53 protein-coding genes and 1 pseudogene (1 of these 54 cut by a window edge) are annotated in these 55,670 nt (G+C 73.4%); 33 read left to right on the forward strand and 21 right to left on the reverse strand.

What is annotated here, in order from left to right:
- From ACK586_RS08380 to ACK586_RS08425, 10 genes are all read left to right on the forward strand, one after another.
- Window positions 1-504, forward strand: the 3' end of a protein-coding gene (locus tag ACK586_RS08380; RefSeq protein WP_409330008.1) for an acyl-CoA dehydrogenase family protein. Its footprint begins 591 nt before the window's first position; 504 of the gene's 1,095 nt are visible here — the last part of the coding sequence; its start codon lies beyond the left edge, outside the window; it ends in the stop codon at window positions 502-504.
- 169 nt (window positions 505-673) lie between these two features.
- On the forward strand, window positions 674-1,594 hold the full coding sequence (locus ACK586_RS08385; protein WP_409330009.1) for an SDR family NAD(P)-dependent oxidoreductase: 921 nt from the start codon (window positions 674-676) through the stop codon (window positions 1,592-1,594).
- Window positions 1,595-1,619: 25 nt separating this feature from the next.
- Window positions 1,620-2,897, forward strand: a complete 1,278-nt coding sequence (locus tag ACK586_RS08390) for an OB-fold domain-containing protein (RefSeq protein ID WP_409330010.1) — start codon at window positions 1,620-1,622, stop codon at window positions 2,895-2,897.
- A complete protein-coding gene (locus ACK586_RS08395) occupies window positions 2,894-4,054 on the forward strand; it encodes a thiolase C-terminal domain-containing protein (protein ID WP_409330011.1) in 1,161 nt (386 codons plus the stop codon). The genes ACK586_RS08390 and ACK586_RS08395 overlap by 4 nt, the downstream gene beginning before the upstream one ends.
- A 10-nt stretch (window positions 4,055-4,064) precedes the next feature.
- The gene (locus ACK586_RS08400) at window positions 4,065-4,517 is read left to right on the forward strand and encodes a Zn-ribbon domain-containing OB-fold protein (RefSeq protein ID WP_409330012.1); all 453 of its coding nucleotides are present in this window, start codon (window positions 4,065-4,067) and stop codon (window positions 4,515-4,517) included.
- The gene (locus ACK586_RS08405) at window positions 4,514-5,704 is read left to right on the forward strand and encodes a thiolase family protein (protein WP_409330013.1); all 1,191 of its coding nucleotides are present in this window, start codon (window positions 4,514-4,516) and stop codon (window positions 5,702-5,704) included. Before ACK586_RS08400 ends, ACK586_RS08405 begins: the two co-directional genes overlap by 4 nt.
- Window positions 5,701-6,198 carry a MaoC family dehydratase gene (locus tag ACK586_RS08410; RefSeq protein ID WP_409330014.1) on the forward strand — a complete coding sequence of 166 codons (498 nt, stop codon included), beginning with the start codon at window positions 5,701-5,703 and terminating at the stop codon, window positions 6,196-6,198. The genes ACK586_RS08405 and ACK586_RS08410 overlap by 4 nt, the downstream gene beginning before the upstream one ends.
- Entirely contained in the window at window positions 6,195-7,787 is a 1,593-nt protein-coding gene (locus ACK586_RS08415; RefSeq protein WP_409330015.1) for a class I adenylate-forming enzyme family protein, read from the forward strand. Before ACK586_RS08410 ends, ACK586_RS08415 begins: the two co-directional genes overlap by 4 nt.
- A 32-nt stretch (window positions 7,788-7,819) precedes the next feature.
- Complete coding sequence (locus ACK586_RS08420; protein ID WP_409330016.1) at window positions 7,820-8,590, forward strand: SDR family NAD(P)-dependent oxidoreductase; 771 nt, start codon at window positions 7,820-7,822, stop codon at window positions 8,588-8,590.
- Window positions 8,591-8,758: 168 nt separating this feature from the next.
- The gene (locus tag ACK586_RS08425) at window positions 8,759-9,976 is read left to right on the forward strand and encodes an amidohydrolase family protein (RefSeq protein WP_409330017.1); all 1,218 of its coding nucleotides are present in this window, start codon (window positions 8,759-8,761) and stop codon (window positions 9,974-9,976) included.
- Window positions 9,977-10,073: 97 nt separating this feature from the next.
- Here the strand turns inward: ACK586_RS08425 and ACK586_RS08430 are convergent, their stop codons facing one another.
- Window positions 10,074-10,505, reverse strand: a complete 432-nt coding sequence (locus ACK586_RS08430; RefSeq protein ID WP_409330018.1) for a hypothetical protein — start codon at window positions 10,503-10,505, stop codon at window positions 10,074-10,076.
- A 12-nt stretch (window positions 10,506-10,517) separates the two neighbouring features.
- A pseudogene (locus ACK586_RS08435) lies at window positions 10,518-10,760 on the reverse strand (TetR/AcrR family transcriptional regulator); the annotation flags it as partial.
- A 168-nt stretch (window positions 10,761-10,928) separates the two neighbouring features.
- Here ACK586_RS08435 and ACK586_RS08440 point away from each other — a divergent pair.
- The 5 genes from ACK586_RS08440 (at window position 10,929) to ACK586_RS08460 (ending at window position 14,680) form a co-directional block, all read left to right on the forward strand.
- A complete protein-coding gene (locus tag ACK586_RS08440) occupies window positions 10,929-11,075 on the forward strand; it encodes a hypothetical protein (RefSeq protein ID WP_409330019.1) in 147 nt (48 codons plus the stop codon).
- Window positions 11,072-12,046, forward strand: coding sequence for a TIGR03619 family F420-dependent LLM class oxidoreductase (locus ACK586_RS08445; protein ID WP_409330020.1), 975 nt, complete (start codon window positions 11,072-11,074; stop codon window positions 12,044-12,046). The genes ACK586_RS08440 and ACK586_RS08445 overlap by 4 nt, the downstream gene beginning before the upstream one ends.
- Complete coding sequence (locus tag ACK586_RS08450) at window positions 12,046-12,957, forward strand: TIGR03619 family F420-dependent LLM class oxidoreductase (protein ID WP_409330021.1); 912 nt, start codon at window positions 12,046-12,048, stop codon at window positions 12,955-12,957. Before ACK586_RS08445 ends, ACK586_RS08450 begins: the two co-directional genes overlap by 1 nt.
- Complete coding sequence (locus ACK586_RS08455) at window positions 12,954-13,790, forward strand: acyl-CoA thioesterase (RefSeq protein WP_409330022.1); 837 nt, start codon at window positions 12,954-12,956, stop codon at window positions 13,788-13,790. Before ACK586_RS08450 ends, ACK586_RS08455 begins: the two co-directional genes overlap by 4 nt.
- A 104-nt stretch (window positions 13,791-13,894) precedes the next feature.
- Window positions 13,895-14,680: a FadR/GntR family transcriptional regulator gene (locus ACK586_RS08460; protein WP_409330023.1), complete on the forward strand. Its 786-nt coding sequence runs from the start codon at window positions 13,895-13,897 to the stop codon at window positions 14,678-14,680.
- Window positions 14,681-14,767: 87 nt separating this feature from the next.
- On the opposite strand, the gene ACK586_RS08465 is transcribed toward ACK586_RS08460, so the two are convergent.
- The gene (locus ACK586_RS08465) at window positions 14,768-15,940 is read right to left on the reverse strand and encodes an amidohydrolase family protein (protein WP_409330024.1); all 1,173 of its coding nucleotides are present in this window, start codon (window positions 15,938-15,940) and stop codon (window positions 14,768-14,770) included.
- An 85-nt stretch (window positions 15,941-16,025) separates the two neighbouring features.
- On the opposite strand from ACK586_RS08465, the gene ACK586_RS08470 reads away from it, so the two are divergent.
- Together ACK586_RS08470 and ACK586_RS08475 are read left to right on the forward strand one after the other, a co-directional pair.
- Window positions 16,026-16,313 (forward strand): hypothetical protein, encoded by a 288-nt coding sequence (locus ACK586_RS08470; protein WP_409330025.1) that lies wholly within the window; start codon window positions 16,026-16,028, stop codon window positions 16,311-16,313.
- Window positions 16,310-17,083, forward strand: coding sequence for an SDR family NAD(P)-dependent oxidoreductase (locus ACK586_RS08475; RefSeq protein ID WP_409330026.1), 774 nt, complete (start codon window positions 16,310-16,312; stop codon window positions 17,081-17,083). The genes ACK586_RS08470 and ACK586_RS08475 overlap by 4 nt, the downstream gene beginning before the upstream one ends.
- A gap of 28 nt (window positions 17,084-17,111) precedes the next feature.
- On the opposite strand, the gene ACK586_RS08480 is transcribed toward ACK586_RS08475, so the two are convergent.
- Both ACK586_RS08480 and ACK586_RS08485 read right to left on the reverse strand, forming a co-directional pair.
- Complete coding sequence (locus ACK586_RS08480) at window positions 17,112-18,014, reverse strand: enoyl-CoA hydratase-related protein (protein ID WP_409330027.1); 903 nt, start codon at window positions 18,012-18,014, stop codon at window positions 17,112-17,114.
- A complete protein-coding gene (locus ACK586_RS08485; RefSeq protein WP_409330028.1) occupies window positions 18,011-18,814 on the reverse strand; it encodes an enoyl-CoA hydratase-related protein in 804 nt (267 codons plus the stop codon). The genes ACK586_RS08480 and ACK586_RS08485 overlap by 4 nt, the downstream gene beginning before the upstream one ends.
- A gap of 123 nt (window positions 18,815-18,937) precedes the next feature.
- Here ACK586_RS08485 and ACK586_RS08490 point away from each other — a divergent pair, with 123 nt between their 5' ends.
- From ACK586_RS08490 to ACK586_RS08500, 3 genes are all read left to right on the forward strand, one after another.
- On the forward strand, window positions 18,938-20,437 hold the full coding sequence (locus tag ACK586_RS08490) for a class I adenylate-forming enzyme family protein (protein WP_409330029.1): 1,500 nt from the start codon (window positions 18,938-18,940) through the stop codon (window positions 20,435-20,437).
- Between the two features lie 78 nt (window positions 20,438-20,515).
- Entirely contained in the window at window positions 20,516-21,304 is a 789-nt protein-coding gene (locus ACK586_RS08495; protein ID WP_409330030.1) for an enoyl-CoA hydratase/isomerase family protein, read from the forward strand.
- 239 nt (window positions 21,305-21,543) lie between these two features.
- On the forward strand, window positions 21,544-21,762 hold the full coding sequence (locus ACK586_RS08500) for an SDR family NAD(P)-dependent oxidoreductase (protein WP_409330031.1): 219 nt from the start codon (window positions 21,544-21,546) through the stop codon (window positions 21,760-21,762).
- Window positions 21,763-21,778: 16 nt separating this feature from the next.
- Here ACK586_RS08500 and ACK586_RS08505 read toward each other — a convergent pair whose 3' ends face one another.
- Window positions 21,779-22,624 (reverse strand): mycofactocin-coupled SDR family oxidoreductase, encoded by an 846-nt coding sequence (locus tag ACK586_RS08505; protein WP_409330032.1) that lies wholly within the window; start codon window positions 22,622-22,624, stop codon window positions 21,779-21,781.
- 61 nt (window positions 22,625-22,685) lie between these two features.
- On the reverse strand, window positions 22,686-23,810 hold the full coding sequence (locus tag ACK586_RS08510; RefSeq protein ID WP_409330033.1) for an acyl-CoA dehydrogenase family protein: 1,125 nt from the start codon (window positions 23,808-23,810) through the stop codon (window positions 22,686-22,688).
- Between the two features lie 89 nt (window positions 23,811-23,899).
- Between ACK586_RS08510 and ACK586_RS08515 the strand changes: the two genes are divergently transcribed.
- The 4 genes from ACK586_RS08515 to ACK586_RS08530 all read left to right on the forward strand — a co-directional run bounded on the left by ACK586_RS08515 (window position 23,900) and on the right by ACK586_RS08530 (window position 30,294).
- Complete coding sequence (locus ACK586_RS08515; protein ID WP_409330034.1) at window positions 23,900-25,114, forward strand: acyl-CoA dehydrogenase family protein; 1,215 nt, start codon at window positions 23,900-23,902, stop codon at window positions 25,112-25,114.
- Between the two features lie 321 nt (window positions 25,115-25,435).
- Window positions 25,436-28,180 carry an ABC transporter permease subunit gene (locus ACK586_RS08520; RefSeq protein ID WP_409330035.1) on the forward strand — a complete coding sequence of 915 codons (2,745 nt, stop codon included), beginning with the start codon at window positions 25,436-25,438 and terminating at the stop codon, window positions 28,178-28,180.
- Window positions 28,181-28,215: 35 nt separating this feature from the next.
- Window positions 28,216-28,956 (forward strand): ABC transporter ATP-binding protein, encoded by a 741-nt coding sequence (locus tag ACK586_RS08525; protein WP_409330036.1) that lies wholly within the window; start codon window positions 28,216-28,218, stop codon window positions 28,954-28,956.
- Between the two features lie 57 nt (window positions 28,957-29,013).
- Window positions 29,014-30,294, forward strand: a complete 1,281-nt coding sequence (locus tag ACK586_RS08530; RefSeq protein ID WP_409330037.1) for an ABC transporter substrate-binding protein — start codon at window positions 29,014-29,016, stop codon at window positions 30,292-30,294.
- Between the two features lie 93 nt (window positions 30,295-30,387).
- Here ACK586_RS08530 and ACK586_RS08535 read toward each other — a convergent pair whose 3' ends face one another.
- The 3 genes from ACK586_RS08535 to ACK586_RS08545 form a co-directional block, all read right to left on the reverse strand.
- Window positions 30,388-31,158, reverse strand: coding sequence for a FadR/GntR family transcriptional regulator (locus ACK586_RS08535; protein WP_409330038.1), 771 nt, complete (start codon window positions 31,156-31,158; stop codon window positions 30,388-30,390).
- 93 nt (window positions 31,159-31,251) lie between these two features.
- Window positions 31,252-32,247, reverse strand: coding sequence for a zinc-binding dehydrogenase (locus tag ACK586_RS08540; RefSeq protein ID WP_409330039.1), 996 nt, complete (start codon window positions 32,245-32,247; stop codon window positions 31,252-31,254).
- Window positions 32,248-32,305: 58 nt separating this feature from the next.
- A complete protein-coding gene (locus ACK586_RS08545) occupies window positions 32,306-32,995 on the reverse strand; it encodes a TetR/AcrR family transcriptional regulator (RefSeq protein WP_409330040.1) in 690 nt (229 codons plus the stop codon).
- Between the two features lie 150 nt (window positions 32,996-33,145).
- Here ACK586_RS08545 and ACK586_RS08550 point away from each other — a divergent pair, with 150 nt between their 5' ends.
- The 3 genes from ACK586_RS08550 to ACK586_RS08560 are packed head-to-tail and all read left to right on the forward strand — an operon-like array spanning window position 33,146 to window position 36,358.
- On the forward strand, window positions 33,146-33,907 hold the full coding sequence (locus ACK586_RS08550) for an SDR family NAD(P)-dependent oxidoreductase (RefSeq protein WP_409330041.1): 762 nt from the start codon (window positions 33,146-33,148) through the stop codon (window positions 33,905-33,907).
- A gap of 31 nt (window positions 33,908-33,938) precedes the next feature.
- On the forward strand, window positions 33,939-35,273 hold the full coding sequence (locus ACK586_RS08555; RefSeq protein WP_409330042.1) for an acyl-CoA dehydrogenase family protein: 1,335 nt from the start codon (window positions 33,939-33,941) through the stop codon (window positions 35,271-35,273).
- 20 nt (window positions 35,274-35,293) lie between these two features.
- The gene (locus ACK586_RS08560; RefSeq protein ID WP_409330043.1) at window positions 35,294-36,358 is read left to right on the forward strand and encodes a phosphotransferase family protein; all 1,065 of its coding nucleotides are present in this window, start codon (window positions 35,294-35,296) and stop codon (window positions 36,356-36,358) included.
- Between the two features lie 91 nt (window positions 36,359-36,449).
- Here ACK586_RS08560 and ACK586_RS08565 read toward each other — a convergent pair whose 3' ends face one another.
- Together ACK586_RS08565 and ACK586_RS08570 are read right to left on the reverse strand one after the other, a co-directional pair.
- Window positions 36,450-37,238: an SDR family NAD(P)-dependent oxidoreductase gene (locus tag ACK586_RS08565; RefSeq protein ID WP_409330044.1), complete on the reverse strand. Its 789-nt coding sequence runs from the start codon at window positions 37,236-37,238 to the stop codon at window positions 36,450-36,452.
- On the reverse strand, window positions 37,235-39,502 hold the full coding sequence (locus ACK586_RS08570) for an acyl-CoA dehydrogenase family protein (protein WP_409330045.1): 2,268 nt from the start codon (window positions 39,500-39,502) through the stop codon (window positions 37,235-37,237). Before ACK586_RS08570 ends, ACK586_RS08565 begins: the two co-directional genes overlap by 4 nt.
- Window positions 39,503-39,680: 178 nt before the next feature.
- On the opposite strand from ACK586_RS08570, the gene ACK586_RS08575 reads away from it, so the two are divergent.
- Window positions 39,681-40,445, forward strand: coding sequence for a crotonase/enoyl-CoA hydratase family protein (locus ACK586_RS08575; protein WP_409330046.1), 765 nt, complete (start codon window positions 39,681-39,683; stop codon window positions 40,443-40,445).
- Window positions 40,446-40,509: 64 nt separating this feature from the next.
- On the opposite strand, the gene ACK586_RS08580 is transcribed toward ACK586_RS08575, so the two are convergent.
- The 4 genes from ACK586_RS08580 to ACK586_RS08595 form a co-directional block, all read right to left on the reverse strand.
- Entirely contained in the window at window positions 40,510-41,637 is a 1,128-nt protein-coding gene (locus ACK586_RS08580) for a thiolase family protein (RefSeq protein WP_409330047.1), read from the reverse strand.
- Window positions 41,634-42,062, reverse strand: a complete 429-nt coding sequence (locus tag ACK586_RS08585; protein ID WP_409330048.1) for a Zn-ribbon domain-containing OB-fold protein — start codon at window positions 42,060-42,062, stop codon at window positions 41,634-41,636. Before ACK586_RS08585 ends, ACK586_RS08580 begins: the two co-directional genes overlap by 4 nt.
- Before the next feature lie 197 nt (window positions 42,063-42,259).
- Window positions 42,260-42,457, reverse strand: a complete 198-nt coding sequence (locus ACK586_RS08590; protein WP_409330049.1) for a hypothetical protein — start codon at window positions 42,455-42,457, stop codon at window positions 42,260-42,262.
- Between the two features lie 132 nt (window positions 42,458-42,589).
- Window positions 42,590-43,804: a CaiB/BaiF CoA transferase family protein gene (locus ACK586_RS08595; protein WP_409330050.1), complete on the reverse strand. Its 1,215-nt coding sequence runs from the start codon at window positions 43,802-43,804 to the stop codon at window positions 42,590-42,592.
- Window positions 43,805-43,914: 110 nt separating this feature from the next.
- On the opposite strand from ACK586_RS08595, the gene ACK586_RS08600 reads away from it, so the two are divergent.
- Both ACK586_RS08600 and ACK586_RS08605 read left to right on the forward strand, forming a co-directional pair.
- Window positions 43,915-44,814: an acyl-CoA thioesterase gene (locus ACK586_RS08600; protein WP_409330051.1), complete on the forward strand. Its 900-nt coding sequence runs from the start codon at window positions 43,915-43,917 to the stop codon at window positions 44,812-44,814.
- A 1-nt stretch (window position 44,815) separates the two neighbouring features.
- On the forward strand, window positions 44,816-46,255 hold the full coding sequence (locus tag ACK586_RS08605; RefSeq protein WP_409330052.1) for a class I adenylate-forming enzyme family protein: 1,440 nt from the start codon (window positions 44,816-44,818) through the stop codon (window positions 46,253-46,255).
- Between the two features lie 3 nt (window positions 46,256-46,258).
- On the opposite strand, the gene ACK586_RS08610 is transcribed toward ACK586_RS08605, so the two are convergent.
- The 5 genes from ACK586_RS08610 to ACK586_RS08630 form a co-directional block, all read right to left on the reverse strand.
- Window positions 46,259-47,839, reverse strand: coding sequence for a class I adenylate-forming enzyme family protein (locus tag ACK586_RS08610; protein WP_409330053.1), 1,581 nt, complete (start codon window positions 47,837-47,839; stop codon window positions 46,259-46,261).
- Between the two features lie 5 nt (window positions 47,840-47,844).
- Entirely contained in the window at window positions 47,845-49,035 is a 1,191-nt protein-coding gene (locus ACK586_RS08615) for an acyl-CoA dehydrogenase family protein (protein ID WP_409330054.1), read from the reverse strand.
- Entirely contained in the window at window positions 49,032-49,832 is an 801-nt protein-coding gene (locus ACK586_RS08620) for an enoyl-CoA hydratase/isomerase family protein (protein WP_409330055.1), read from the reverse strand. Before ACK586_RS08620 ends, ACK586_RS08615 begins: the two co-directional genes overlap by 4 nt.
- A gap of 134 nt (window positions 49,833-49,966) precedes the next feature.
- Window positions 49,967-50,902, reverse strand: coding sequence for an alpha/beta hydrolase (locus tag ACK586_RS08625; RefSeq protein WP_409330056.1), 936 nt, complete (start codon window positions 50,900-50,902; stop codon window positions 49,967-49,969).
- Window positions 50,903-51,244: 342 nt separating this feature from the next.
- Window positions 51,245-51,922, reverse strand: a complete 678-nt coding sequence (locus ACK586_RS08630) for a TetR/AcrR family transcriptional regulator (protein WP_409330057.1) — start codon at window positions 51,920-51,922, stop codon at window positions 51,245-51,247.
- Window positions 51,923-52,047: 125 nt separating this feature from the next.
- On the opposite strand from ACK586_RS08630, the gene ACK586_RS08635 reads away from it, so the two are divergent.
- Genes ACK586_RS08635 through ACK586_RS08645 form a run of 3 tightly spaced genes read left to right on the forward strand, consistent with a single transcriptional unit; the run spans window position 52,048 to window position 54,802 of the window.
- Entirely contained in the window at window positions 52,048-53,100 is a 1,053-nt protein-coding gene (locus ACK586_RS08635) for a hypothetical protein (protein WP_409330058.1), read from the forward strand.
- Window positions 53,097-53,999, forward strand: a complete 903-nt coding sequence (locus ACK586_RS08640; protein WP_409330059.1) for a pantoate--beta-alanine ligase — start codon at window positions 53,097-53,099, stop codon at window positions 53,997-53,999. The genes ACK586_RS08635 and ACK586_RS08640 overlap by 4 nt, the downstream gene beginning before the upstream one ends.
- Window positions 53,996-54,802: an SDR family NAD(P)-dependent oxidoreductase gene (locus ACK586_RS08645; protein ID WP_409330060.1), complete on the forward strand. Its 807-nt coding sequence runs from the start codon at window positions 53,996-53,998 to the stop codon at window positions 54,800-54,802. The genes ACK586_RS08640 and ACK586_RS08645 overlap by 4 nt, the downstream gene beginning before the upstream one ends.
- The last annotated feature ends 868 nt before the right edge of the window (window positions 54,803-55,670 follow it).

Here is a 55,670-nt window from a genome sequence, read left to right on the forward strand (position 1 = left end):
GCGCCGCCCGGGGCGGCCGCGCAGTTCCGTCTGCGCGGTGCCCTCGCCCGGGCGGTGCAACTGGCCGCCGCGGCCGAGCGGGCCGTCGCGCTCACCATCCGGTACACCACGGAGCGGGAGCAGTTCGGCCGCCCGCTCGCCCGGCTGCAGGTCGTCCAGCACCTGGTGGCCGAGGCGGCGTCGCTGGCCACGGCCGGCCGGGCGGCCGCCGACGCGGCGCTGCGCATCGTGGGCGAGGACGGCTTCGGCACCGAGCGCGCGGAGCTGGCCGTCGCGGTCGCCAAGGCCCGCACCAGCGCTGCCGCCGGACCCGTCGCCGCCACCGCGCACCAGTTGCACGGCGCGCTCGGCTTCACGCTCGAGCATCCCCTGCGGCTCTGGTCGACCCGGCTGTGGTCCTGGCGCACCGAGTTCGGGGACGCCGACTCCTGGCATGCCGTCGTCGGGCGGCGGGCGATCGGGGCACGCACCCCGCTGTTTCACACCGTCACGACGCTGTCGTGAACCGCGGCGACGTGTCCGTCAACCCGGGCTTCGCGCCTCCTGCCCGCGCCGGCGCAGCCGGCTCCGCTGTCGGTCCGCGAGGTGTTTGACGGAGTCGTCAACTCCGTCCTAGTGTCGCTGTGCCGCCCGCGTGCGCGTGGTGCGGCCCATGTTCGAGAGGGGACAACCCGTGGCAGCTCCGGAGAACCGGATGCTCACCGACCGCGTCGTCATCGTCACCGGAGCAGGGCGGGGGATCGGCCGCGGGCACTGCCTCGAGCTGGCAGCCCAGGGCGCCTCGGTCGTGGTGAACGACCTGGGCGTGACCCTGCGCGGCGAGCAGTCCGGCGAGGACCCCGCCGACGAGGTGGTCGCCGCCATCACCGCGGCGGGTGGCACGGCGGTGAAGGACACCGGCTCGGTCACCGACTGGGAGGCGATGCGCGGCCTCGTCGCCCGCACGGTGGAGCGGTTCGGCCGGCTGGACGCGGTGGTGAACAACGCGGGTTTCGTGCGCGACGCGACGATCACCTCGCTCACCGAGGACGACTTCGACGCCGTCGTCGCCGTCCACCTCAAGGGCACGTTCACGCTCACCAAGCACGCGTGCGACCACTGGCGCGCCGAGTTCAAGGCCGGGCGCCCGGTGTCGGGCCGCATCGTCAACACCACCTCGGGGGCCGGGCTCACCGGCAACGTCGGCCAGGCGGCCTACGGGGCGGCGAAGGCGGGCATCGCCAACCTGACGCAGACCACCGCCCTGGAGGCGGGCCGTTACGGGGTCACCGCGAACTGCATCTCACCGGTCGCGGCCACCCGGATGAGCGCCACCATCGGCTGGACGGCCGAGGGCGACGCCTGGAACCCGCTGGACCCGGCCAACTCCTCACCCGTGGTGGCCTGGCTGTGCTCCGAGCAGTCCGGCTGGCTGACCGGCCGGGTGCTGCGGATCGACGGGTCCACCGTGCACCCGGTCGACCACTGGTCGGTCCGCCGCGGGCACACCGCCCGCTCGGGGGAGCGGCTGGACGCCACCGAGATCGACGCGGGCCTGCGCGTCGCGCTCGGCACCGCCCCCAGCGGCCTCGCCGGCCTGCGCGTCGTCTCCTGACCTCCCACCTCCGGAAGAGGAACCCATGACCACCATCTCCACGGTCGGCACGTACCTGCCGCGCTGGGGCACCGACCGGGCCCGTGCGGCCGGTCCCGACGAGGACGCCGTGACCCTCGGCGTCGCCGCCGGGCAGGCCGCGCTCGCCGACGTCGACCCGGCCGCGGTGCGCCGCGTCGTCTTCCTCACCCGCGAACTGCCCCTGCTCGAGGGGGGCAACGGCGCCCCCTTGCTGGCGGGGCTGGGCCTGGCCCCCGACGTGCAGGTCGTCGAGCAGGTCGGCGGGGCGCCCGCCGTGCTCGACGCCCTGGCCGACGCCTCCGCCGGCACCCTCGTCGTGGCCGCCGACGTCGAACCGGCCGGGGCGGCAGCCGCCTTCGTCGGCGACACCGGGGCGGACCTGACGCTGGAGAGCCGCGTGGTGCGCAGCCTGCCGGTGCGGGCCCGGTCGGGCGACGGCGTCGTGCGCGACTACGAGGACCCGCGGCTGCTCCGGGAGCGCGGGGTCGGGCTCGCTGTCGAGCGGCTGGACCTGGCGGCCAAGCCGGACGTGGTCGCCGGCCTGCCGGCCAAGCAGGCCGCGGCGCTGGCCGGCGGCCGGCCGCCCGCCCTGCCCACCACCGGGGCCAGCTCCACGCTGTTCGCGCTGGCCGCCCTGGCGGAGTCCGCGCCGCAGGGGCTCCTACTGGCCGTCGAGCAGGGCTCGGCCACGGCGGCCACGGTCGTCGGCTCGCCCACCGTGCACCGCGACGAGCCCGCACCGCGCCCGGCGCCGGCGTACACCTGGACCTCCGGTCCCGACATCAGCATCTCCCTGCCGGCCTACGAGCGGGCCTTCGAGCCCAAGCTGCGCTGGGAGGCGGGGACGTGCGGCGAGTGCGGCACGCTGGCCTTCCCGCCGCGCCGCCGCTGCCTGGCCTGCGGGTCGGAGGCCGGCTGGACGCTCACGCCGCTGCCCCGCTCCGGTGAGGTCTACTCCACGGTCACCATCCACGTGCCGGTGCCCGGCCTGCCGACGCCGTACTCGCTGGCGATCGTGGAGCTGGACCGGGGCGTGGAGACCCGGGCCCTGGTCAAGGTCACCGGCGCCGTCCCCGGCACCGTGCAGATCGGCGACCGCGGGCGGCTGGTGCTGCGGCGGGTGGCGGTCCGCTCCGGCGTCCCCGACTACGGCTACGGCTTCCTCCCCGACGACCCGGGGTCGCCGGACGACGCGGCACAGACCACCACCGAGGGCATCGTCGAGACCGGCGTGACGGTCGCCTCGGTCGCCCCGCAGCAGGAGAAGGAGACCGCCCGATGAGGCGCGTGGCAGTGGTCGGGGCCGGCATGACGGCCTTCGGTGAGCACTTCGGGCTGGGCATCAAGGACCTGCTGCCGATGGCGGTCTCGGAGATGGCCGCCAGCGTGGACAAGGGGCTGGACCGGGCCGACATCCAGGCCGCCTGGTTCGGCGAGCTGACCACGACCGACGGCTTCCCCTCCGGCATCCTCGCCGACTCGTGCGGGCTGCTGGACATCCCCGTGACGCGGGTGGAGAACGCCTGCGCGACCGGCAACGACGCCGTCCGCAACGCCACCTACGCCGTGGCCTCGGGTCACGTCGACGTCGCCCTCGTCGTCGGTGCGGACAAGGTCCGCGAGTCCTCTGCGCGCGGCACGTTCTGGGAGTGGGCAGGCCTGACCCGCGACATGGCCTGGGACTACCCGCTCGGGCTCGTCGCGCCGGCCAACTTCGCGCTGCACGTCTCGCGCTACCTGCACGAGTCCGGGGCGACGCGTGAGCACCTGGCGATGGTGGCGGTGAAGAACCACCGGCACGCGGTGCCCAACCCGAAGGCGCAGATGCGCTTCGAGATCACCATGGAGCAGGCGCTCGACGCCCCCCGCGTGGTCGAGCCGTTCGGCCTGTACGACTGCACGCCGCAGAGCGACGGTGCGGCGGCGCTGCTGATCGTGGGCGAGGAGGTCGTCGACCGCTACACCGACCGCCCGGTCTGGGTCCGCGGCGTCGGGCTGGGTCTGGACCGGGTCATGCACCAGCACAAGCGGGACATGACGACCTTCCCGGCCACCGTGAAGGCGGCCCGCGCGGCCTTCGGCATGGCGGGGCTGGGACCCGAGGACATCGACGTCGCCGAGGTCCACGACTGCTTCACCGGGGTCGAGCTGATCAGCTACGAGGACCTCGGCTTCGCCGAGCGGTTCGGCGCCGCGAAGCTCGTCGAGGGCGGCGCGACCGCCGTCGGCGGCAGCAAGCCGGTGAACCCCAGCGGCGGGCTCAAGGCCAAGGGCCACCCGCCGGGCGCGACCGGCGTCGCGCAGTGCTTCGAGATCTTCGAGCAGCTCCGCGGCGAGGCGGCCAACCAGGTCGACGGCGCGCGCGTGGGGATGGCCCACAACATCGGGGGGCCGACCGCCGTCTCGGCTGTCACCGTGCTCTCCACCGACCGAGACTGAGAGGAACGCCATGACCTCCTCCGACACCGTCGTCGCGGGGTACGAGCGGCCCGAGATGAGGCTGCTGCCCGAGCTGTCGATGGAATCCCGGGCCTTCTGGACCGGCGGCCAGAACGGGCAGCTGCTCGTGCTGCGCTGCCGCTCGTGCGGGCGCTTCTTCCACCCGCCGGCGCCGTCCTGCTGGCGCTGCCGCAGCACCGACGTCGGCCCCGAGCCGGTGTCGGGCCGCGGCACCGTCGCGGCCTTCACCATCAACCGGCAGCCGTGGCTGCCGTCACTGCCCCCGCCCTACGTGGTCGCCATGGTTGAGCTGGCCGAGGAGCCCGACGTCCGGGTGATGACCAGCGTCGTCGGCGTCCCGGTCGAGGACGTCCGCATCGGCACCGAGGTCGAGGTCTTCTTCGAGGAGTGGGACGACGTGTGGCTCCCCCTGTTCCGCCCGGTCGGCGGAGGTGCGGCGTGAGGGGCGGCCCGTTCGACGGCCGCGCGGTCCTGACCGGCGCCGGCAAGTCCCAGGTCGGCCGGCGGCTCGGGCGCAGCGGCCTGGACCTGACGGTCGAGGCCTGCCTGCGGGCCATCGCCGACGCCGGCCTGACCCCCGACGACATCGACGGCGTCGCCAGCTACCCCGGGCCGGGCGCACCCGACCCCGGCTTCTCCGGTGCCGACGTCATGCAGCTGCGCAACGCGCTCGGCCTGCGCAGCCGCTGGTACTGCGGCGCCATGGACACGGCCGGCCAGATCGGCCCGGCCATCGAGGCGTGCATGGCCGTCTCGCTCGGGCTGGCCGACCACGTCGTGGTGTTCCGGTCGGTGTGGGAGTCCACGGCCCAGGCCAACGCCGGCCGCGGGTCGGTGCTGTTCCGGCCCGGCACCCGGGTCAGCGGGCACCTCGAGTGGGCCGGCCCGTACGGCGGGATCTCCGCGGCCAACTGGCTCGCGATGCCCGCCATGCGGTACATGCACGACTTCGGCCTCACCCGCGAGCACCTCGGCACCATCGCGATCAACGCGCGCCGCAACGCCGGGCTCAACCCCGACGCGATCTTCCGTGAGCCGATGACCATGGAGGACTACCTGGCCGGCCGGATGATCTCCGAGCCGCTGTCGCTGTTCGACTGCGACATCCCCTGCGACGGCGCCACCGCGGTCATCGTGTCGCGGCGCGAGGCGGCGGCGGGTCTGCCCCGGCACCCGCTCACCGTCGAGTCGGTGGGCACCGGCATGTACGAGCGCGCGACGTGGGACCAGCGCGCCGACATCACCACCATGGCGGCGCACGACGCCGCCGCGACGATGTGGGAGCGGACCGACCTGCGGCCCTCCGACGTCCAGCACGCCGAGCTCTACGACGGCTTCAGCTTCCTGACCGTCATGTGGCTGGAGGCGATGGGCTTCTGCGAGCACGGCCAGGTGGGGGCGTTCCTCGACGAGCCGGGCCGGATCTCGCGGGAGGGCGAGCTGCCGCTCAACACCAGCGGCGGCCAGCTGTCGGCCGGACGGCTGCACGGCATGGGCTTCCTGCACGAGGCCTGCGTCCAGCTCTGGGGCGAGGGCGGGGAGCGGCAGGCCCCGGCCGCGCCGGAGGTGGCCGTCGTCGGTGTCGGCGGCGGACCGGTGGCCGGCACGATGCTGCTGAGCACGCGGTGACGCCGGTCGGCGCTCCCGCCGCGCAGGAGGTGGAGGTCTACCGGAGCATCGCCGACCTCGAGGCCGTCGTCGGGCGCGAGCTCGGCCCGACCGACTGGCTGACGGTGGACCAGGAGCGGGTCGACGGCTTCGCCGACGACACCAACGACCACCAGTGGATCCACGTCGACCGCGAGCGCGCCGCGTCGGGACCGTTCGGGACGACGGTGGCGCACGGCTTCCTCACCCTGTCGCTGGTCCCGTGGTTCGCCAACCAGCTGCGCCGGGTGGAGAGCCGGATGGCGCTCAACTACGGCCTGGACCGGGTCCGGTTCCCCGCGCCCGTGCCCGTGGGCAGCCGGCTCCGGGCCCGCTGGACGGTGGTCTCGGTCGACCGCACGGGCGCGGGGTCGGCCCAGCTCGTGTCGCGCACGACGGTCGAGATCGAGGGTGCGGCGAAGCCGGCCTGCATGGCAGATCTCGTCGTCCGGTACGTCTTCGAGGAGGGCGTGTGACCAGCACCACCGAGACGGCGGTCGCGGTCGGGGACTGGCCCTGGCTGCTGCAGGCGCCGACGTTCCCCGCGCTGGTGCGCGCCCGGGCGGGCGCGACCCCGGACGCGCTGTTCCTGGTCGACGAGGCCGACCGGCAGGTGACCTGCGCGCAGTTCGCCGAGCGGGTCGACCGGGTGGCCGCCGCCCTGCACGCCGAGGGGATCGGCCCGGGCAGCCGGGTGGCGTGGCAGCTGCCGACCCGGATCAGCACCGTGCTCGTGATGGCGGCCCTGCGCCGGCTGAGCGCCGTGCAGGCCCCGGTCATCCCGCTCTACCGCGAGCGCGAGGTGACCGTCGCGCTGCGCACCACCGACGCCGAGTACTTCCTGGTGCCGGGCAGCTGGCGGGGACTGGACTACGCGGAGATGGCAGCCGGCATCGCCGCGGACGGCGGGCCCGCACCGCGGGTCCTCGTCATCGGCGACGAGGCGCCGGAGCGCGACGACACCGCCGGCCTGCCGCCCGAACCGGCCGACCCCGACGAGGTCGCCTGGATCTACTTCACCTCGGGCTCAACCGGCGCCCCCAAGGGGGCCCGGCACACCGACGCCGGCCTGCTGGCGACCGGCTCCGGCTTCGCCGGCAACGGCCGCCTGGGTGCCGACGGCCGCGAGATGGGCGCCATGGGCTTCCCGGTGGCGCACGTGGGCGGCATCGAGTACCTGATCTCCGCCCTGACCGGCGGCTACGGCCTGCTGCTGCTGGAGGCCTTCGTCCCGGACCAGGCCGTCGCCCTGATGGCCCGGTACGGCGTCACCACCACGGGCGGGGCACCGCCCTTCTACAGCGCGCTGATCGCCCTGGCCCGAGCCGCGGATGCCGACCGCCCCCTCCTGCCCGCGCTCCGCGTGCTCAAGGGTGGCGGCGCGCCGTGTCCGCCGGACCTCTACCGGCAGGTGCGGGAGGTGCTCGGCGTGCAGCTGGCCCACGACTACGGCATGACCGAGGTGCCGATGGTCGCCGTCGCCGATCCCCGGGACGACGACGAGGTGCTCGCCCGGACCGACGGCCGCGTGCTGCCGTTCAACCGGGTCCGCGTGGTCGACGCCGACGGCGGCGCCGTGCCGTCGGGGGAGAGCGGTGAGGTGCAGGTCAGCGGCATCGCGGTGTGCCGGGGCTACACCGACCCGGCCGAGACGGCGCGGGCGTTCACCGACGACGGGTTCTTCCGCACCGGCGACCTCGGGCGGCTGCTCCCGACCGGGCACATCGAGATCGTCGGCCGGCTCAAGGACCTCATCATCCGCAAGGGCGAGAACATCGCGCCGCAGGAGATCGAGGAGCTGCTCGCCCAGCACCCGGCGGTGGCCGAGGTCGCCGTCCTCGGGCTGCCCGACCCCGACCGGGGCGAGCGGGTCTGCGCCGTCGTCGTCGTGGCTCCCGGGCAGCCGGAACCCACCCTGGCGACGCTCACCGACTGGCTGCGCGGCAGGGGGCTCATGCCGCAGAAGCTGCCCGAGCAGCTGGAGCTGGTCGACGTCCTGCCGCGCACCGGGCTGGCCAAGATCGCCAAGAATGAGCTGCGCAGCCGTCTGGCCGCCGGCACGTGACCGCATCACCGACAGACAGGAGAGGGAACCGGATGGAACTCGCAGGGAACGCCGCGCTCGTCACCGGAGGTGCCGGCGGGCTGGGGGAGGCCGTGGTGCGTGCGCTCGCGGCCGCCGGCAGCCCGGTGGTCATCGCCGACCTCGCCGACGAGAAGGGGGAGAAGCTGGCCGCCGAGCTCGGCGACACGGTGCGCTACGTCCGCACCGACGTCCTCGACGACGATGCGGTCCAGCGCGCCGTGGACGCCGCGGGCGAGCTCGGGCCGTTGCGCTTCGCCGTCACCTCGCACGGCGGCTTCGGGGTGGCCGAAAAGGTCGTCCAGCGCGACGGCTCGCCGGCCGGGCTGGCCGGCTTCAAGAAGACCGTCGACCTGTACCTGACGGGCACCTACAACGTGCTGCGGCTGGCCGCCGCGGCGATCGCGCGGACCGAGCCGGGCGACGAGGGCGAGCGCGGCGCGGTCGTGACCACCGCCAGCATCGCGGCGTTCGAGGGACAGATCGGCCAGTCGAGCTACGCCGCCGCCAAGGGCGGGGTGGTCGGGCTGACCCTGGCGGCGGCGCGCGACCTGAGCAGCGTCGGCATCCGGGTCGTCTGCATCGCCCCGGGCACCATGCGCACGCCGATCATGGAGAGCGTCGGCGAGGAGGCCCTCGCCAAGTTCGCCGCCAACGTGCCCTTCCCGCGGCGCCTGGGTCTGCCGGCCGAGTACGCGGACCTGGCCGTGCACGCCCTGCGCAACTCCTACCTCAACGGCGAGACGATCCGCCTGGACGGCGGCCAGCGCTTCCAGCCCCGCTGACCTCGGCACCACCCCCGAGGGGCGCGGGAGCCACGACGGCTCCCGCGCCGCTCGTCGTCCGGGGGAGCGGCCCCACCGACCCGCCACCAGCGAGTTGACGCTTTCGTCAACTCCCCGTACCGTCGTCGACGAGTCCAGGACGCATGCACCTGTGAGAGGGAGGGTCCCGTGACCCAGTTCACCGACGCGCCGATCTTCGACGCCGACCAGCACATGTACGAGACGCCGGACGCGCTGCTGCGCCACCTGCCGGAGCAGTTCCACCGCGCCGTGCAGTTCGTGCAGCTCGGCCGCGCCACGAGGATCGCGATCCTCGGCAAGATCACCGAGTACATCCCCAACCCGACGTTCGACCGGGTCGCCGCCCCCGGCGCCTACGAGAAGTTCTTCTCGAGCCGGAACAGCGAGGGGCTCAGCCTCCGGGAGATGGGCGGCAAGGGCATCGACGCCCTGCCCGCCTTCCGCTCCCCGGAGGAGCGGATCAAGATGATGGACCAGCAGGGTGCCGAGCAGGCGCTGGTCTACCCGACCCTCGCGAACCTCGTCGAGCACTCCGCCGCCGAGGACCCCGACCTGGTGGTCGCGATGATCCACGCGCTCAACCAGTGGATGCTCGAGCAGTGGGGCTTCACCCACGCCGACCGCCTCTTCATGACCCCGGTCATCACGCTTGCGCAGGTGGAGGAGGCCCGCCGGGAGCTGCAGTTCGTGCTCGAGAACGGGGCCCGCGCCATCCTCATCAAGCCGGCCCCGGTCAAGAGCTGGAAGGGCTGGCGTTCCCCGGCGCTGCCGGAGTTCGACCCGTTCTGGGCCGACGTGGAGAAGGCCGGCATCCCGGTGGTGCTGCACGCCAGCCAGCCGCCGCTGGACGACTACATCAACCGGTGGGAGCCGCCGAGCACGAACAACTTCACGTCGATGAGCTCGTTCCGGTGGGTCGCCCTGGGCCACCGCGAGATCGCCGACATGATCACCAGCCTGATCTGCCACGGCACTCTGACCCGCTTCCCAAAGCTACGCATCGCCAGCGTGGAAAACGGCTCGTCGTGGATCCGGCCGCTGTTCCACGACCTCGAGGACACCTACGGCAAGATGCCGCAGGCCTTCCCCGAGCACCCGCTGGAGGTCTTCCGGCGCAACGTCTGGGTCAGCCCGTTCTGGGAGGGCTCGGTCGCCGACGTCGTCGAGACCGTCGGCTGGGACCGCGTGATGTTCGGGTCGGACTACCCGCACCCGGAGGGTCTCGCCGAGCCCAAGGACTACTACCGCTACGCCGAGGGCATGGACGAGAAGCGCACCCGCGACTTCATGGGCGACAACGCCCGCCGGCTGCTGGGGCTGCCCGTGCGCAACCCCGCCGAGAACCCGGACCTCGTCTCCGCCTGATCGCCGTTCTGCGGACGCCGAGGCCCCGGTCCCCTCGCGGGGCCGGGGCCTCGGCGTCCGTGGTGGGTCGGGCACACCCGCGGGGCGGGTCCGCTCGTCAGGCCCCGCGGCGGGTGGGGGTGGGTGCGAGTTCCAGGACGGCGGCGACGAGCGACGTGACCGTGCGGATCATGTCGTCCTCGTCCACCGGCAGTCGCTGGACGCGGCACTGGTACCAGGAGCGGTCGAGCATCGCCTGGACGGCCAGTCCGAGGGCCTCGGGAGCGTCCGTGGGCTCCTTCTGGCGGCTGCGCAGCGCCGTGCCGAGCAGCCAGCCGCTCCGCATCTGCAGACGTCTCGCCGAGGACCGGAACTCCTCGTCGGTCGGCGCCGACTGGGCGGACGCGAAGATGAACGCCCCGTGCCGGTCGAGGAGCTGGAAGTACCGGCGGATCCAGGACTCCACGTCCTCGCGCGTGCAGGGGCGCGGGAGGGCGTCCCAGCCGTTGATCACGTCGATCGTGTCGCGGTACGCGCTGGCCCCCAGCACCTCGAAGACCTCGCGCTTGTCCTTGAAGTACGTGTAGAAGCCGGCCCGGGAGATCCCGCAGGCATCGGTGATGTTGTTGATCCGGGTCCCGGCGTACCCCTGGTCGAGGAAGAGCTGACGGGTGGCGTCCAGGATGGCCTGACGCGTCCGCGCGGCGCGCCAGCCGAGTGCCGCGTCGTCGGCCTCGACCTCGACCGGCTCGTTCTCGAGCGCGACGGCCTCGTCGATGGTGCCCTCCTCGGATCTGGGCGCGATCGACCGCGCCGGGCCCTCGAGTCTAGAACGGGAGCAGGCCTCTTGACGGTGACGTCAATCCCAAGGAGTGAGCAGGTGCGCCGCGCGTTCGAGGGGGTCCGATTGACCCCCTCGGGCCCGGGGATTACGTTTCTGTCAACTTATCCAACGGATTGCAGAGGAGCGGCGATGCTCCAGCTCGGGATCAGCGTCGGCGCTCCGACGTCGGTGCCGGCCCTCCTCGACGGTCGACCCATGGTGGCCGTTCCCGAGGCCGCCCACCGCCCAGCCGAGGACGTCGGCCGGGAGCGCATCGATTCAGGGGACCCGGCATGAAGATCGACGTCCAGCACGCGACGGCAGATCCGGACTGGGTGTCGGAGATCCTGTCGGCTCCCGCCCTGACCCGCTTCGCCCGCGCCGCCGAGGAGTCCGGCTACGGCGCCCTGGGCTTCACCGACCACCCGGCGCCGCCGGCCGGCTGGGTCCGGGGCGGGGGAGAGGGGAGCGTCGATCCCTTCTCCGCCCTCGGCTTCTGCGCGGCGGTGACCTCGCGCATCCAGTTGCTCACCTGGGTGCTCGTGCTCGGGTACCGCAATCCCTTCCTCGCCGCGCACCAGCTCGCGAGCCTCGACCTCATGAGCGGGGGACGGGTGCTGGCCGGGGTGGGCACCGGGTACATCAAGGGGGAGTTCCGCGCACTGGGCATGGACCCCGCTGCCCGGCGGGAGGCCTTCGACGAGGCGGTCGAGGTGTTCCGCGCGGTCTGGTCCGGGGGCGAGGTGTCCCGCGCCGGAGCCGGTTTCGAGGCCCGCGCCGTGCTGCCGCAGCCGCCCCCCGCGCGGCCGGGCGGCCCGCCGCTGTGGGTGCACGGCAACAGCCCGTGGGGCACCGAGCGGGCCGCCTGCTGGGCCGACGGCTGGGTGGTGGCCATGCTCCCCGAGCCCGCCGCCCGCCTCATCCGGACGGTCCCGGTGACCGATCCCGTGGCGCTCGCGGCGGGGATCGACCGCATGCGCACCCGCACCGCCGAGCTCGGCCGCGACCCCGGCTCCGTGGAGGTCGTGGTCACCGGCAACTGGCCCATGCTCGACGTCCGCCGCGGCTGGGAGGCCCAGCGTCACCTCGACGACGCGGCCGCGCTGACCGAGCTCGGGGTCGACCGCGTCGTCGTCGTCGTCTGCGGCGACGACCCCGGGGCCGCGGAGGACACCGTCCGTCGCTTCGGCGAGGACGTCGTCGCGCCCCTCACCGCCGCCGGCCGGTCGCCGGTCCCCGCTCCCGCCGACCCGGGAGGTCGTCCCTGATGGAGTTCAACTTCCAGTTCCCCACGCGCGCCGTGAAGCACTGGTCCACCTGGATCGGTTCACGGCACCTGGCCGACCTCGCCATCGCCGCCGAGGAGAGCGGCTTCGACCTGGTCTCCACGACCGACCACCCGTTCCCGGCGGAGGACTGGCTGGCCCGTGGCGGGCACCACGCCTTCGACCCGTTCGTGTCGCTGTCGTTCATGGCCGCGGCGACCAGCCGGATCAGGCTGCTGACGTTCATCCTCGTGGCCGGCTACCGCAACCCGTACGTGACGGCCAAGTCCGCGGCCAGCCTGGACCTGCTGTCGGGTGGCCGGCTGGTCGTCGGCATGGGCGCGGGGTACCAGCAGGCCGAGTTCGAGGTCCTGGACGCGTCCTTCGCCGACCGGGGCAAGCGCTTCGACGCGGCGATCGGGGCGATGCGCGCGGCCTGGACCGGCGAGGTGGTCGACCGCGACGACCCGTTCTTCCCCGCCTCCGGCCACGTGATGCTGCCGCCGCCCGCCCAGCCCCTCGGGCCGCCGATCTGGATCGGCGGCAACAGCCCCGCGGCCACGCGCAGGGTGGCGGAGTTCGCCGACGGCTGGCTGCCCTTCGAGCAGCGGTCGGCCCAGGCGGAGATCACCTCGACACCGGTGCTGGTCGCCGAGGACCTCGCCGAGAAGGTCGCGACCATCCGGCGCCTGCGCGTCGAGCGCGGTCGGCCCGCGGACTTCGCCGTCTGCTTCACCCCGGAGACCGGCCGGGACCCCGAGCGCAACGTGGCGGCGATCGGCGCGGTCGTCGACGACCTCGAGCGGGCCGGCGTGACGCACCTGTCGATCGACTCGCAGGCGCGCAGCGTCGACGAGTGCCTCGCCGAGATCGGGACCTACGGCCGGGAGCTCATCTCGGGAAGGCGCGGATGACGGGGTCACCCTCGGCCGGTCCCGCAGGTGACGCCTGGCCCTCGCTGCTGGAGATCCTCGAGCTCGAGGAGATCGATCGCGACCTCTACCGGAACACGACCCTGCTCGAGCAGGAGGGCCCGCTGTACGGGGGGCAGGTCGCCGCGCAGGCGCTGCTGGCCGCGGGGCGGACCCTGCCGCAGGGCTGGCTGCCGCACTCCCTGCACGGCTACTTCCTCCGGCGGGGCGACGCGGGCCGGCCGACCGTGTTCTCGGTCGAGCGCGACCGGGACGGCCGCTCGTTCGCCGCCCGCCGGGTGGTGGCCGTGCAGGGAGGCGAGGTCATCCTCAACATGTCGGCGTCGTTCTCCGTGGCCGACGGGGACGACGACCTCCAGGTGCAGACCGCCCCCGACGTCCCCGGACCCGAGGGCCTGCCGGCCGCCCAGCTCCACCCCATGCCCGACATCGAGCTGCGCCGGCCGCCCCAGCGGTACGAGCAGGGGCCCTACCCCGCCCAGGTGTGGGTGCGGTGCCAGGCGGAGCTGCCCGACGACCCACTGCTGCACGCGGGGGTGCTGACCTACGTCTCGGATGCCTCCAGCGGCCTGGGGCCGCTCGTCGAGCGGGTGGAGGAGGTGGGCGCCAGCCTGGATCACGTGGTCTGGTTCCACCGTCCGGTCCGGATGGACGAGTGGGTCCTCATGGATCACATTCCGCACTCGGTGGCGCACCGGCGTGGCTGGTACACCGGTTCGCTGTGGACGGCCGACGGCAGGCTGGCGGCCAGCCTGGCTCAGGAGCAACTGTTCCGCGGCCCCGCCCGCCCCCTCCCGCCGGCGGCGACACGCTGAGGGGGCGTCACCACTCTGGGGGATGACCGCGCTCAGCGAGTATCGTTGAATGATTGGACCGACAGGTCGTGACAAGGCCCCCCCAGGTCCGAAGAGGAGCACACATGACTGCGGTTGAGCCTCTCGGCGCGGACCCAGGTTCGCCGGCGCCGATCGGCCAGCAGGTTCGGGTGCCCAAGATGGCCGAGCTCGTGGCCTCGCAACTCCGGCGCCAGATCGTGCGTGGTGAGCTGGCCGAGGGTGAGGCGCTGCCGTCGGAGGCGGCGCTCATGGCCCAGTTCCACGTCTCGCGCCCGACCCTCCGGGAGGCGTTCCGGGTCCTGGAGTCCGAGTCGCTGATCACGGTCCGCCGCGGTGCGCGGGGCGGCGCGCGCGTGCAGCTGCCCAGGCCGGAGGTGGCGGCGCGGTACGCCGGGCTGATCCTCCAGCACCGGGGCACCACGCTGGAGGACCTCTACGTCGCCCGGAGCCTGATCGAGCCCCAGGCCGTCGGCCTGCTCGCGCGCAGCCGGACCGCCGAGGACGTCGCCCGGCTGCGTGCCGCCGTCGAGGACGAACCGTCCGACGACAGGGCTCAGATCGTCCGCGCGCACGAGCGCTTTCACACTCTGCTCATCGAGCTGACGGGGAACCAGACCCTGCAGGTGCTCATCGGCATCATCGAGCACCTCACGGATACGGCCGACTGGTCACGCCTGCACCCCAACCAGACCTCGGCCGAGGTCAAACGGGACAGCCGGCGCAGCCTCCGGGCGCACTACAAGGTCATCGAGCTGATCGAGGCCGGCGACGACGACGCCGCGGAGGACCTGTGGCGGCGGCACCTCATCGCGACCAAGGAGTACCTGTCCCACAGCGACGTCACGACCGTGCTCGACCTCTTCAGCTGACCGGCCCGGCCCCGTGCCGGGGCGGCCGACACGCGCAAGGGGCGCCCGACCGGACCGGTCGGGCGCCCCTCTGTCGTGCGGGGTGGATCAGCCCACGCGGGGGAACCGGAGCATGGTGCGGGCGTTCGTCTCGGTGATCTTGGCGACCTCGTCGTCCGGGACCTCGGCGAGGACCTCGGCGGCCCGCTTGCGGCTGTTGGGCCAGTTGGAGTCCGAGTGCGGGTAGTCGATCTCCAGCATGATGCGGTCGATGCCGACCGCGTGCCGGTTCTTGACGCCGAACTCGTCGTCGATGAAGCAGCCCCAGAAGTGCTTGCGGAACAGGTCCGAGGGCCGGGCGTCGAAGTCGATCGGCTGGTAGTAGCGGTGCCGCTCCCAGACGAAGTCGGCGCGCTCGAGGAGGTAGGGGATCCACCCGATGCCGCCCTCGGCGAGAGAGAACTGCAGTTCGGGGTGCCGCTGCAGGACGCCGGAGAACAGCAGGTCGGTGGTCGTCCACATCAGGTTCGAGGAGAAGATCGTGATGGCGACCGCGAAGGGTGCGTCGGGCATCACCATCTGGCCGGGGACCGCCTTCATGGCGGAGAAGGAGAACCCGGGGACGTAGCCGCCGGAGCCGAAGTGCAGCGAGACGACCATGCCGGTCTCCTCGCAGGCGTTCCAGACCGGCTCCCAGTAGTCGCTGTGGAACGAGGGCATGCCCAGCGGCACGGGCGCGTCGGGGAAGGACACCGTCCGGGCGCCCTTGGCGGCCGCGCGGCGGATCTCGGCCGCGGCGAGCTCGGCGTCCCAGGTGGGGACGAGGCACAGCGGGACGAAGCGGCCCGGGTGGGCGTCGCACCACTCCTCGATGTAGTAGTCGTTCCACGCCGTGGTGCAGGCCAGCGCGAGGTCCTTGTCCTGGGCGCGGTGGAACACGCCGCCGCCGAAGCCCGGGAACGAGGGGAACAGCAGCGCCGCCTGGATGCCGTCGAGGTCCATGTCCTTGACCCGGGCGTCTGGGTCGTAGCAGCCGGGGATCATGTCCTCGTAGCGGACGGGGTCCATGCCCCACTCCTCACGGGGCTTGCCAGCCACGGCGTTCAGCCCGATCGTCGGGAACACCTCGCCGTCGTAGCTCCAGAAGTGCTTCCCGTCCTGCTCGAAGATCCGCGGCCCGCGCTCCTTGAGCTTCTCGGGCAGGCGGTCCTGCCACACGCGCGGGTGCTCGACGAGGTGGTCGTCCACCGAGACGATCTGGTGATGGTCCTGCAGGGGCATGAGATGTCTCCCTCAACGGTGCCCGGGAATGTGACCTGCAGTGTATAACCTTTTATGTGCATTGGAACACTGTCGGGGTAGTGCCATGACGACTTCGGAGCCGGTCGGCGACGTCCCGACCCGGGACACCGACGAGGACGACCACGACCTCCTCACCTACAGCGAGGCACGGGTCCGGCTGTACGAGGAGGTCCGCGCGCAGCAGGCCCTGGTGGCCGAGCTGGAGCGGTCCGGGGCCGACGGGCTGGAGGCCGCACGGCGGCGGCTCGCCGCGCTCGAGGACGCCGTCGAGCGCAACAAGCAGCAGCCGATCAACGACGACAACTTCGAGCGCTTCTTCGGTTACAAGGGCACCGCCCGACGCAACACGTGAGCGACGTCCGCATCGACATGGCGGGGCGCGTCGCCCTGGTCACGGGCGGCGGCTACGGGATGGGACGGGCCTCGGCCCGACGGTTCGCCGAGTGCGGTGCGCGCGTGGTGGTGGCCGACATCGACGCCGCGCGGGCCGCGGAGACCGTCGAGGTAATCGCCGCGGCCGGCGGCGAGGCGGCGGCCTTCCACGTCGACGTCGGCGAGGCCGAGGGCGTCCGCGAGATGGTCGACTTCACGGTGGCCACCTACGGCGGGCTGGACTCCGCGCACAACAACGCCGGGATCATCGAGGCGCAGGACGCGGTCACCGACTTCTCCGAGGCGCTGTGGGAGAAGATCATCCGCACCAATCTGACAAGCGTGTTCCTGTGCCTGAAGTACGAGATCCCGCGGATGCTGGAGCGCGGCGGCGGCGCCATCGTCAACGTCGCCTCCGAGACGACGTACAAGGGGAACGTCGGGGACGTCGCCTACACGGCGAGCAAGCACGGCGTCGTCGGCCTCACGACGGTCGCCGGCCTGCGCTACGCGAAGCGGGGCGTCCGGGTCAACGCCATCGCCCCCGGCAACGTGGAGACCGGCATCACCGAGCGGGCCCGCGAGTTCCTGACGCCGCAGCAGGCGCGGGCGATGGAGACCGCCCAGCCGATCGGGCGCATCGCCCAGCCGGAGGAGATCGCCGAGCTGGTCGTGTGGTTGTGCTCGGACGCCGCCGTCCTCGTCAACGCCACCCGCATCGCCGCCGACACCGGCTGGCACGTGGCCTGAGGGCCCCTGCCGCAGCAGGGGCCCTCCGTCAGCGCTCGAGCGTCTCGGCGGGGACGAGGTCGACCTCGGGCAGCCCGGCTCCGACGACCGCCGCGGGGTCGAGGTCCGTGGGCAGGCCGGGGAAGGAGGGGCTCCGCTTCTGCAGGAAGCTGTCGATCCCCTCGCGGAAGTCCGGCGACGCGGCGGCCACGCCCATCGCGCGGTAGCACCGCCGGAGCGCGGAGTCGAAGTCGCCCTGCACGTCCAGCCGGAGCTGGTGCCCGATCAGCGCCATCGACAGCGGCGAGCAGTTCGCGGCCACGTCCGCCGCCCACGCCCGGGCGGCCGGCAGCAGCTCGTCGCGCTCCAGCACCCGGTTGACCATGCCCATGGCATGCGCCTCGTCGGCGTCGAACACCCGCCCGGAGAGCAGCAGCTCAGTGGCGTTGCCGGTCCCGACCAGGCGGGGGAGCAGCCACGTCGCGCCGAACTCCCCGGCCAGGCCGCGGCGGGCGAACGCCGTCGTGAATCGTGCTCCCCGGGCGACGAAGCGGACGTCGCACAGCAGCGCCTGGACCAGGCCCATGCCGGCGCAGGCGCCGTTGATGGCGGCGATTAGCGGCTTGCGCAGCCGCCACCCGGTCGCGGGCGAGCTCCGTCCGGACATGTCCATCGGCTTGCCGGCGATGCTGTCCAGCCGGCCGCTGTCGACGCCCGGGCAGAACGTGGTCCCGGCACCGGTGAGGACGGCGGCGCGGACGCGCGGGTCGCCGTCCAGCATCCCGAGCACGTCGAAGTAGCGGCGCTCCATGTCGGGGTTCCACCCGTTGCGGCGCTCGGGCCGGTTGAGGGTGACGATGGCGACGCCGTCCTCCCCCACCTCCACGGTCACGAGCTCGTCGGGGCCGCCGTAGTCGGGGAGGTCCGCACGCGTCCCCTCGGTCCCCGTCATCGCCAGGCCCACGTCGGGGTCCGCTTCTCGCGGACGGACGCGCGGGCCTCGACCGCGTCGTCCAGCCGGCTGACGCGGGCGGTGTAGTCCTGCTCGAGGCGGTACCCGTCCTCGAGAGACAGGTGCTCCACCCGGTTCATCGCCTGCTTGGCCATCCGGAGCGCCAGGGGGCTCTTGCCGGCCAGTTCGAGGGCCAGCGCCCGCGCGGCCCCGGCCAGATCTCCGGGCGGGACCACCTCGACCGCGGCGCCGAGCCGGTACAGCTCGGCGGCGGGCACCCGGCGTCCCGTGAACGCCATCTCGCGCGCCTTGTGGGGCCCGACGAGCCGCTGCACGTGCCGCGCGCCGCCGAGCACCCCTACGTCGATCTCGGGGATGGAGAACCAGGCGGTGTCCGAGAGCACAACGAGGTCGCAGCAGGCGACCAGGGCGGCGCCGGCGCCGATGGCCCCGCCGTTCACGGCCGCGACCACGGGCAGCCCGCCGTCCCGGATGGCCCAGAAGCAGTCCCGGACGACGGCTCCGGGGTCCACGAGATCGGCGACGCTCTCCCCGGGCAGCAGCTCGCGGCGGGTGTACCGGCGCTCGGACTCGGCGACGTCGGCACCGGCGCAGAACAGCCGCTCGCCCTCCGCGGTGAGCACGGCGACCGACGCGTCGGTGCGGCGGCCCAGCTCGCCGAAGACCCGGGCGATCTCGCGCATCATCGGCGCGCTCAGCGCGTTCACCGGCGGGCGCGCCAGCGTGACCGTCGCCACCCCCTCGGAGACGTCGACGCGGGCGTGTTCCAACTGCTCCATCGGGCAGGGTCTCCTCGCTGCAGGCTCTGGCGGTCCCCGGAGAATCCCCTATATCGTCTAACTGTTCAATGCTGAACGCGGCCTCCGTCACGACGGGGCCTCGACGATCGGAGTCGGACTCGCATGTCCATCGCGATGCTGCTCGAGATGGCCTCGGCGGCCCAGGGGGACCGGCTGGCGGTCGGCTCCCGTTCCGGTAACGGACTCACCTACGAGCGGCTGGCCGCGGTGTCGGCCGGAGGAGCTCGCCTCGTCGCCGACTCGGGCGCCGACCGGGTGGCCTACGTCGGCGTGAACGGCCCGGCGTTCCCCGTGCTGCTGTTCGCCGCGGCACGGGCCGGCCGCCCGATCAGCCCGCTGAACTACCGGTTGTCGGCGGACCAGCTCCGTGAGCAGCTCGCCGATCTCGGCGCGCCCTACGTGGTCGTCGACCCCGCCTACCGGAGCGCGGTCGAGGGTGCCGGCTGCACCGTCGTGTCCAGCGACGAGTGGCTGGCGGCCGCGGCCACGGCGGAGCCGCTGGAGCAGGTCGCCGTCGACGACGACGCGACGGCGGTGCTGCTGTTCACCAGCGGCACCACCGCCAAGCCGAAGCGGGTCGTGCTGCGGCACAGCAACCTGCTGTCCTACGTGCTGCAGACCGTCGATTTCGCCTCTGCCGAGCCGGACGACGCCATCCTGGTGAGCGTGCCGCCGTACCACATCGCCGGCGTAGGGACCGTGCTCAGCAACCTGCACGCCGGCCGGCGGCTGGCCTACCTGCCCAATTTCAGTGCGGCCGGCTGGCTGGACACGGTGCGGTCCGAGGGCATCACGCACGCGATGCTGGTGCCGACCATGCTGGTGCGGATCGTCGAGGAGCTCGGTGGCCGGGACGCCGGCATCCCGCATCTGCGCTCCCTGGCCTACGGGGGGGCCCGGATGCCCGGCCATGTGCTCGAGGCGGCTCTGGAGGCCTTTCCGCAGACGGGATTCGTCAACGCCTACGGGCTGACCGAGACCAGCTCGACGATCGCCGTCCTCGGGCCCGAGGACCACCGCACCGCGGTGGCCTCCGACGATCCGGACGTGCGCGCCCGGTTGCGCTCGGCGGGCCGCGCCGTCCCCGGGATCGAGTTCCAGGTCCGGAACGAGATCGGCGAGGAGGTCGAACCCGGCTCGGAGGGCGAGCTGTGGGTGCGCGGTCCCCAGGTGTCGGGCGAGTACGAGGGCCTGGGCTCGGTGCTCGACGCGGAGGGATGGTTCCCGACCCGCGACCGCGCCCGGGTGGACGCGGAGGGGTACCTGTACCTGTCCGGCCGCTCGGACGACGTCATCATCCGGGGAGGGGAGAACATCGCCCCGGCCGAGATCGAGGAGGTGCTGGGCCGGCACCCGCAGGTGCGCGACGCCGCCGTCTTCGGCGCCCCCGACGAGGAGTGGGGCGAGAAGATCGTCGCCGCCGTCGTGCCGGAGGTCGGGGCGATCCTCACCGTCGAGGACGTCCGCGGCTACGTGCGCGAGCGGCTGCGCGGCTCCCGGACCCCCGACGAGGTCGTCTTCCGCGACGAGCTGCCCTACACCCCGACCGGCAAGCTCCTGCGCCGGCAGCTGGTCGCCGAGAGCGCCGCCGCGCCGGCCTGATCCGTTCCGCGGCGGCGCCGGCCCCGCGACCCACACCGACCGCCGCACGGCGGGGCGATCCGACATCCTGGAGGACCGATGGTCTACGGCCTGCCCGACATCCTCCGGGTCGAGGCGCAGGGCCCGATCCGGGTCATCACGCTCAACGACCCGGACAAGCTCAACGCGATGACCGACCCGCTGCACGAGGCGCTCACCGACGTCTGGGTGCACATCATGCGCGACCCGGACGCTCGTGCCGTCGTGCTCACCGGCGCGGGCCGGGCGTTCTCAGCGGGCGGCGACGTCCCCGGGTTCCTGCGCAACGTCGAGGACGTGGAGTACCGGCGGGCCAGCATGCGCACCGCCCGGCTGCTGGTCGACCACATCCTCGGCTGCCATCTGCCGGTGATCGCCGCGGTCAACGGCCCCGCCGTCGGCCTCGGGTGCAGCATCGCGATGTCCTGCGACCTGGTGCTCATCAGCGAGACCGCCTACATCGCCGACACGCATGTGAACGTGGGCCTCGTCGCCGGGGACGGCGGCGTGGTGACGTGGCCGTTCATGATGAGCATGCTCAAGGCGAAGGAGTACCTCTTCACCGGCGAACGGATCCCCGCGGCCCTCGCCGTCGAGCTGGGCCTGGCGAACCGGGTGGTCCCCGCGGAGTCCCTGATGGACGAGGCGCTGGCCCTCGCCGGCAAGCTCGCCCAGCAGCCGGCGCAGTCACTACAGGAGACCAAGCGCTCGCTGAACCTGCACCTGCAGGCGGCGGCATTGAAGGTGCTGCCGTTCGCGCTGTCGGCGGAGACCGAGTCCTTCTCCTCCCCGGAGGTCGCCGAGAGGGCCCGCCAGTTCGCCGCCAGAACGGCCGAGAAGCAGCGCTGACGGTCGGCAGTGCCCGCGCAACTGGACCCGACCTCACTGGCCGGCGTGGGCCGCTTCGCCGGGTCCTTCGACCGCCTCCGGATCGACCTGCTGGTCAACGGCACCGGGGTGATGGCCCCGCACCTGGAGCGGACCGCGGACGGCTTCGAGCGGCCGTTCGGGACCTCCCACCCGGGGCACTTCCTGCCCACCAACCTGCTACTGCCCCGCATGAGCGGGCCGGCGCGGATCGCGCACCTGTGTCCGACGGGCACCGGATCGCCGACGTCGACCGGGCCTGCCCGCCCTGGACGACCGGGGACTCGCCCTGGCCTGCCGACGGCCAGTCCACGACCGCCAACTCTTCTCGGTGCGGTGGAGGCGCGGCTGGGGAGCGGGGCGTGCACTCCTACGCCGTGCACCCGGGCGTGGTCACCACGGACCTGTTCCGGTCCATGAGCCCGCAGGAGCGGTTCTGACGGCTCCGCGCCGACGTCAGAACCGCCGGTTCTGGTTCCCCTGGTCCACCGGCAGGGTGACGCCGGTGATCCACCGGGCGTCATCACTGGCGAGGAACACCACCGCGCGGGAGACGTCCTCGGGGTCGAGCCAGGGCCGGCCCATCGGCATCGACCGGCGGAACCCGTCCATGCAGTCCTCGATCGTCGGGTCCGCGAGGTCCGGCCGGAAGAGCTTGAACTGCGGGGTGTTGGCCGTGACCATCGGCGTGTCCACGGTGCCGGGGGCGATGACGTTGACCCGGACCTGCCGGTGCGCGAGCTCGTTGGCCAGCGAGTTGGCCAGACCGATGACGCCCTGCTTGGCGGTCACGTAGTCGCCGATGTTGGGCACGCTGTTGAGCGCCGCACCGGAGCTGATGATGACGATCGATCCGCCGTCGCGGTGGGCCAGGACGTGCGGGACGGTCACCGCGACGGTGTGGAAGACGCCGGTCAGGTTGATGCCTATGACGTCGTCCCACTGCTCGGGCGGGATCTCCCAGATCCGGTGCGGGGGAGGGGAGACGGCGGCGTTGGCGACGACGATGTCCAGCCGCCCCAGCTCGGCGACGCCGCCGTCGACGACCGCCTGCAGCGCCGGGCGGTCGCGCACGTCGGCGACCCGGGCGACGACGCGGCGGTCGAGGGCCTCGATCTGCCGGACGGTCTCGGCCAGGTCCTCCTCGCTGCCCTGGGGGTAGCCCATCGTCTCCACCTGGCGGGCGATGTCGACGCCGATCAGGTCGGCGCCCTCGCGCGCGAGGGCCAGCGCGTGCGAGCGGCCCTGCCCGCGGGCGATGCCGGTCACGAAGGCCACCTTGCCCTCGAGTCGTCCTGGCATGTCGGGTCTCCTGTCGGCTGCGCCCTGTCGCGGGACCGGGGCGGGGAGGTTCAGACAGACCTCACGCGGGGGTGGGCGTCAGGCCGATGACGGCCGACAGGCGCTCGAGGTGGCGCTCCGGGTCGCCGAGCAGCTGGCGGTCCACGGTGGCGCGCTTGAGGTAGAGGTGCGCCGGGTGCTCCCAGGTGGCGCCGATGCCGCCGTGCACCTGGATGTTCTCGGAGGCGGCGAGGAGGGCGGCCTCCGAGCAGGTGACGCCGGCGATGCACGCGACTTCGGCCAGCTCCCCGGGGGACCGGTCCGCGACGAACAGCGCGTACATCATCGCCGACGTCGCCGCCTCGACCTCGAGCAGGACGGTGGCCAGCTTGTGCTTGACCGCCTGGAAGGACCCGATCGGCCGGCCGAACTGCTCGCGTTGCTTGGCGTACTCCGTCGCCATCTCCAGGCACCGCTCGGCGAGCCCGACCTGCTCGGCCGCGAGCAGGGCGGTCGCCTCGTCCAGCGCCCGCTGCAGCGCCGGGCCGCCGTGGCCCTCCTCGCCGAGCAGGGTGGCCGGGGCGCCGGTGAGCTCGACCCGGGCGACCCGGCGGGTCGGGTCCACCGTCTCGACCTGCTCGGTCAGGACACCGCCGCCGGCCCGCTCGACGAGGAAGAGCGAGAGCCCCGCAGGGGTCGAGGCCGGGACGACGACCAGGTCCGCGGCGTGCCCGTCGAGCACCCAGGCGCGGGAGCCGGTGAGGGTCCAGCCCTCTGAGGCCCGTTCCGCCCGTACCGACGGGGGCGCGTCCCGGTCGGCGTCGGGGCCCAGCCACGCCAGCGTGCCGGTCCGCGCGCCGGTGGCCAGGCCCGGCAGGTGGTCGGCCGCGGCCGCCGGGTCGCCGGCGGCGAGCAGCGCGCGGACGGCGACGGTCGTCGAGAGCAGGGGAGCGGTCAGCAGGGCGCGACCCGCCTCGCGGAGCACGACGCCGGCCTCGATCAGGCCGTAGCCGGAGCCGCCGAACTCCTCGGGGACCGCGAGTCCGGCCAGCTCCAGGTCGCCGGCCAGCCGCCGCCACGCCTCGTCGCTCCAGCCGCGCTCGCCGTCGACGTCACGGCGGACGGCCTCCTCCGAGGACACGTCGGCCAGCAGCTTGCGCACGCTGTCGCGGAGCTCGTCGTGCTCCGGGTCGTATCGAAAGCGCACGGGGCCTCCACGGACTGGGGCGATCCCCACGAGAGGGGCTATCGTCTACCTGATTCAGCTTATCAAGCGCGACGAGCGAGGAGTACCCCGTGGACACGACGTACCCGGCTGACGTCGAGGAGTTCCGTGCCGAGGTCCAGGCGGTGCTGGCCGAGGAGCTCCCACCGGGCTGGCGCGGGATCGGCGCGATCCCCGACGCGGAGGCGACGTCGCGCTTCGGCCGGGAGTGGCGGGCCACCCTGCACCGTCGCGGTCTGATGGGCGTGGCCTGGCCGGTCGAGTACGGCGGCCGGGGGCTGACCAACCTGCACCAGGTCGTGCTCGTCGAGGAGCTGACCCGGGCGGGGGTGCCGGCGGGGGTGTTCCCGCAGGACAGCACGGGCTTCAAGATGCTGGGCAACACGCTGCTGCGGTGGGGTACCCAGGCCCAGAAGGCGGCCATCCTGCCCGACCTCCTCTCCGGTGAGCAGCGCTTCTGCCAGGGCTTCTCCGAGCCCGGCGCCGGCTCTGACCTGGCCTCCGTCAGCACGCGGGCCCGCCTCGACGGGGACGAGTGGGTGGTCGAGGGCCAGAAGATCTGGACGTCGGGGGCCACGACCTCGACCGGCATCTTCGTGCTGGCCCGCACCGATCCGGCGGCCGCCAAGCACAAGGGCCTGTCCTTCCTCCTCGTCCCGCTGGACCAGCCGGGCGTCGAGGTGCGGCCCATCCGGCACATGAACGGCGGCCGGGAGTTCTGCGAGGTCTTCTTCACCGGGGCGCGGACCGCCGCCGACATGGTGGTGGGGGAGGTCGGGCAGGGATGGCAGGTCGCGAGCACCCTGCTGACCTTCGAGCGCGGCGAGGAGGCGGCGACCAACCCCATCCTGTTCCAGGCCGAGGTCCTCCGGCTGGTGGAGCTGGCCCAGAGGACCGGCCGCGCGCAGGACCCGGTCTTCCGTCGGCGGATCGCCTGGTGCCACGCCAGGGTGGAGGTGATGCGCTACCTGGGGTACCGCGTCCTTACCGACGTCCTGGCCGGTGACGAGATCGGGCACGCCGCCTCGGTCTCCAAGCTGTACTGGAGTGAGTACCACCGCATCGCCACGCAGCTCGCCCTGGACCTCCAGGGGCTCGGTGGCCTGGTGCCCACGGGCAAGCCGCCGTCGCGGTTCATGCGCGCCGACGACCCCGGCGCCGATCCCTCGTCCGCCAACAGCTGGTGGCAGGTCTCGCTGAACGCGCGGGCCGGCACGATCTACGCAGGCACCTCGGAGGTGCAGCGCAACATCCTCGCCGAGCGGGCCCTCGGCCTGCCGCGCTGAGTCCGCGACCGGTTCCTCGGGCGGTGTGCTCCGCCGGAACGGCGGGTCGCCGGCCGTGTCCCCGGCAGAAGGCGCGCGAGTGGAGCGGTCGTCTGTGACTGCCGTCATCGAATCGTTGTACGGGTGGTCACGGGGAACCGTTGACACCCTCCTCAGATCGTGAGCAGAATCATCAAGCTATTTTAGCGATTGGCGCTCCCGGCGACCCCGGTCCGCCGGTCGTCTGCATGAGCCAGCGTTCGCATCCGTCGGCGCGTCGTCGTATCCCCCGGCCGGTCCCCGGCCTGTCTGCAGGACACCGACAGCAGAAGGGCGCACCCCGTGCAGCACCTGGTCTTCCTGCTCCTCGGCCTCGGTAACGGAGCCGTGTTCGGCGCACTCGCGCTGGCACTCGTGCTCACGTTCCGCAGCTCCGGAGTCGTCAACTTCGCGACGGGCAGCATCGCCCTCCTCACCGCGTACATCTACGCGTTCCTGCGCAAGGGCGAGTTCCTCGTCCTCGTCCCCGGTCTCCCCGACACGGTGGACCTCGGCACGGAACTCGGGCTGATCCCGGCGATGCTCATCGCCGTCGGCCTCGCGGGGCTGCTCGGCCTGGTCATGCACCTGGCGGTGTTCCGGCCGCTGCGCAACGCGCCCCCGGTGGCCAAGGCCGTGGCAACGCTGGGCATCTCGCTGCTCATCACGGCCCTGATCGCCGCCCGCCTGGGCACCAACGCCGTCGCCGTCGCGCCGATCTTCCCCAACGACATCTGGGAGGTCGGTGACGTCAACATCCCGGCCGACCGCGTGTACCTGGCACTCACGATCCTCGCGGTCGCGGTGGTGATCGCCGGTCTGTTCCGGTTCACCCGCTTCGGCCTGGCCACGCGTGCGGCGGCGGAGAGCGAGAAGGGCGCCTACATCAGCGGGATCTCGCCCGACCGGATCGCCGCCTACAACTGGATCATCAGCTCCGCCGTCGCCGGCCTGGGCGGCATCCTCGTCGCGCCGCTCATCCCGCTGATCCCGGTCTCCTACACGCTGTTCATCGTCCCCGCGCTCGCCGCCGCCGTCATCGCCCGGTTCACCAACGTCCTGTGGGCCACGATCGCCGGCATCGCGATCGGCATGCTGCAGTCGGAGATCCAGTACCTGACCAGCAAGTACGACTGGCTGCCCTCGTCCGGGCTGCCCGAGCTCGTGCCGTTGGTGCTCATCCTGATCGTGCTGGTCATCCGGGCGAAGCCGCTGCCAGGTCGAGGGGCCATCATCCTGCAGTCGCTGGGCCGTGCCCCACGCCCGCACCGGCTCCTGCTGCCGACGCTGGTCCCCAGCCTGCTGGCCGTCCTGGCGCTGGTGTTCTTCACCACCCAGTACCGCAACGGGCTCATCTCCAGCCTGATCTTCGGCATCATCGCGCTGTCCGTCGTGGTCGTCACCGGGTACGCCGGCCAGGTCTCTCTCGCCCAGCTCCCGCTGGCCGGGGTGTCGGCTTTCCTCCTGGCCCCGATCGCCGACGACCTCGGCGTCCCCTTTCCGCTGGCGCCCCTGCTCGCGGCCCTGGGGGCCACGGTCGTCGGCGTGGTGATCGGGCTGCCGGCGCTGCGCATCCGCGGCCTCACCGTCGCCGTGGTGACCTTCGCCCTTGCATTCGCTCTCGAGGCGATGTGGTTCCGCAACCTGGACATCGCCGGCGCCGACGGGCTTCCGGTCCCGCAGCCCAGCCTGTTCGGCCTGGACCTGTCGGTCGGCACCGGTTCGGACTTCCCCCGCGTGCAGTTCGGCCTGCTCTGCCTGCTGTGCCTGGTGGTCGCGGGCCTCGCCGTGGCCAAGCTGCGCACCAGCCAGCTCGGCTCCCAGATGCTCGCCGTCCGCGCCAACGAGCGGTCGGCCGCGGCGGCCGGCGTCAACGTCGTCCGGGTGAAGCTGCTCGCCTTCGCGATCGGCGCGTTCATCGCCGGGGTCGGTGGTGCGCTGCTGGCCTACAAGCTGGGGAACGTCACGTTTGACCCGTTCACCGCGATCCTGGGCCTGGCGTTCTTCGGCACGGTGTACCTGCTGGGCATCACCTCGGTGTCGGGCGGGATCATCGCCGGGATCGCGGCGATCAACGGCCTCTTCTACGTCCTCGTGGGCGAGTTCGTGACCACCGGGCTGTGGTATGAGGTGATCTCCGCGGTCCTCCTGGTCCTCACGGTCATCCTCAACCCCGAGGGCGTCGTCGGCCCGGCCCACCAGGTTTTGGAGAAGCGCCGGGCCCGCGGGTCGGGGGACCGTACCGGCTCGATCGTCGGCAGCGAGACGGGCCAGACCATGACGGGCACGCCGGCGGTGCGCCCGGGCACGGGCATCCCCGACCTGCTCTCCGTCCGCGACCTCACGGTCCGGTACGGCGGCGTGGTGGCCGTGGACGGCGTCACGTTCGACGTCGCCGAGGGCGAGATCGTCGGTCTCATCGGTCCCAACGGCGCCGGTAAGACGACGGCGATCGACGCCATCAGCGGCTTCGCCCCGGCTACCGGCTCGGTCCGGCTCGGCGGCGAGGACCTGACCGCACGCAAGCCGCACCAGCGGATCCGCGCAGGACTGGGGCGGACGTTCCAGGCCATCGAGCTCTACGAGGACCTCAGCGTCCGCGAGAACGTCGTCGTCGGACTCACCGCGGATGCCGGACGCTCCGGCGCTGGCGACGAGGCGCTCGACGAGACGCTGGCCCTGCTCGGCCTTGGCGAGGTCGCCGAGCGGCCGGCCGGTGAGCTCTCCCAGGGGCAGCGGCAGCTGGTCTCCATCGCCCGTGCCCTGGTGGGCCGACCCAAGGTGCTGCTCCTCGACGAGCCGGCCGGCGGCCTGGACACGGTGGAGAGCCACTGGCTCGGTGAACGCCTCCGGGTGATCCGTGACAGCGGCGTCACGATCCTCATGGTGGAGCACGACATGAGCCTGGTGCTCAGCCTGTGCGACCGGATCCACGTCCTCAACTTTGGCCATGTCATCGCCAGCGGCGCACCGGCCGAGATCCGCCGCGATCCCAAGGTCACCCAGGCGTACCTGGGCAGCACCCACGCCGAGGAGGTCCCCGCGTGAGCAACGACGTGACCCCAGACCCCGCCGCTCCAGGCGTGAGCAGCACCACCGTCCTCGAGCCGCCGGTGCTCGAGCTCCGCGGGGTCCAGGCCGGCTACGGCTCCGTCCCGGTCGTCCGGTCGCTCGACCTGTCGGTCGACCGGGGCACGGTGCTGGGCCTGCTGGGCCCCAACGGCGCCGGCAAGTCCACGCTGATGATGACGCTAGCCGGGCTGTTGCCCCGGCTCGGCGGTGAGGTGCTGGTAGACGGCAAGCCGATCGCGTCCGGCCGCCCGGCGATGGCGAACCGCTCGGGAGTGGTGCTCGTCGCCGACGACCGCGCCCTGTTCACCTCGCTGAGCGTCAAGGACAACCTCGCGATCGCACGCCGCAAGGACGGCCCGACGATCGACTCCGTCTACGACCTGTTCCCGGTGCTCGGTCAACGGAGCAAGCAGCTCGCTGGGACGCTGTCCGGCGGCGAGCAGCAGATGCTCGCCGTCGCCCGCGGCCTCGTGCAGAAGCCGGAGGTCCTGCTCATCGACGAGATGAGCATGGGCCTGGCCCCGGTCATCGTCGAGAGCCTGCTCCCGGTCGTCCGCCGGATCGCCGACGAGACCGGCGCCGTCGTCGTCCTGGTCGAGCAGCACGTGAAGCTCGCACTCGAGGTCTGCGACCGGGCCGTCGTCCTGGTCCACGGCGAGGTCGTGCTCCGTGGGGAGGCAGCCGCCCTTGCCGCCGACCCCGGCGCGCTGGAGGCGGCGTACCTGGGCCACGCCGCCGCCACCCCGGCCTGACCGCACACCCCCGAGACGCACCACCCGCCCATCCACCGAGAAGAGAGTGACCCCTTCATGTCCGTGCTCCATCCCCGTCGCCGCCAGCGGCTCGCCGTTCCCGCGGTGCTGCTGTCGGTGGCCCTGATCACCGCCGCGTGCGGTGACGACTCCGACGACTCCGGCGGCTCCGGCGACTCCGCATCGGGGGGCGACACCTCGGAGGTGCTGGGGGAGCTCGACGAGCCGACCGGCGAACCGGTCAAGGTCGGGTGGATGAGCACGGGTCAGACCCAGGCGGTCGACACCACCGACGAGATCCGCGGCGCCGAGATGGCCGTGGCCTACGCCAACGCCCACCTCGGCGGCCTGGGCGGCCGCCCCATCGAGCTCGTGATCTGCGAGGACAAGGGGACCCCGGCCGGGGCACAGGCGTGCGGCAACGAGTTCGTCAGCGAGGAGGTCGTCGCCGTCAGCAGCGGGAGCAGCAGCGCCGCGGATGCCGCCGTGCAGGTCGTCGACCCGGCGGGGATCCCCTTCACCGCCAACCAGGCCGCCACCGCGACGATCCTGGGGGCGGAGAACGCGTTCGTCTTCACCAACCCGATCTCGGCCTTCGGCACGCCGGCGGCCTTCGCCCGGGAGGAGGGCATCACCACCGCCGCGGTGCTCGTGATCGACGTCCCCGGAGCGGCCGGTCCCGCGAACGCGCTGGCCCCGTCCTTCTTCAGCAACGCCGACGCCGAGGTCGAGGTCGTCGCGATCCCGCCCGGCACGGCGGACATGACCCCGCAGGTGCAGTCGGCGCAGGAGAACGAGCCCGGCCTCTACCACCTCGCCGGTGATCCGACCTTCTGCAGCAGCGCGCTGCGGGCGATCCGGACGCTCGGCATCGAGGCGGAGATCACCATGCTCGACCGGTGCATCGCCGACGACGGCGGCGCCTCGGTGCCCGGCGGCTACGAGGGGATCACCATCATCGCCCAGGCGGTCCAGGACCCCGAGGACGAGCAGTACCAGATCTACACCGCCGCGCTCGAGGAGTACGGCGACGGTCTGGAGGACAGCGCCGACGCGCGATCGGGTTACGCGGGCATGCTCGGCCTGATCAGTGGCGTGAACGCCTCGGAGCCGACCGAGCTCACCTCGCCGAGCATCATCGCCGCGCTCCGTGGGATGCCCCCGGTCCCGCTGCCGCTCGGTGGCGGCGCCACCTACCAGTGCAACGGCCAGGCCCTCACGGCCATCAGCCCGAACGCGTGCTCGACGGCCTCCTTCGTCGCCGACGCCGACGCGGAGGGGCAGCTGTCGAACTACCGGGCCTTGGATGCCGAGGGGATCTACGAGCTCGGCGCCTGATCAGTCACACCGGGTTCGGACGGCGCGGTTGCCTCGGCGGCCGCGCCGTTCGCGCGTCCGGGGGCGGCGGGAGGCAGCCTGGACCCGCCGCCGTCAGTCCTGGGAGGAGACCACGATCGCGCCGACGCCACCCTGGGCCAGGTAGGCGCTGCCGGCCGTCAGGTGCCGCCGCCAGGTGGCCTCGGCCGCGGCCGCGTCCCGGGCCATGATCTGGTCGACCAGGTCGTGGTGGCTGCGCAGGGTCCCGCGCTCGATGCGGTCGTGGGTGGCCGACCCGAGGTCGACCTGCACCTGCCGCCACGACGAGCGCTCGATGATCCCGGCGAGCATGACGTTGAACAGCGTCAGCGTGTCGTTGCCGGCGAGCCGGACCACCAGCGAGTGGAACTCGTTGTGCGCCCGGACGATGTCGGCGGGGTCCTCGAGCAGGTCGTGCGCCTCGAGAGCCGTTCGCAGGGCGGCGATGTCGGCGTCGCTCCGGTTCGCGGCCAGCACGCCGGCCGCCGGCGCCTCGAAGAGGCTTCGGGCCTCCCACACGTCCTGGACCGGGGTCCGCCGGTGTTCGAGGACCAGTGCGGCGTAGCGGGCGGCCACCTCGTCGCTCGGCAGCTGCACGCGGCCGCCGCCCCCTGCGCCCCGGCGGACCACGATGAGGGACTCGGCCTCGAGGATGCGGAAGGCCTCGCGTAGCGTGGGTCGGGAGACGCCGAACTGCGTCATGAGCACGGCTTCCGACGGCAGCGCGTCACCTTCGGTCAGCTCGCCGGTGACGATGCGCCGGCGCAGCTGCGAGGCGACCAGCTCGGCCATCTTGGGCACCCGCACCTGCTGGCCGACGTGGCCGTGCGCCACCGCCTCGCTCATCAGTTCTCCAGTGGCCACGAGCCCTCCCGAGGTCGATCGGGCGGCGCCTGGGCCCGTCCATTCCGTGCTATCAGTATGACATTCGAATCGCTGTCACGAGCCCTCCGAGCGGGTGACGAGCACGACCTTGCCCATCGCCGTGCGGTTCGCGACGAGCCGGAGCGCCTCGCGTGCCCGGTCGAGGGGGAGGCGCGCGGTGACCGGCACCCGGAGGCCGCGACCGACGAGCGCGGCCACTGCCTCCGCGTCGTGTGCCGCGCCCTCCGGGTCCTCCTCGGCCTGACGGCGCATGTCGAAGCCGAGCAGGCTCACACCCTTGAGCAGCACGAGGTTCAGGGGGATCCGGGGTATCTCGCCGGAGGCGTAGCCGACGGTCACGAAGCGCCCGCCGCGACGCATCGCGCGGATCAACAGCTCGGCCAGCGGACCGCCCACGGGGTCGACGACGACGTCCACGCCGCCGGTAAGGTCCTGCACGGCCCGCCGGACGTCACCGGTCGCCGACAGGTCGATGACCGCGTCGACGCCGAGGTCCGCGCAGAACGCCGCCTTCGTGGCCGAGGAGACCACCGCGAGCACCCTGGCACCCGCCGCTCGCGCGACCAGTGCCGCCGCCGACCCGACCCCACCGGCCGCGCCGGGGACGGCCACCCACTCGCTGGGGCGTACGCCGGCCACCGGGTGCAGTGCTGAGTACGCCGTCCGCAGGGCCACGCTCCCGGCCGCGGCGGCCACCGGGTCGCCTCCCGGCGGCAGGCTGCGGACGGCTCCCGCCGGCACGACCACCCGTTCGGCGAAGGCGCCGGACATGGTGGTCCCGGCGACCGCGGTCCCGACGGCGAGCGTGTCCACCCCGGCGCCGGTGGCGAGGACCACGCCGGCGAACTCGCTGCCGGGGACGAAGGGCACGGCGACCGGCACCTGGTACCTCCCGGCGATCAGGAGCAGGTCCGGGAAGTTGACGGCGGCCGCCTCGACGGCGACGAGCAACTCGCCGGGTCCCGGCACGGGGTCGGGGACCTCCTCGACCGACAGGATCTCGTCGTACTCCGCGGGCTCGCCGAGGCGGAGGCAGTGGACCGCCTTCACCGGGGATCCGGAACGTCGTTGCGCATAGCGCGGAACGTAGGCGGGTGCCTGGGGCCGGTCAACCGGCGCGCAGGTGCTCCGCAGGCAGCACGGCCTGGCAGAAGCGGCGGAGATGGAGGCGCTCGGCCTCCGACGGTGCGGTGCCGGCGAGTGCGTGCCGGCGGACGGCGCCGAGGACCACGTCCTGCAGCGCCCGGGCGTCGAGGGTGGGCTCGGCGCGGCCGGCAGTGGTCAGGATCGGGACCAGGAGGTCGCCGAGCTGGTCCAGCAGGTCCACGCCGCCGCCCCGGGCTCCGCCCCGGGCAACCTCCTGGGCGACCGCCGAGCTCTGCCGGGCGGTGGGCGGCCTGCTCACCTGGTCGAGGAGGCCGTCGACCCAGGCCGCAATGCGTCCGCCCGGATCCTCGTGCTTGTCCATGCGGTGAGCGAGGTATCCGCGCAACCGCACGGTGCCCCGTTCCTGTACGGCCGCCATCAGGTCCGCCTTGCCGGCGAAGTAGCGGTAGAAGGTCTGGTTCGAGGTCCCGGCCTCGGCGACGATGTCGGCCACCCGCGGCTCCGCCGGGGCGACCCGCTCGGCGACCCGCAGAGCCGCGTCGAGGATCAGCTCCACGTCGGCCACCGCGTCCCGGTGCTGCCGGGAGAGCGCCCGCCCGACCGCTGCGCGTACCGACGGCGGTACCTGGTCCCACTCCATGGCCGAAGTCTGCCCACGGTCCTCGATCGTGGTGCTCTTGACGCCCGCCATGGTCGGAAGGTACTTCTTGAGCGCGCAAAACGCCATTCTCGGAGAAGCGACATCACTCCCATGGAGTGATGCCGGATGCGGGAGAAGCCGCGAGCCGTGGTCTGCGCCACCCCGGGACGACGGGACCGGACACATGACCGAGGAGTTGACGTGGGCTACGCCGACGAGCTGTTCGACCTGACCGATCGCGTCGTGCTCGTGACGGGTGGCAGCCGCGGGCTGGGGCGCGAGATGGCCATGGCCGCGGCCCGGTGCGGAGCCGACGTGGTGATCGCCAGCCGCAACGAGGAGTCCTGCGTCGAGGCCGCCCGGGAGGTCGAGGAGCTGACCGGCCGCTCCGCGCTGGCGTACGGCGTCCACGTGGGCCGCTGGGACGAGCTGCCCGGGCTGGTGGATGCCACGTACGAGCGGTTCGGCAAGGTCGACGTGCTGATCAACAACGCGGGCATGTCGCCCCTCTACGACGCGCTGACCGGCGTCACCGAGAAGCTCTTCGACAGCGTGGTCAACCTCAACCTCAAGGGCCCGTTCCGCCTGAGTGCGCTGGTAGGGGAGCGGATGGTGCAGGCCGGACGGGGCTCCATCATCAACGTGAGCACCAGCGGCTCCATCCGCCCGTCGCCAGGAATCATCCCCTACGCGGCGGCGAAGGCGGGGCTGAACGCGATGACCGAGGGGCTGGCCCACGCGCTCGGCCCCGTGGTCCGGGTCAACACGCTGATGCCCGGCCCCTTCTACACCGACGTCAGCCAGCACTGGGACCCCGAGGTCACCGAGCGGGAGCAGCAGCGCTACGCCCTGCGCCGGGCCGGCCAGCCGCCGGAGATCGTCGGCGCCGCCCTCTACCTGGCGTCCGACGCCTCCAGCTTCACCTCCGGCGCGACCCTCCGGGTCGACGGCGGCATCCCGTGAGCTCCCCCGACCAGAGAGGAGGAGTTCTGCGATGACATGGGACTTCTCGACCGATCCCGAGTTCCAGGCCAAGCTCGACTGGGTGCGCACCTTCGTGCGCGACAAGGTGGAGCCGCTGGACGTGCTGTTCCCGGGGTGCGAGTTCCTGCCCCTGGACGAGGAACGCCGTGCCGTGGTCGACCCGCTCAAGCAGGAGGTCCGCGACCAGGGCCTGTGGGCCGCCCACCTCGGCCCGGAGCTGGGCGGCCAGGGCTTCGGCGCGGTCAAACTCACGCTGCTCAACGAGATCCTCGGCCGCACCGACTGGGGCTCCATCGTCTTCGGCACGCAGGCGCCCGACACCGGCAACGCCGAGATCCTGGCCCGCTTCGGCACCCAGGCGCAGAAGGACCGCTTCCTGGCTCCGCTGCTGGCCGGCGAGATCTTCTCCTGCTTCTCGATGACCGAGCCGCAGGGCGGTGCCGATCCGCGGGTGTTCACCACGCGCGCGGTGCGCGACGGGGACGAGTGGGTGCTCACGGGGCGCAAGTACTGGTCCTCGAACGCCGCCGTCGCCTCCTTCCTCATCGTCGTGGCGATCACCGACCCCGACGTCCCGGTCCACCGGGGCGCCTCGACCTTCCTCGTGCCGCGCGACACCCCGGGCGTGGTGATCGAGGACAGCCACCACGTGTTCGGCGCGCACCGGCACGAGCCGGGTCACTCGCTGGTCCGCTACCAGGACGTGCGGGTGCCGGCGGACGCGATGCTGGGGGAGGAGGGGCACGGCTTCGAGGTCGCCCAGTCCCGGCTGGCCGGGGGCCGCCTGCACCACGCGATGCGCGCGATCGGGGTGGGCCAGAAGGCGATCGACATGATGGCCGAGCGGGCCAAGAGCCGCTTCACGCAGGGCAGCACCCTGGCCGAGAAGCAGTTCGTGCAGGGCTTCGTCGCGGAGTCCTACACCGAGCTGATGCCCTTCCGCCTGGCCGTGCTGCACGCCGCCTGGTTGCTGGACACTCAGGGGGAGGAAGCCGCACGGCGCGACATCGCCGCGCTCAAGGTCCTCACCCCGAAGGTGATGCAGTCCATCGTGCTCCGTGCGGTGCAGGTGCACGGCGGACTGGGCATTACCGAGCAGCTCCCGCTCATGGACATGTTCATGCACGGGCTGGCGCTCGGCCTGGCCGACGGCCCTACCGAGGCGCACAAGGTCAACCTGGCCCGGCAGCTCTTCCGGGACTACGAGGCCGACGACCCGGAGTGGCCGACGGAGTTCCTCGGCCGGCGACGCGAGGCCGCCCGCGCCCGGTACGGCGACATGGTGGGTTCCGTGCCGTCGGTGCCCGACCGGGTGCCGCCCTTCGTCCCCCTGCCCCAGCCCTGATCGACGACGAGGAGACGACCGTGACCGGACCGGACGACCAGGTCGACACCCGCGCACTCGCTGCCTGGCTCGACGACAACGTGCCCGCCCTGGCCGGCGGGGAACTCGCGACGACGGTGGTGACGGGCGGCTCGACCAACCTCATCCTCCGCCTCGACCGGGAGGGCCGGCGGGCGATCCTGCGCTCGCCGGGGACCGCGGGCGGCCCGCAGGGAGCCAAGACCCTGGACCGTGAGGCCATGGTGCTGCGCGCCCTGACCGGGACCGACGTGCCGTCCCCGGCCTTCTTCGGGCACTGCCCGGACCCGGCCGTGATCGGCGTCCCGTTCTTCGTCATGGAGGACGTCGACGGTTGGGCGGCGACGGTCACCCCGGAGAACACGACGACGTACCCGCCGTACTGGGCGCAGGGGCCCGACCACCACTACCTCGGCTACGCCATGGTCGACGGGCTGATCGCGATGGCGAACCTCGACTGGCGCGCCGCCGGGCTCGAGGGCTTCGGCAAGGCCGACAACTTCCTGGCCCGGCAGCCCGACCGCTGGCTGGGCGCGATCGAGAGCTATCCGAAGCTCTATCCGGAGTACCAGGTGCGTGACCTGCCCGGGCTGTCGTACGTCGCCGACTGGCTGCGCGCCAACATCCCGGCGGGCAGCACCCCCGGCCTCATGCACGCGGACTACGCGCTCAACAACGTGCTCTTCGCGCACCGGCCACCCGCGCGGCTGGTCGCGATCATCGACTGGGAGACCGCGACGATCGGCGATCCGCTGCTCGACCTCGCCGCCTTCACGCAGAACCTCCGCACCGGCGACGGCGACGACGGGGGCACCCGCTACTTCGACCCGGCGAACTTCCCGCTCCGTGCCGACGCCGTCGACTACTACGGCGAGCGCACCGGGCGGGACGTCTCCGGCATCGACTACTACTACGTGCTGTCCCGCTTCCGGTCGGCCTGCATGCTCGAGTACAAGGTGGCCGAGGCGATCCAGGGTCTGTCGTCGAAGGCCAAGGGGGACCGGTTCGACGGCCTCGTCCGGGGCCTGCTCCGCGACGCCGAGGCGCTCGCCCGCTCGCTGGGCTGATCCCACCGGGTCGGACCGGCACGGCGGCGCCGCCGGCTCAGCGCAGCACGGCGGCTCCGCCGGCTCAGCGCAGCACGGCGGCTCCGCCGGCTCAGCGCAGCATGACGGCGCCGCCGTCGATGGCGAACACCTGGCCCGTCATGAACCGCGCTCCCGGACCGGCCAGGAAGGCCATCACGGGCACGAAGTCGCGCTCGGCGTCGCCCAGCTCGCCACCGAGCGGGATCTGCTGGGCCAGCAGCGCGTCGTGCGCGACGAGCTGGTCCGGCGTCATCGACGCCCGGGTCCGCTCGTACATGGGCGTCTTGATGGCGGGGGCGACGGCGTTGACGGTCACCCCGTCCCGCCCCCACTCGACCGCCGCCGACCGCACCCACGCCACCACGGCGCCCTTGCTCGCGGCGTAGGCGGCCTTTCCGGGGTAGCCCTGGATCCCCGCCGCAGAGGCGAAGTCGATGATCTGGCCGCCACCGGCACGCATGTGCCGGTACGCGGCCTGGTTGGTCAGCAGCGTCCCGGTCGCGTTCACGGCGAGCACCGACGCCCAGTGGTCCGGCGCGATGTCGGCCGCGGCCGCTCCCGGGGCAATCCCGGCCGCGTGCACCAGGACGTCGAGGCCGCCGAGGTGCCCGGCTGCCGCGTCGAAGGCCGCGTGCACCGCCGCGGGATCGGTGACGTCGCAGGCCAGGAACCGGGCGCCGGCCTCGGTGGCGACGGCCTGCCCGGCATCGGCGGTGAGGTCCATGGAGACGACCGTGGCACCCAGTGCGGGGTAGGCGCGGACCAGGGCCGCCCCCATGCCGCTGGCGCCGCCGGTCACCACGATCCGGCGGCCGTCGAGCCGCGGCGCTCCGCTGGGCGGAGGCGGTGCGGTGGTCATCGCGGCATGCCGAGGACGCGCTCGGCGAGGATGTTCTTCATGATCTCGGTGGTACCGCCCGCGATGGTGTTCGCCCGCGAGTGCAGGTAGCCGTGCTGCGCCCGCACGCCGGTGGGACCGGCGACGCCCTCGAGGCCGAGCGCGGTCAGCCGTAGCTCGGACTGCCGCTGCGTGCCGATTCCGAACAGGTACTTGATCACCGAGTGCTCGGCGCCGGGGGAGCCGCCATCCGCGATCAGGCCCAGCGCGCGCTCGCCCAGCAGGCCGGTGAGGCGTGCCTCCACGAGGCGGTCGGTGAGGGCGATCCGGGTCTCGGCGTCGAGCTCGCGGCCGGCCAGCTCCGCCACGAGGTCCTCGACGTCCTGCTCCATGCCGGCGGCCATCTCGATGACGCCCACCCGTTCGAACGACAGGGTCGTCATGGTGACCGACCAGCCGCCGTGCAGCGGGCCGAGGAGCGCCGAGTACGGCACCCGGACGTCGTCGTAGAACACCTCGGCGAAGTTGCTCCCCCCGTGGATCTGCTGGATGGACCGGCGAGTGATGCCCGGGGTGTCCAGCGGGACGATCAGGGCCGAGATCCCCCGGTGCGGCGCGGCGTCGGGGTCGGTGCGGACGAGCAGCAGGCAGTGGCTGGCCTCCATGCCCTCGGAGGTCCAGATCTTCTGGCCGTTGATGACGAACTGGCGGTCGTCGCCCTCGCCCTCGATGACCGCACGGGTGCGCAGGGAGGCCAGGTCGCTGCCCGAGCCGGGCTCGGAGAAGCCCTGGCACCACACCTCCGTGCCCGCCTGGATGGCGGGCAGGTGGGCCTTCTGCTCGTCGGTGCCCCAGTGCATCAGCGTGGGGGCGACGTTGTGCAGGCCCAGGACGCCGCCCAGCGGCAGCGGTGCGCGGTGGATGGCGAGCACGCGGTCGCACTCGACCTGCTCCACGATCCCCAGGCCCCGGCCGCCATACTCGACCGGCCACTCCGGCGCCACCCAGCCGACCGTGTGCAGCAGCCGCTGCCACGCCATCCGCGCCTCGAACGAGTCGTCGTCGCCCCACGTCTCGCGATGCCGGGGCAGCAGCTCGCGCACGTGCGCGGCCAGCTCCGCGGCCGGGCCGGACGTCGGTGCCTGCAGCACCGGGCGGGAGCCGGCGGGGCGGTTGCTCGGGTCGAGCCGGGCACGGGCGCGGGCGCGGCCGCCGAACAGCGGCAGCGCGGCCGTGGCCCGGCGCAGGTACAGGTGGACCTCGTGCTCCCACGTGTAGCCGATGCCACCGAGGATCTGCAGGTACTCGTCGGCGCCGGTGTGGGCGGCCTTCCCCGTCTGGAGCAGGGCCAGCGCCGCGGCGTCGTCGAGCTGGTCGGGGTCCGCGTCCTCGTCGAGGAGCTGGGCCAGGCGGCGGCTGGCCGCCCGCGCCTGCTCGACCTCCGTGAGCATCGAGGCGCACCGGTGCTTGATGGCCTGGAACGAGCCGATCGGCCGGCCGAACTGCGTCCGGTCCAGCGAGTAGGCCACGGCCCCGGTGAGGCACCGGCCGGCGACGCCCGTCAGCTCGGCGGCCTGCGCGGTGGCGGCCGTGACGAGGCTGTGCCGGACCGCGGCCGCCGCCTCGTCCCCGCGGGCGAGGACCGTGGCGCGCGCGCCCTCCAGGCGCAGCGATCCGAGCGGGCGGGTCGCGTCCAGGTTCGCGATGCGGTCGAGCGTCACGCCCGCGGCGCCGGTCTCGACGAGCGCGAGCAGCGCCCCGGCACCGTCGCCGACGGGCACCAGCAGCGCATCGGCCTCGGGCGAGAGGACCACCGAGACCTCACCGGTGAGCGTCACCTCGTCGCCGGCGTCGGTGGCAGTGACCTGGCCGGGGGCTCCCCACGGTGCCGCGCCGGACACCCACGTCACCGTCGCGACGGTGCCGCCCTCGGCGACCGCGGCCCGCAGCTGCGCCGCGGCGTCGCCGGAGAGCCGGGACAGCGCGCCCAGCGCGCCGGCGACCGCGACCGTCGGGACCGGGGCGAGCGCGCCGCCGGCGGCCTCGAGCGCCACGGCGAGGTCGACCCAGCGGCCGCCCGAGCCGCCCTGGTCCTCGGGGAGGGGGAGGCCGGCGACGCCGAGATCGGCGAGTGCCGACCACAGCGGCCGCTCGGACACCGCACCGGGTTCGGCGATGCCCTTGTGCACTCCGTCCGCGGGCCACTGCCGCTGGAGGAGCCGGGTGACCGCGTCGACCAGACCCCGCTGGTCCTCGGTGTCCGCGACGCCGACCTGAACGATCACGTTGTCCTCGCCTCCGCTCGCCGGCCCGGACCACGCGGGTCCCGGGACCGCCTCTTCGTGCTCGCCAGGCTAACATCCAACATAGTTGACTGATTGACCGTCGTCACATCCCCCGCGATGTCCCCGGCGGCCCATCGACCACCCGCTCTCCGGAGCGACGGCGAAGAGGAGACCCCCCGTGTCCGATGAGGTCCTGGTCGAGCGCCGCAACGGCGTCCAGCTGATCACCATCAACCGTCCGGACGCACGGAACGCGCTGAACGCCGCCGTCGCCCGCGCCGTCACCGAGGCCGTCGACGAGCTCGACTCCTCCGACGACCTCCGCGTCGGCGTGCTGACCGGTGCCGGCGGCACCTTCTCCTCGGGCATGGACCTCAAGGCCTTCCTGCGGGGCGAGGACCCGGTGATCCCCGGGCGCGGGATGTGCGGCATCACCGAGACCCCGCCGCGCAAGCCGCTGATCGCCGCCGTCGAAGGCTGGGCGCTGGCGGGGGGCTTCGAGCTCATGCTCGCCTGCGACCTCGTCGTGGCGGCCCGCACCGCCCGCTTCGGCGTCCCGGAGGTCAAGCGGGCCCTGATCGCCGGCGGCGGCGGCGTGCTCGTGCTGCCGCGGCGCATCCCCTACGCGATCGCCATGGAGCTGGCGCTGACCGGCGACCCGATCGACGCCGAGCGGGCCGCCCAGCTCGGGCTGGTCAACCGGCTGGTCGAGGAGGGCGGGGCGGTTGCCGGGGCCCTGGAGCTGGCGGCGACCATCGCCGCCAACGGCCCGCTGGCCGTGGCCGCGAGCAAGCAGGTCGTCCGGCACAGCAGCGACTGGGCGGTCGACGAGGGCTGGCGGGCCCAGGAGGCCTTCACCATGCCGATCTTCGACAGCGAGGACGCCAAGGAGGGTGCCACCGCCTTCGCCGAGCGGCGGGACCCCGTCTGGCGCGGGCGGTAGCCGCAACGCCGATCCGGCCCCCGGCCGGATCGGCTACGTCCTGACTTGTGCGGGTGTCGCCGGGTCAGGACGCGGTCATCACCATCGCCCCCGCGAAGGGGCCGACCGCGTTGGCCCAGAGGGCGACCTCGGCGCCGGGCACCTGGCGGTCGGGGCCGTGCGTCCCGCGCAGCTGCCGGACCGCCTCGATGCAGAAGTTCGCCCCGTGCCGGCGCCCGACGTTGGTGGCGCCCCCGTCGGTGTTGGTCGGCAGGGCGCCGTCCAGCCTGGTGCCCCCGCTGGTCACGAACCCCCCGACCTGACCGGGTTCGCAGATGCCGAGGGCCTCGAGCCACTGGAACGTGATGAGGCTGAACCCGTCGTAGAGCTGGGCGCAGTCCAGGTCGGCCACGGTGAGGTCCGTGCCTCGCCACAGCTCGTCGAGGCAGTGGGCCGGTGCGGTGCGGACCATGTCTGGCAGGAGCTCGAAGTTCATGTCGGAGATCGCGGACAGCGCGGTGGCCTCGACGAGTACCGGCTTCTGCTGCAGGTCGCGGGCCCGCTCCACGGTCGTGAAGATCACCGCCGCCCCCGAGTCGCACGGGTAGTCGCAGTCCAGCAGGCGCACGGGCCGGCTGATGTAGGGCGCGGCGAGGTAGTCCTCGACCGTCATCGGGGTGCGCTGCAGCGCCTCGGGGTTTCGGGTCGCGTAGTCCCGCTGGGTGACCGCGAACCGGGCGAAGTCGTCCTCGGTGGCATCGCTCTCGTGCAGGTAGCGGTTCATCAGCAGACCGGCCCACTGCACCGGGGCGAAGTCGCCGAAGGGGTGCGCGAACTGGGCGTCGGCGAGCATCCCCTCGCCACCGGCTGCCGGGTCGGTCGCCGCCGGCCGCTGCCGGATCACGCGCAGAGCCATGACCACGTCGGCCTGGCCCGACGCCACGGCGTGCGCGGCGTGGACGGCGGGGCTGATGAACGCCGGGCTGATCCCGACGTCGAGGTGCCAGCGAAGGGGGCCCGTCCCGACCATGTGCGCGATGTCGATCGGGTTGCCGCCCCAGGTGGTGAGTCCGTCGAGCTGGTCGGCGGGCAGTCCGGCGTCCTCGAGGGCGCGCACCGCGGCCTGGGCGGCGTGCCAGCGCTCGCTGCGGCCGCTCCGGCGCGCTGCATCGCTGAACCCCACGCCGACGGCGGCGACCCGGCGGCCGTTCACCGGACCACCTCGAACACCGGCACGGTCAGGTCGGGGAAGCGTTCCTCGAAGGTCACCTGCACCGGCGCACCGAACGCCAGCTCGGCGGCCGGGGTGCCGACCACGTTGGACAGGAACTGCAGGCCCGGCTGCTCGGCCAGCTCGACCGTCGCCACCACGTAGGGCGTGCGGCCCTGGAAGAACGGGTGGAACGCCTTGACGGTCTCGGTGAAGCTGTACAGGGTGCCGCGGCCGGAGACCTCCTCGAAGGCGAGGTCGAACGACTGGCAGCTCCGGCACACCGGCCGCGGGAAGTGCACGTACAGGCCGCAGGCCTGGCAGCGCTGGATGACCAGCCGGTGCTCACGGGCCGCCGCCCAGAAGGGCGCCGTCGTCTCGTCGATCTCCAGCGGGGTGGGGGCGGCGGTGCGGACCGGCTCGGTCATGGCTCTCCAGGGCATCGGCGGAGCGGGGCTGACGGGCGGTGCGCACGCTCCCACGGCGGTGGAACAGGCGACCGAGCTGCCGCGACCTCGCCGGCCCGGCTGACGGCGACGACCCCCCGGGTTCGGCGGGGAACCCGGGGGGTCGACGGCTGACCGCCACCGACCGCTCGTGAGGGCGGCCGTGGGCGCCGCGGGGATCAGGTGGCGGGGCCGGCCATGCGTCCGGGAGCGGTGGCGATGCTCAGCTCGTCGGCCTCCGCCTCGGCCTGGGCCTGCACCGCCTTCGCCACCGGGGAGCCCGGTGCCGGCTTGTGGTGCTCGTGGTGGATCTCCTCCGCGTGCATGCTCGCGTCGTCGGTGATCTGCTGGCTGTTGTCGAGGCCCGACATGGCCATCGCCTCCACTGTCTCGGGGGTCGGCGCAGGCGGTCTGCTCCGCGTCCACCCCCTACCCGCGACGGGACCGCTGACACTCTCGTCAACGATCGGGCCCGCTGCGGCGTGGCTGCGGTGCAGCGGGCCCGGCCCTCAGGTGGTGGCGCCGTCCACCTTCAGGGCGATGATCTGCTCCCAGTCGTAACCCAGCTCCTGCAGGATCTCGTCGGTGTGCTCCCCGTGCGCCGGGGCCGGCCGCAGGGTGGGGGGCGTCTCGTCGAACTGCACCGGGTTGGCGGCGAGGGCGAAGGTGTTCCCGTTGGCGTCGGTGACCTGCGGCAGGTAGCCGTTGGCCTGCACCTGCGGGTCGGCGTGCATCTCCGGTGCCGACTGGAAGCTGTCCCAGACCCCCGCGAAGTCGGCCAGGGCCGCCTCCCAGTGCGACAGGGGCTTCGACTCGAACGTCGCCCGCAGCTGCGTCACGCACTCCCGGCGGTTCTGGAAGCGCACGCCGGCGTTGGCGAACCGCTCGTCGTCGATCATGTCCTCGCGACCCAACCGCTTGCAGAGGTCTGCCCAGAATCGGTCGGCCTGCAGCACGACGAGGGCGATGAAGCGGCCGTCGCCGGTCTTGTAGATGCTGGTGATCGGGTTGGGCTGCTGGGACAGGTCGAACTTGGGGATCGGCGCGCCCGTCACGCCGGCGCCCACGATGTCGGGGGCCAGCTGCCAGATGGCCGCGCCCAGCAGGGACACGTCGACCACCGTCGCCTCGCCGGTGCGCTCGCGGTGGAACAGCGCCGCGGCGATCCCGCCGGCGATGGCGAACCCGCCGTAGGTGTCGCCGAAGGCCGGACGCTGCACGGGGGGCCACTCGCCCTCCTGCGGGATCAGCGCGTCGCCGATGCCGCCGCGGGCCCAGAAGGCCGCGAGGTCGAAGCCGCCGCGGTCGGCCTGGTCGCCCCGCGGGCCGTATCCCGATCCCCGGGCGTAGATGATCTTCGGGTTCCACTCGCGGACCTGGTCGACGTCGACCCCGGCGCGGGCCCGGGACCCCGGGAGGACGTTGGTGACGAAGACGTCGGCCTGCTCGACCAGCTTCCGGAGGACCTCCTTGCCCTTCTCGCTGCCGATGTCCAGCCCGAGGCTCCGCTTGCCGCGGTTGGGCTGCTCGACGAAGTGGTTCACGCCGCCGGCCCCGGCGACCACGCCGGAGCTGATGAGCCCGCGCTGGGGGTCACCGGTCTGCGGGTGCTCGATCTTGATCACGTCGGCGCCCCAGTCGGCGAGCGTGGCGCCCGCGGACGGGACGAAGGTCCACGTGGCGAGCTCCACGACCTTGACGCCCTGGAGGATGTTCTGCTGCACGGATTCCGACTCCCTCGCTCGAGAATGTGGCCTGAATCCTATAGATGATGTATCTCTAATGGAAGACGGGCACCGATCCGGGGTGCCGGCGCGGCCGGGGGAGGGTGTCCATGGGTGACCCGGTGACGGCGGGACCGGCGGTTCCGGGCCGGGACACCGCGACGCTGCGCGAGGTGCTGGACCTGGAGGATACGGCCGACGGCGCCTTCGTCAGCCGCGTCCACCGGCCCTCGGGCCAGCTGTTCGGCGGTCAGGTCGCCGCGCAGGCGCTGGCCGCGGCCGGCCGGACCGTCGCCCCCGACCGGGGAGTCCACTCCCTGCACGCCTACTTCCTGACGTTCGGGGACCCGGCGGTGCCGATCCGGTACCGCGTCGACGAGACCCGGGACGGCGGGGCCTTCTCCACCCGCCGCGTGGTGGCCGAGCAGGGCGCCGAGGTCCTCTTCGTCCTCGCCGCCTCCTTCGCCCGGCGCGTCGACGGACCGGCCCACCAGGGACCCACCCCCGGCCCCGTGAACCCGGACGCGGCGCCGGACGGCGAGGACCTGCTGCCCGCCGGCGACGAGGACAGCCGCGAGTGGTTCGCCCGGCTCCGGACGCTGTTCCCCCTCGACGTGCGCTTCCCCGACGAGCCGGTGCGCGCCCGGGTGCTGCGCGGCGAGCGGCCCGAGCCGCGCCAGCGCGTCCTGGTCCGCGCGGCGGACCCGCTGGGCGACGACCCGCTCGTGCACGCCTGCGCGCTGGTGTACCTGTCGGACCTCTTCCTCCTCTCCACCGCGCTCCCGCCGCACGGGATCGCGATGGGCCGGCCGGGCATGCGGATCGTCAGCCTGGACCACGCCGTGTGGTTCCACGCGCCGGTGCGCGCCGACGACTGGCTGCACTACGCGATGGAGAGCCCTTGGGCCGGGGACGGCCGGGCGCTGTCGCGCGGCCAGCTGTTCGACACGGGGGGCCGCCTGCTGGCCTCGGTCGCGCAGGAGGGCACCTTGCGCGCCGCGCGGCGCTGAGGTGAGCGGCGCGTGGTCGGAGCGGCTGGGCGCCGTCCTCGGCGGCAGTGACCGGACGGCGGTCGAGGAGCAGTCGGGGCCGGTCAGCGGGCGCGAGCTGCTGGGCCGGGCCGGGGCCGCGGCGGACCTCCTCGCGTCGCTCGCGACGCCGGGGGCGGTGGCCGTGCCGGCGCTGCTCACCACGAACGCCGACGCGCTGGCCCTGCTGGTGGGTGGGGCCGCCGCGGATCTGCCCGTGGCACCCCTCGGTGCCCGGCTGACCGCGGCCGAGCTCGCCGGGCCGGTCCGGGGCACCGGGAGTGCGGTGCTGCTCGCCGAGGAGGCGGCGGTGCCGCTGGCCGAGGAGGTGGCCGCGCTCACCGGCGTCCGGGTGGTGCGCCTGCCCCGCCTGCGCGCCTCCGCGGCGCCGCTCCCGGTGCCACGCGGGCCGGTCGCCCTGTACCTGCACACCGCGGGGACGACCGGGACGCCCAAGCGGGTGCCCTTCTCCCAGGACGTGCTCGCCGCGCGCACGGCGCTGCTGGCGCCGGCCGCCGGGTTCGGTCCGGAGAGCCGTTACGCGACCGGCTCGCCGCTGCACCACATCGGCGGGCTGGGCAACACCCTCGCCGCTCTCTCCGTCGGTGCCGCCATCGTGCCGACGACCCGGTTCACCCTCGACTGGTGGCGGAGCCTCGCCTCCGGCGGCGCCACCCACGGGCTGCTCGTGCCCTCGATGATCGAGATGCTGCTCGAGGCCCGGCTGCTGGACGCGGTGGGCCTGCGCACGCTGATCTACGGCGCGTCGCCGATCAGCCCGGTCACGCTGCGCCGGGTACTGGACCTGCTGCCCGGAGTGCGGCTGCTCCACCTCTTCGGGCAGTCCGAGGGCAGCCCGATCACCTGGCTGACCCCCGAGGACCACGCCCGGGCCCTCGCCGGCGGCCCCCACCTGCTCGGGTCGGTCGGCCGCCCGGTGACCGGGCTGACGATGCGCCTGGCCGAATCCGACGAGGAGGGCGTCGGCGAGGTGCTCGCGGCCGCGCCGCACCTGTCGGTGCACGCCGACGACGGGTGGCTGCACACCGGCGACCTCGGGCGGGTCGACGACGAGGGCTACCTGTACCTGGTCGGCCGGCGCAACGACATGGTCATCCGGGGCGGGGAGAACGTGTACCCCGTGGAGGTCGAGAACGTCCTCGCCGAGCACCCGGGGGTCGCCGCGGCGGGCGTCGTCGGCGTCCCCGACCGGTGGCTGGGGGAGACGCTGGCGGCCTTCGTCGTCCCGGCGGACCCGGCCCGGCCGCCGTCGGCCGACGAGTTGCACGCGCACGTGCGGGCACGCCTGGCCGGCTTCAAGGTGCCGGCGTGCTGGCACACCGTCGCCGAGCTCCCGGTGACCACGGCCGGGAAGCTCTCCCGCCGCGACCTCCAGCGGGAGCACGCCGACGGCTCCGCCTGACCGTCAGCCGCCCGCGGTCAGCCGCGACCGCAGCGCCTTCTTGTCGATTTTCCCGGTCGGCAGCACGGGCAGCGCGTCGACCAGCTCCACCCGGCGCGGTGCCTTGTAGCGGGCGATCCGGGTCGCGACGTGCTCCCGCAGCTCCCCGGCCTCGACCCCGGCGCCGTCGCGGGTCACGACGACCGCGGTGACCAGTTCCCCCCACCGGTCGTCGGGGACGCCGACGACGGCGCACGCGGCGATGGACGGGTGGCTGAGCACGGCCTCCTCGACCTCGAGCGAGTAGACGTTCTCCCCGCCCGAGATCACCACGTCCTTCTTCCGGTCGACGAGGTGGAGCAGGCCCTCGTCGTCGACGACGCCGATGTCACCGGTGTGGCACCAGCCGTCCCGGATGGTGCTCCCGGTCGCCGCGGAGTCGTTCCAGTAGCCGCGGAACATCGCGGGGGAGGCGACGACGATCTCGCCCGGCGTTCCCGGGGCGCAGTCGGCGCCCTCGTCGTCGACGATGCGGAGCACGACCTGGGGGAACGGGTGGCCCACCGAGGTCAGCCGCCGGTCGCGGGCCGGGCCGGTGCCGCGGTGCAGCTCGCGGGGGAGCCCGGAGGTCATCACCTCGGTCTGCCCGTAGAGGTTGAGGAAACCGGCGTCGGGCATCGCGGCGAGGGCGGCCTCCAGCGTCGGCGCGGTGATCGGTGCCGCGCTGTAGACGACGGTGCGCACCCCGGCCAGTGCCTCCGGCCGCGCAGCCGCGGCGTCGAGCACCGCCTGCAGCATCGTCGGCGCCAGATGCAGAACCGTGATGCCGTCGGCGGCGACCGTGTCGAGCAGGTCCGCGGGGTCGAACTGACGGTGCAGCACCACGGTCCCGCCGCGGGCGTGGACGCCGAGCTGCATGGCCATCGCGCCGATGTGGAACATCGGCATGACCAGCAGGATCCGGTCGTCGCTGCCGCTGCGCAGCTCGACGTTCATCAGGTGGGCGCCGGCGTAGAGCTCGCGCTGGCCGAGGATGCAGCCCTTCGGCCGGCCGGTGGTGCCGCTGGTGTAGATGAGGCAGGCGATGTCGTCGGGGCGGGCGGTGAACGGCAGCGGTGCGCCCGCCCCGGTGGCGAGGAACGCCTCGTAGCCGGTGATGCCCGCGGCGTCAGCGGCGTCCGCGGCGTCCTCGGCGTCGAGACACACGATCCGCTCGATGCCGTGCTTGGCCGCCGTCCCGGTGACCAGCGGCAGGTACTCGCGGTCGACGAACAGCACCCGCGGCCGGGCGTCGGCCAGCACGCGGTCGACCTCCGGGCCGGCGAAGCGCCAGTTGACCGTCGCGACGATCAGCCCGCTCAGCTGGCCGGCCGCGAGCACCTCGCCGAAGGGGATGGAGTTGCGGCCGAACAGCGCGATCCGGTCCTGGCGGTGCAGGCCGGCCGCGCCGAGTGCCGCGGCCAGAGCCGTGGCCCGCCGGTGCAGTTCCCGGTGGCTGATCTGCCGCCCGCCGCACACGTAGGCCGGCACGTCCGGGTACCGCACCGCGTTCAGCCGCGGGATGTCGGCCAGAGCGGGCCCGGCGGCAGGTGGGTGGACAGGCATGGCGGTCAGCCCTTCGGTTCCTTGGGCAGGCCGAGGACGTGGTCGGCCAGGATGGTGCGCTGGACCTCGGAGGAGCCGCCGAGGATGGTGGCCGACCGGGTGAACCACCAGTCGGTCCGCCACTGCTGGGCCTCGGCGTCCCCGCCGAAGAGGAAGTCCTCGCCGAGCAGGTCGCGCGCCAGGTCGTGCAGACCGATCTCGAGGGTCGCCAGCAGCACCTTGTCCACGCTGGCCTCGGGTCCCACGGTCTCCTGTGCAGCCAGCCGGCGGACGGTGTCGGCGCTGCGGGCCCGCAGCGCCACCAGGTCGCTGTAGACCTCACCGATGCGGGTGGCCGCCCCGTCGGGCAGCGGCCGGCCGGCCGCGACCCGGGCGGTGACCCGGTCGCGGAGCTCCCGCAGCCGGCGCAGTGCCTCGGCGGCGCAGAGCCAGGCGTACATGGCCCGCTCGAACTGCAGCAGGTACATGGCGACGTCCCAGCCTCCGCCCTCCTCGCCGATCAGCCGGTCGGCGGGGACGACGACGTCGTCGAAGAAGACCTCGGCCAGCTCGTTCTCGCCGCTGGCGATGGCCACCGGCCGGACCGAGACCCCGGGGGAGTCGACGTCGATCATGATCATGCTCAGCCCGCGGTGCCGGGACTCGGGGGTCCCGGTGCGGACCAGGCACACCATCCGGGTCGCGGTGGCGCCGTGGCTCATCCAGAGCTTCGAGCCCGAGACGACGTAGCTGTCGCCGTCGCGGCGGGCGCGGCAGCGCAGGCCGGCCAGGTCGCTGCCGGCCTCGGGCTCGGAGAAGCCCTGCCCCCACCACTCCTCGCCGCGCAGGTACGCCGGCAGGTGGGCCGCGGCGAGCTCGGGGGCGAAGCGGGTGGTCGGCGGCCCGAGCGTCTCCAGCAGGTGGGTCTGCCCCGGGGTGGGCAGCCCGGCGGCGGCGAGCTCGTCGTAGAGGACGGCACGGAACCGCTCGTCCCCGCCGAGACCGCCGGCCGCCTCGGGCCAGCCGTAGCGGTTCCAGCCGCGCCGGTACAGCGCCGCCATCAGCCCGGCGTGCTCGGCCATCCGCTCCTCGGTGGACACCGCGTGCAGGCCGCGCCAGCGGTCGAACGCGGCATCGGCCAGGTCCTGCCGCAGCGCCGTCCGGTAGCCGTCGAGGTCGTCGGCGTACGTCCGGTCGACCGGCGCCACGGCGGTCACGCGCGGCTCGCGGCGGCGCGCTGCGCCGAGCGGGCCATGAAGGCGCGGATCAGGTCCTGGTGCTCGGGGGTGTCGAAGGAGGCGAATTCCTCGCCGAGGGCGTACTCCAGCACGCCGGCGACGGCGCGCTTGACGTGCATGTTCAGCGCCCGCTTGGTGCTCTGCACGGCCTGCGGGGGCTGGGCGGCCAGGCGCTCGGCGAGGGCGATCGCCTCGTCGAGGAGGTCGGCGTCGGGCACCACGCGGTTGGCCAGGCCGATCGCCACCGCCTGGTCGGCGGGGATGCGGGCGCTGGTGAGCAGGTACTCCTTGGCGCGCAGCATGCCCATGAGCAGCGGCCAGGTCGGCGCTCCACCGTCGGCGGCGGTGAGGCCGACACCGACGTGCGGGTCGGAGATGAACGCGCTCTCGGCGATCAGGACGATGTCGCTGCAGACGGCCAGGTTCGCGCCCAGCCCGACGGCGGCCCCGTTCACAGCGGCGACCACGGGGAGCGGGAAGTCGACCATCTCGTTGAGCAGCCGGCGGGCGCCGTCGATCTCCGCGCGGCGCAGCTCGCGGTCGTCCCACAGCTCGACGAAGTGCTCGAAGTCCCCGCCGGCGCTGAACGCCCGGCCGGCGCCGGTGATGACGACGGCCCGCGCCCCCTCGTCCTCGGCCAGGTGCCGCCAGACGCGGACCAGTGCCCGGTGCAGCGCCTCGTTGGTGGCGTTCAGGGCCTCGGGCCGGTTGAGGGTGACGATCCGGACCGCCCCCCGGGCCTCGATGAGCAGTTCCGGCGCGAAGGGGTTGTCCATCGGTCCTCCATCGGTGAGGTGCTGCACCCCGGGGGATGCGGGCGGCGCCCGGTCCGGCAGCCGCGGTCCCCGGCATTGCACCCCGGACTTGACGTCTGCGTCAAGTCCCGCTCGGCACGCCCCGCCGGGAGGCCTCAGACGGGGAACCGCCGCTCGAACCACTCCTGCGCGGAGTCGAAGAAGACGTCCGCGTTGAGCTGGAGGTTGAGGTTGTGCCCGGCATCCGGCACGACCACCGTCTCCAGCGCGGCGGCCGGCGCGAAGAACGGGGCCTCGGAGGCGTGCAGCGCCCCGTCGGACGAGCAGTCCGTGAGCGAGCCGCCGCCGCCCTGGGCGCAGAACGGCAGGTCGTACACGCCGTTCACCTCCAGCACCGGCACGTCGATGGCGAGCGTGGCCGGCACGTACACCGGGATGGTCGCCCCGACACCGGCGGGGATCTCGCTCCGCGTCGCCTCGTCCTGTGCCACGACGGCCGGATCGGCGTTGGGCAGGTGGTAGAACGCCGCGGCCCGGGCGCCGGGGATGCTGAGGTAGCCGGGGTCCAGCGGCGGCACCGACCCGGCGGTCACCGGGTCCAGCTGCGCCGGCCGCGCCCGCGTCAGGATCACCGACAACGCGCCGGCCCCGATGAGGTGCGAGGCGCCGCTGGCGAGCACGCCGTCGACGTCGCCGTAGGTGGCCGCCTCGAGCCACGAGGTGAGCGAGCCGAAGGAGTGGCCGACCAGCACGACCTGCTCGAAGCCGGCGCCGAGCGCGCCGCCGCGGGCGGCCTGGACGACGTCGTGCAGCGCGTGTGCCGCGGCCGGCTGGGTGACCAGGGCGCTGGCGGGGTGGGAGCTGCGGCCGACGCCGAGCTGGTCGACGGCGAGGGTGGCGTACCCGGCGTCGAGCATGTGGCGCACGTAGGAGTACCGGCCGCCGAAGCCCGGGAAGTCCCAGTAGTCGTGGTCGTAGCTGGCGCCGTGCACGAGCACCTGGAGCACCGGAGGCGGGCCGCCGGCCGGCACGCAGAGCCGCCCGTACAGCACCTCGGTCCGCGGGAGCCCCGGCCCGAGGGCGGCGGGCACGGACACGTCCGTACAGGTGGCGCCGGCCCCAGGAGTCGCCCCCGCGACCGGGGGGTGCGCTATGAGCGTCAGGGCGGTGGTCGCCAGTGCCAGCAGTGCCGTCCGGACACGCACGCGAGTGCCTCCATGAAGTTGACGATGTCGTCAGGTGTGTCGCGCGCCACTCTAGAGTGCTCGCCGGTCACCTGCGACCGGAGCACTGCTGCGCCGTCCCCCGAGATGCGGGTCCCCGGCCAGTCCGCCGCCACCTCTGCGGTGTGCTCTCCGGGAGCGGGGAGGGTGGTTGGCGGCTCGAAGCGGGGACGACGCGCCCGCGCCGGACGATGATCCGACTGTTCAGCGTCAGCGGCCTGAGTTGCGGTCCGCCGACGGGTTCGGAACCTCCTCGGCCCCGGGGCCGACCTCCCCCGACGGCCGGTACAGCGCCGACGTCAGGATCTCCGACTGCGTACGGCGCCAGCGGGCTCGCGCGGTCGGGTCCTGCAGATCCATGTCCAGGGCGTGCTCGAGCAAGGGACGCAGGAGCACGGGAGCGAACCCGAGCACGATGAGGAGAGCCGCCTCGGCCCGGACGTCGGCCGACGGGCGCGCCGTTCCGAGCCGCTCACGCGCGGCGATCTCGCCGGCGGACTGGTCGACCGCGCGGCGGAACCACGCCAGCCCCTCCGGGGTACCGTCCAGCAGCATTCGGCGCACGTAGTCGCCCAGGTGCGGCACCTCGGCGACCATGCGGTCGAACCGGGCCTGCCGGCTGCGGTGCGCCACGACCGGGTCGACGTCGGCACCCGAGTCCCGCGTCGCCCGGTGCAGGCGGTCCACCACCCACTCCGTCACCGCGTCCAGGAGGCCCTGGCGGGACCCGAAGTGGTGCACCACCAGGCCGGGGGAGACCCCCGCCCGCCGGGCCGCCTCGCGCAGCGTCATCCCGGCGACACCGCGCTCGGCCACGAGCGCGAACGCGGCTCCCCGGATGCGGGCGCGCGCCGTCAGGTCCTCGTCCCGTGCCATCGCCGGGTCCATCGCGCCTCCTGACCGCACCGCACAGCTGTTCAGCATGCTGAACACAATCTAGACGAGGCGGGCCGCGGGACCGATGGTCGCGACGCCGGCAGCGCACCGACGCGCAGCCCGCGGGAGGAGCTCCGATGCGCACTCGAGTCGTCGTCTGCTACACGGGGGGAGTCGGGTCGCAGGCCGTGCGTCTGCTCGCGGCCGACCCCGGCTTCGAGGTGGTGGGGGTGCTGGTGCACGACCCCGCCAAGGAGGGGCGGGACGCCGGGGAACTGGTCGGGATCGCCCCCCTGGGCGTGTCCGCCACCCGGGACGTGTCCGCACTGGTGGGCCTGCACGCCGACTGCGCGCTGTGGCACGGGTCGGGCTGGGAGCCCGAGACCATCGCCCGGTTCCTGGCCGCGGGGACCAACGTGTACTCGAGCATCGGCGGGTGGTTCCTCCCCGGCAGCCCCGACCACGACGTCATCGCCTCGGCCTGCCGCGACGGCGACGCGAGCTTCGTGGCCGGCGGCAACATCCCCGGCCTCATCAGCGACGTGCTGCCGCTGTTCGTCTCCGGCTACTCCGGCGCGGTCCGCCGCATCGAGGCGGAGCAGAGCGACTTCGTGCCGCACTACCCCTCGGCGCTGCAGCTGGAGCACGGCCTGGGCATCGGTGCCCAGCTCGACCCCGACGCGCCGTTCCCGACGCCGGTCGACGAGCTGTGGCTCTGGGGCATCCGGCAGTCGGCGGCCATCGTGGCCGCCGGGCTGGGGGTCGAGCTCACCGACGTGCAGCTCACCGACAAGCAGTACGCGATGTCGCCGGAGGACATGGAGCTGGCGCCCAGCGGGCTGAAGGTCCGCGCGGGCACCCCGGCGGGCGTGCGGTGGACCTACACCGCCTTCACCGGCGAGGTCCCCTTCTTCCGGCTGGTCAACGAGCAGACCGTGCGGCTGGGGCTGGGGGAGGGCTGGCGGCAGACCCAGGACGAGCCCAACTGGCGGGTGCGCGTCGTCGGCACGCCGACCGTCACCTGCACCGTGGACCTGCCCCACGGCGACGGCGAGCCGGTCTCCGAGCTCAACGCGGCGCGCGCGGTCAACTGCATCCCGCGGCTGATCGCGGCGCCGGCGGGCTGGCACACCCTGCTGGACCTCCCGGCGCCGCGAGCGGCCACCCTCGCGCTCGGGGCGCAGTCGTGAGGACCGTCGACCGCCAGGACGAGATCCGGGCGATCCTGGACGCCGAACGGGCGGCGGGCCGGCGGGTGGCGATGATCGGCACCAGCGGCGGCACCCACGAGGGGCACCTGTCGCTGGTCCGCCGGGCCCGCGAGGAGTGCGACGTCGTCGCCGTCTTCTGGAACGGGGCGCTGAAGCTCGAGTGGGCCGACGGCGGCGTGCAGAGCTACACCCGGGACATGCAGCGCGATGCCGCGCTCGCCGAGTCGGCCGGCGTCGACCTCTTCTACGTGCCGCTGCGCCAGGACCTCTATGCCCGGCCCCCGGTCACCTCGCTGCGGATGCCCGAACTCGTCTCCCACCTCGAGGGCATGCCGGAGGGCATGCACATGGAGCTTCTGGCGACGATGGTCGCCACCGAGCTCAACATCGCCGGGCCGTGCACGACCTACTTCGGGGAGAAGGACTGGCCGCAGCTGGTGGCGTTCCAGCGGATGGCCGAGGACCTGCGCCTGCCCTCCCGCGTCGTCGGCTGCCCGACGTTCCGGGAACCGGACGGGCTGGCGATGTCCAGCCGGAACGCCCGGCTGAGCGCGGAGGAGCGCGCGGCCGCACCGGCGCTGTTCCGGGCGCTCACGGCAGGCGCCGACGCCGTGCGCGGCGGCGAGCGGGACGCGCGGGCGGTGACCGACCTCGTCACCGCGCAGCTGGACCCGGTCTGCCGGCCCGACTACGTCGTCGCGGTCGAGGCCGACACCCTGCGCCCGCTGGCCACGCTGGCGGGGGAGGTGCGGCTCCTCGCCTCCGCCACGTTCGGCAGCACGCCGCTGGTCGACAACGTCGGCGTGAGGGTGCCCGCGGAGCCCGGCACCGCCGGCGGACGGCCCGCCGGCGCCGTCCGGACGGAGGTCCCGGCATGAGGCTCGCGGGCAAGGTCGCGCTCGTCACCGGCGGGACGGCCGGCATCGGGGCCGGCATCGTGGAGATGATGGCCGCCGAGGGAGCCGCGGTGGCTTTCACGGGGCGGTCGAAGGACGTCGGGGAGGCGCTGCAGGAGCGCCTGCGGCGGCGCGGCGGCACCGTCACCTACGTCCCGGCCGACAGCCAGGTCGAGAGCGACGTCGCCGGCGCGGTGGCGACGACGGTCGCCGCCCACGGGCCGCTGACGGTCCTGGTCAACAGCGCGGCGGCGACGGACGTGGCGGTCAGCGGCGTGGACAGCCACGTCGACGAGATCCGGAACGAGGACTGGGACTACGTCCTCCGAACGGCCCTCTACGGCACGATGTGGGCGAGCAAGTACGCCATCCCGCACATGCGGGCGGCCGGCGGCGGCTCGATCGTGAACATCTCCGCCTCGTCCAGCATCCGGTCGCTGCGCTCGCGGCCGGCGTACCAGGCGTCCAAGGGCGCCATCAACTCCCTGACGCGGCAGATGGCGGTGGACTACGGCGCCGACGACATCCGGTGCAACGCCATCATCGTCGGCTTCGTCAACAGCGGCGGGGAGGTCATGCAGAAGCTCCTGGCCGACGACGCGTACATGCAGGTCATCCGCGGCATGTTGGTGCTGCCGAGGATCGGTGAGCCGGCGGACATCGCCGCCGCGGCCGTCTTCCTGGCGTCGGACGAGTCGAAGTACGTGACCGGGTCGCAGCTCACCGTCGACGGCGGAGCGACGAGCTACCAGCCGGTGATGCCACGGGTCGTCCCGGCGGACTGACCGGGACCGCAGGCCTCCCCGTGACGGGCCTCGACGGCGGCCCGGGTCCGGAGTCCGTCGCCGCAGTCGTCGACCGGGTCCGCACCGTCCCCCCGACGGGCGAGCCGGCCGAACGCCTGGTGCCGGTCCCGGTCGGCGTCCCACGGCGTGAGGAGGGTCGGGGTGGCGCGCCTGCCGGGACCTGCTGGCGGCCCCGCCCCCGGGGGCGAAGGGCCTCGGTGGCCGGTGAACGAACTCGACCGTGAGTCCGTCGGGGTCGGCGAGGAACAGCTCCGGGAGAGAGCCGATCGATGTGCCGGGCAACGGGAAGACGTGCACGTCGGGCACGTCGACCCCCGCTCGCGCAGCACCGCGACGGCCTCGTCCAGGTCGTCCACGGAGACGGCCGTCCGGAACCGTCGCGGTCGCCCAGCAGCGCCCGCGCCGTCGTCCCGTCGACGACCTCGCCACCGGCGGCAACCGCGCCCCTGACGGCCGCGGGCAGGGCCGCGACGGACTGGCCCAGGGAGACCATGCCCGGGTGCGCGGGGGTCCCGTAGGGGCTACCCGTCGTCGCCGGCCGGAACCACTCCACGAGCTCGAGGGCGGGGCTGGACCGTGGCCCCCGGTCGTCGGAGAGGAACCGGCCTGCGCTCGACACCGGGTGGGCAGGCCGTGGAAGCGCCAGTCCCCGCAGTCCTCCCGGGACCGCATCCGCAGCTCGAGCCCGAAGGTGCCGGAGGAGAAGCCGGCCGCCGGCTCGATGCCCGAGTGTCGGGGTTCAGGTGCAGGATGCTCCTATCGACGTCAAGCGGCTGTGGTGAGTTGTTCGAAGTCGGCGAGCAGGGCGGTGTGGACTTCTCGGACGACGTAGCGCTTGAGGCAGCGC

Origin of the sequence: Trujillonella humicola (genome assembly GCF_046233715.1) — a bacterium.
Classification (GTDB): domain Bacteria; phylum Actinomycetota; class Actinomycetes; order Mycobacteriales; family Geodermatophilaceae; genus Trujillonella; species Trujillonella humicola.

Bases quoted from the DNA above. Each gene is read 5' to 3' on its own strand.
- ACK586_RS08390 (WP_409330010.1), top strand. From the start codon at position 1,620: ATGACCACCATCTCCACGGTCGGCACGTACCTGCCGCGCTGGGGCACC.
- ACK586_RS08395 (WP_409330011.1), top strand. From the start codon at position 2,894: ATGAGGCGCGTGGCAGTGGTCGGGGCCGGCATGACGGCCTTCGGTGAG.
- ACK586_RS08400 (WP_409330012.1), top strand. From the start codon at position 4,065: ATGACCTCCTCCGACACCGTCGTCGCGGGGTACGAGCGGCCCGAGATG.
- ACK586_RS08420 (WP_409330016.1), top strand. From the start codon at position 7,820: ATGGAACTCGCAGGGAACGCCGCGCTCGTCACCGGAGGTGCCGGCGGG.
- ACK586_RS08440 (WP_409330019.1), top strand. From the start codon at position 10,929: ATGCTCCAGCTCGGGATCAGCGTCGGCGCTCCGACGTCGGTGCCGGCC.
- ACK586_RS08445 (WP_409330020.1), top strand. From the start codon at position 11,072: ATGAAGATCGACGTCCAGCACGCGACGGCAGATCCGGACTGGGTGTCG.
- ACK586_RS08450 (WP_409330021.1), top strand. From the start codon at position 12,046: ATGGAGTTCAACTTCCAGTTCCCCACGCGCGCCGTGAAGCACTGGTCC.
- ACK586_RS08455 (WP_409330022.1), top strand. From the start codon at position 12,954: ATGACGGGGTCACCCTCGGCCGGTCCCGCAGGTGACGCCTGGCCCTCG.
- ACK586_RS08460 (WP_409330023.1), top strand. From the start codon at position 13,895: ATGACTGCGGTTGAGCCTCTCGGCGCGGACCCAGGTTCGCCGGCGCCG.
- ACK586_RS08465 (WP_409330024.1), bottom strand. From the start codon at position 15,940: ATGCCCCTGCAGGACCATCACCAGATCGTCTCGGTGGACGACCACCTC.
- ACK586_RS08470 (WP_409330025.1), top strand. From the start codon at position 16,026: ATGACGACTTCGGAGCCGGTCGGCGACGTCCCGACCCGGGACACCGAC.
- ACK586_RS08480 (WP_409330027.1), bottom strand. From the start codon at position 18,014: ATGACGGGGACCGAGGGGACGCGTGCGGACCTCCCCGACTACGGCGGC.
- ACK586_RS08485 (WP_409330028.1), bottom strand. From the start codon at position 18,814: ATGGAGCAGTTGGAACACGCCCGCGTCGACGTCTCCGAGGGGGTGGCG.
- ACK586_RS08490 (WP_409330029.1), top strand. From the start codon at position 18,938: ATGTCCATCGCGATGCTGCTCGAGATGGCCTCGGCGGCCCAGGGGGAC.
- ACK586_RS08495 (WP_409330030.1), top strand. From the start codon at position 20,516: ATGGTCTACGGCCTGCCCGACATCCTCCGGGTCGAGGCGCAGGGCCCG.
- ACK586_RS08505 (WP_409330032.1), bottom strand. From the start codon at position 22,624: ATGCCAGGACGACTCGAGGGCAAGGTGGCCTTCGTGACCGGCATCGCC.
- ACK586_RS08530 (WP_409330037.1), top strand. From the start codon at position 29,014: ATGTCCGTGCTCCATCCCCGTCGCCGCCAGCGGCTCGCCGTTCCCGCG.
- ACK586_RS08535 (WP_409330038.1), bottom strand. From the start codon at position 31,158: ATGAGCGAGGCGGTGGCGCACGGCCACGTCGGCCAGCAGGTGCGGGTG.
- ACK586_RS08545 (WP_409330040.1), bottom strand. From the start codon at position 32,995: ATGGCGGGCGTCAAGAGCACCACGATCGAGGACCGTGGGCAGACTTCG.
- ACK586_RS08555 (WP_409330042.1), top strand. From the start codon at position 33,939: ATGACATGGGACTTCTCGACCGATCCCGAGTTCCAGGCCAAGCTCGAC.
- ACK586_RS08565 (WP_409330044.1), bottom strand. From the start codon at position 37,238: ATGACCACCGCACCGCCTCCGCCCAGCGGAGCGCCGCGGCTCGACGGC.
- ACK586_RS08585 (WP_409330048.1), bottom strand. From the start codon at position 42,062: ATGACCGAGCCGGTCCGCACCGCCGCCCCCACCCCGCTGGAGATCGAC.
- ACK586_RS08590 (WP_409330049.1), bottom strand. From the start codon at position 42,457: ATGGCCATGTCGGGCCTCGACAACAGCCAGCAGATCACCGACGACGCG.
- ACK586_RS08600 (WP_409330051.1), top strand. From the start codon at position 43,915: ATGGGTGACCCGGTGACGGCGGGACCGGCGGTTCCGGGCCGGGACACC.
- ACK586_RS08610 (WP_409330053.1), bottom strand. From the start codon at position 47,839: ATGCCTGTCCACCCACCTGCCGCCGGGCCCGCTCTGGCCGACATCCCG.
- ACK586_RS08620 (WP_409330055.1), bottom strand. From the start codon at position 49,832: ATGGACAACCCCTTCGCGCCGGAACTGCTCATCGAGGCCCGGGGGGCG.
- ACK586_RS08630 (WP_409330057.1), bottom strand. From the start codon at position 51,922: ATGGACCCGGCGATGGCACGGGACGAGGACCTGACGGCGCGCGCCCGC.
- ACK586_RS08635 (WP_409330058.1), top strand. From the start codon at position 52,048: ATGCGCACTCGAGTCGTCGTCTGCTACACGGGGGGAGTCGGGTCGCAG.
- ACK586_RS08645 (WP_409330060.1), top strand. From the start codon at position 53,996: ATGAGGCTCGCGGGCAAGGTCGCGCTCGTCACCGGCGGGACGGCCGGC.